The sequence below is a fragment of the Streptomyces sp. NPDC022910 genome (assembly GCF_055561075.1).
Genome location: NZ_JBVHHL010000004.1, coordinates 172,171 through 226,839 on the forward strand (window position 1 = coordinate 172,171; position 54,669 = coordinate 226,839).

The 54,669-nt window shown below is 71.2% G+C and carries 56 protein-coding genes (2 of these 56 cut by a window edge); 30 read left to right on the top strand and 26 right to left on the bottom strand.

Going from position 1 to position 54,669, the window contains the following annotated elements; translation table 11 throughout:
• The 12 genes from ACZ3TS_RS05640 to ACZ3TS_RS05695 all read right to left on the bottom strand — a co-directional run.
• On the bottom strand, window positions 1-686 hold the 5' portion of the coding sequence (locus ACZ3TS_RS05640) for a glycosyltransferase family 2 protein (protein WP_467613898.1). The gene continues 103 nt to the left of window position 1, outside the view; 686 of the gene's 789 nt are visible here — the first part of the coding sequence; its start codon is at window positions 684-686; its stop codon lies off the left edge, out of view.
• Window positions 687-694: 8 nt separating this feature from the next.
• Entirely contained in the window at window positions 695-1,801 is a 1,107-nt protein-coding gene (locus tag ACZ3TS_RS05645; RefSeq protein WP_467613900.1) for a right-handed parallel beta-helix repeat-containing protein, read from the bottom strand.
• Window positions 1,802-1,806: 5 nt separating this feature from the next.
• On the bottom strand, window positions 1,807-3,405 hold the full coding sequence (locus ACZ3TS_RS05650) for an oligosaccharide flippase family protein (protein WP_467613902.1): 1,599 nt from the start codon (window positions 3,403-3,405) through the stop codon (window positions 1,807-1,809).
• Window positions 3,368-4,228, bottom strand: a complete 861-nt coding sequence (locus ACZ3TS_RS05655) for a YveK family protein (RefSeq protein ID WP_467613904.1) — start codon at window positions 4,226-4,228, stop codon at window positions 3,368-3,370. The genes ACZ3TS_RS05650 and ACZ3TS_RS05655 overlap by 38 nt, the downstream gene beginning before the upstream one ends.
• A gap of 51 nt (window positions 4,229-4,279) precedes the next feature.
• The gene (gene wecB / locus ACZ3TS_RS05660; protein ID WP_467613906.1) at window positions 4,280-5,431 is read right to left on the bottom strand and encodes a non-hydrolyzing UDP-N-acetylglucosamine 2-epimerase; all 1,152 of its coding nucleotides are present in this window, start codon (window positions 5,429-5,431) and stop codon (window positions 4,280-4,282) included.
• A gap of 3 nt (window positions 5,432-5,434) precedes the next feature.
• Window positions 5,435-6,694 carry a nucleotide sugar dehydrogenase gene (locus ACZ3TS_RS05665; protein WP_467613908.1) on the bottom strand — a complete coding sequence of 420 codons (1,260 nt, stop codon included), beginning with the start codon at window positions 6,692-6,694 and terminating at the stop codon, window positions 5,435-5,437.
• Window positions 6,694-7,464, bottom strand: a complete 771-nt coding sequence (locus ACZ3TS_RS05670; protein WP_467613910.1) for a WecB/TagA/CpsF family glycosyltransferase — start codon at window positions 7,462-7,464, stop codon at window positions 6,694-6,696. Before ACZ3TS_RS05670 ends, ACZ3TS_RS05665 begins: the two co-directional genes overlap by 1 nt.
• Window positions 7,461-8,633 carry a hypothetical protein gene (locus ACZ3TS_RS05675; protein WP_467613912.1) on the bottom strand — a complete coding sequence of 391 codons (1,173 nt, stop codon included), beginning with the start codon at window positions 8,631-8,633 and terminating at the stop codon, window positions 7,461-7,463. Before ACZ3TS_RS05675 ends, ACZ3TS_RS05670 begins: the two co-directional genes overlap by 4 nt.
• Window positions 8,634-8,938: 305 nt before the next feature.
• A complete protein-coding gene (locus tag ACZ3TS_RS05680; RefSeq protein WP_467613914.1) occupies window positions 8,939-9,538 on the bottom strand; it encodes an acyltransferase in 600 nt (199 codons plus the stop codon).
• Window positions 9,535-10,428, bottom strand: coding sequence for a dTDP-4-dehydrorhamnose reductase (rfbD, locus tag ACZ3TS_RS05685; protein WP_467613916.1), 894 nt, complete (start codon window positions 10,426-10,428; stop codon window positions 9,535-9,537). The genes ACZ3TS_RS05680 and rfbD overlap by 4 nt, the downstream gene beginning before the upstream one ends.
• A 57-nt stretch (window positions 10,429-10,485) precedes the next feature.
• Window positions 10,486-11,499 carry a dTDP-glucose 4,6-dehydratase gene (gene rfbB, locus ACZ3TS_RS05690; protein WP_467613918.1) on the bottom strand — a complete coding sequence of 338 codons (1,014 nt, stop codon included), beginning with the start codon at window positions 11,497-11,499 and terminating at the stop codon, window positions 10,486-10,488.
• Entirely contained in the window at window positions 11,496-12,563 is a 1,068-nt protein-coding gene (locus tag ACZ3TS_RS05695) for a glucose-1-phosphate thymidylyltransferase (protein WP_467613920.1), read from the bottom strand. The genes rfbB and ACZ3TS_RS05695 overlap by 4 nt, the downstream gene beginning before the upstream one ends.
• A gap of 105 nt (window positions 12,564-12,668) precedes the next feature.
• Here ACZ3TS_RS05695 and ACZ3TS_RS05700 point away from each other — a divergent pair, with 105 nt between their 5' ends.
• The 5 genes from ACZ3TS_RS05700 (at window position 12,669) to ACZ3TS_RS05720 (ending at window position 18,547) form a co-directional block, all read left to right on the top strand.
• On the top strand, window positions 12,669-13,268 hold the full coding sequence (locus tag ACZ3TS_RS05700; protein ID WP_467613922.1) for a dTDP-4-dehydrorhamnose 3,5-epimerase family protein: 600 nt from the start codon (window positions 12,669-12,671) through the stop codon (window positions 13,266-13,268).
• Between the two features lie 213 nt (window positions 13,269-13,481).
• Complete coding sequence (locus tag ACZ3TS_RS05705) at window positions 13,482-14,315, top strand: M55 family metallopeptidase (protein ID WP_467614113.1); 834 nt, start codon at window positions 13,482-13,484, stop codon at window positions 14,313-14,315.
• Window positions 14,308-15,612 (top strand): M20/M25/M40 family metallo-hydrolase, encoded by a 1,305-nt coding sequence (locus tag ACZ3TS_RS05710; protein WP_467613924.1) that lies wholly within the window; start codon window positions 14,308-14,310, stop codon window positions 15,610-15,612. The genes ACZ3TS_RS05705 and ACZ3TS_RS05710 overlap by 8 nt, the downstream gene beginning before the upstream one ends.
• 14 nt (window positions 15,613-15,626) lie before the next feature.
• Window positions 15,627-17,627: an LpqB family beta-propeller domain-containing protein gene (locus tag ACZ3TS_RS05715; protein ID WP_467613926.1), complete on the top strand. Its 2,001-nt coding sequence runs from the start codon at window positions 15,627-15,629 to the stop codon at window positions 17,625-17,627.
• The gene (locus ACZ3TS_RS05720; RefSeq protein WP_467613928.1) at window positions 17,624-18,547 is read left to right on the top strand and encodes a S66 peptidase family protein; all 924 of its coding nucleotides are present in this window, start codon (window positions 17,624-17,626) and stop codon (window positions 18,545-18,547) included. Before ACZ3TS_RS05715 ends, ACZ3TS_RS05720 begins: the two co-directional genes overlap by 4 nt.
• A 296-nt stretch (window positions 18,548-18,843) precedes the next feature.
• On the opposite strand, the gene ACZ3TS_RS05725 is transcribed toward ACZ3TS_RS05720, so the two are convergent.
• Complete coding sequence (locus ACZ3TS_RS05725) at window positions 18,844-19,797, bottom strand: serine hydrolase (protein ID WP_467613930.1); 954 nt, start codon at window positions 19,795-19,797, stop codon at window positions 18,844-18,846.
• Window positions 19,798-19,819: 22 nt separating this feature from the next.
• Window positions 19,820-20,188 (bottom strand): hypothetical protein, encoded by a 369-nt coding sequence (locus ACZ3TS_RS05730; RefSeq protein WP_467613932.1) that lies wholly within the window; start codon window positions 20,186-20,188, stop codon window positions 19,820-19,822.
• Window positions 20,189-20,450: 262 nt separating this feature from the next.
• On the opposite strand from ACZ3TS_RS05730, the gene ACZ3TS_RS05735 reads away from it, so the two are divergent.
• The 7 genes from ACZ3TS_RS05735 to ACZ3TS_RS05765 all read left to right on the top strand — a co-directional run bounded on the left by ACZ3TS_RS05735 (window position 20,451) and on the right by ACZ3TS_RS05765 (window position 29,348).
• Window positions 20,451-21,782, top strand: a complete 1,332-nt coding sequence (locus ACZ3TS_RS05735; RefSeq protein WP_467613934.1) for an efflux RND transporter periplasmic adaptor subunit — start codon at window positions 20,451-20,453, stop codon at window positions 21,780-21,782.
• 155 nt (window positions 21,783-21,937) lie between these two features.
• Window positions 21,938-22,756 (top strand): ABC transporter ATP-binding protein, encoded by an 819-nt coding sequence (locus ACZ3TS_RS05740; RefSeq protein ID WP_467613936.1) that lies wholly within the window; start codon window positions 21,938-21,940, stop codon window positions 22,754-22,756.
• A complete protein-coding gene (locus tag ACZ3TS_RS05745; RefSeq protein WP_467613938.1) occupies window positions 22,753-23,964 on the top strand; it encodes an ABC transporter permease in 1,212 nt (403 codons plus the stop codon). The genes ACZ3TS_RS05740 and ACZ3TS_RS05745 overlap by 4 nt, the downstream gene beginning before the upstream one ends.
• A 25-nt stretch (window positions 23,965-23,989) precedes the next feature.
• Entirely contained in the window at window positions 23,990-24,664 is a 675-nt protein-coding gene (locus tag ACZ3TS_RS05750; protein ID WP_467613940.1) for a hypothetical protein, read from the top strand.
• A gap of 65 nt (window positions 24,665-24,729) precedes the next feature.
• On the top strand, window positions 24,730-25,464 hold the full coding sequence (locus ACZ3TS_RS05755; protein ID WP_467613941.1) for a response regulator transcription factor: 735 nt from the start codon (window positions 24,730-24,732) through the stop codon (window positions 25,462-25,464).
• A gap of 92 nt (window positions 25,465-25,556) precedes the next feature.
• Window positions 25,557-27,092, top strand: coding sequence for a sensor histidine kinase (locus ACZ3TS_RS05760; RefSeq protein ID WP_467613943.1), 1,536 nt, complete (start codon window positions 25,557-25,559; stop codon window positions 27,090-27,092).
• Window positions 27,093-27,380: 288 nt separating this feature from the next.
• Window positions 27,381-29,348 (top strand): DUF5107 domain-containing protein, encoded by a 1,968-nt coding sequence (locus tag ACZ3TS_RS05765; RefSeq protein ID WP_467613945.1) that lies wholly within the window; start codon window positions 27,381-27,383, stop codon window positions 29,346-29,348.
• A 12-nt stretch (window positions 29,349-29,360) separates the two neighbouring features.
• Here the strand turns inward: ACZ3TS_RS05765 and ACZ3TS_RS05770 are convergent, their stop codons facing one another.
• The gene (locus tag ACZ3TS_RS05770; protein WP_467613946.1) at window positions 29,361-29,714 is read right to left on the bottom strand and encodes a VOC family protein; all 354 of its coding nucleotides are present in this window, start codon (window positions 29,712-29,714) and stop codon (window positions 29,361-29,363) included.
• A 136-nt stretch (window positions 29,715-29,850) separates the two neighbouring features.
• Between ACZ3TS_RS05770 and ACZ3TS_RS05775 the strand changes: the two genes are divergently transcribed.
• A complete protein-coding gene (locus ACZ3TS_RS05775; protein ID WP_467613948.1) occupies window positions 29,851-30,375 on the top strand; it encodes a phage holin family protein in 525 nt (174 codons plus the stop codon).
• A gap of 3 nt (window positions 30,376-30,378) precedes the next feature.
• Window positions 30,379-31,422, top strand: coding sequence for an SDR family oxidoreductase (locus tag ACZ3TS_RS05780; protein ID WP_467613949.1), 1,044 nt, complete (start codon window positions 30,379-30,381; stop codon window positions 31,420-31,422).
• A gap of 71 nt (window positions 31,423-31,493) precedes the next feature.
• Here the strand turns inward: ACZ3TS_RS05780 and ACZ3TS_RS05785 are convergent, their stop codons facing one another.
• Entirely contained in the window at window positions 31,494-32,450 is a 957-nt protein-coding gene (locus ACZ3TS_RS05785) for an LLM class F420-dependent oxidoreductase (protein WP_467613951.1), read from the bottom strand.
• A 191-nt stretch (window positions 32,451-32,641) separates the two neighbouring features.
• Between ACZ3TS_RS05785 and ACZ3TS_RS05790 the strand changes: the two genes are divergently transcribed.
• The 13 genes from ACZ3TS_RS05790 to ACZ3TS_RS05850 all read left to right on the top strand — a co-directional run bounded on the left by ACZ3TS_RS05790 (window position 32,642) and on the right by ACZ3TS_RS05850 (window position 42,158).
• Window positions 32,642-33,979 carry an NAD(P)/FAD-dependent oxidoreductase gene (locus ACZ3TS_RS05790; protein WP_467613953.1) on the top strand — a complete coding sequence of 446 codons (1,338 nt, stop codon included), beginning with the start codon at window positions 32,642-32,644 and terminating at the stop codon, window positions 33,977-33,979.
• The gene (locus tag ACZ3TS_RS05795; protein ID WP_467613954.1) at window positions 33,976-35,823 is read left to right on the top strand and encodes a transketolase; all 1,848 of its coding nucleotides are present in this window, start codon (window positions 33,976-33,978) and stop codon (window positions 35,821-35,823) included. The genes ACZ3TS_RS05790 and ACZ3TS_RS05795 overlap by 4 nt, the downstream gene beginning before the upstream one ends.
• A 14-nt stretch (window positions 35,824-35,837) precedes the next feature.
• On the top strand, window positions 35,838-36,749 hold the full coding sequence (gene ligD / locus ACZ3TS_RS05800; protein WP_467613955.1) for a non-homologous end-joining DNA ligase: 912 nt from the start codon (window positions 35,838-35,840) through the stop codon (window positions 36,747-36,749).
• A gap of 159 nt (window positions 36,750-36,908) precedes the next feature.
• Window positions 36,909-37,256: a gas vesicle protein GvpO gene (locus tag ACZ3TS_RS05805; protein ID WP_467613957.1), complete on the top strand. Its 348-nt coding sequence runs from the start codon at window positions 36,909-36,911 to the stop codon at window positions 37,254-37,256.
• A gap of 55 nt (window positions 37,257-37,311) precedes the next feature.
• Complete coding sequence (locus ACZ3TS_RS05810; protein ID WP_467613958.1) at window positions 37,312-37,740, top strand: gas vesicle structural protein GvpA; 429 nt, start codon at window positions 37,312-37,314, stop codon at window positions 37,738-37,740.
• Window positions 37,737-38,507, top strand: a complete 771-nt coding sequence (locus ACZ3TS_RS05815) for a GvpL/GvpF family gas vesicle protein (RefSeq protein WP_467613959.1) — start codon at window positions 37,737-37,739, stop codon at window positions 38,505-38,507. Before ACZ3TS_RS05810 ends, ACZ3TS_RS05815 begins: the two co-directional genes overlap by 4 nt.
• A gap of 3 nt (window positions 38,508-38,510) precedes the next feature.
• Entirely contained in the window at window positions 38,511-38,771 is a 261-nt protein-coding gene (locus tag ACZ3TS_RS05820; RefSeq protein WP_467613961.1) for a gas vesicle protein GvpG, read from the top strand.
• The gene (locus ACZ3TS_RS05825) at window positions 38,768-39,412 is read left to right on the top strand and encodes a DNA primase (protein WP_467613963.1); all 645 of its coding nucleotides are present in this window, start codon (window positions 38,768-38,770) and stop codon (window positions 39,410-39,412) included. Before ACZ3TS_RS05820 ends, ACZ3TS_RS05825 begins: the two co-directional genes overlap by 4 nt.
• Window positions 39,413-39,414: 2 nt before the next feature.
• The gene (locus ACZ3TS_RS05830) at window positions 39,415-40,536 is read left to right on the top strand and encodes an SRPBCC family protein (RefSeq protein ID WP_467613964.1); all 1,122 of its coding nucleotides are present in this window, start codon (window positions 39,415-39,417) and stop codon (window positions 40,534-40,536) included.
• Window positions 40,533-40,892 (top strand): gas vesicle protein, encoded by a 360-nt coding sequence (locus tag ACZ3TS_RS05835; protein ID WP_467613965.1) that lies wholly within the window; start codon window positions 40,533-40,535, stop codon window positions 40,890-40,892. The genes ACZ3TS_RS05830 and ACZ3TS_RS05835 overlap by 4 nt, the downstream gene beginning before the upstream one ends.
• Window positions 40,889-41,671 (top strand): GvpL/GvpF family gas vesicle protein, encoded by a 783-nt coding sequence (locus ACZ3TS_RS05840; protein WP_467613967.1) that lies wholly within the window; start codon window positions 40,889-40,891, stop codon window positions 41,669-41,671. Before ACZ3TS_RS05835 ends, ACZ3TS_RS05840 begins: the two co-directional genes overlap by 4 nt.
• Complete coding sequence (locus ACZ3TS_RS05845) at window positions 41,668-41,862, top strand: gas vesicle protein (protein ID WP_359410249.1); 195 nt, start codon at window positions 41,668-41,670, stop codon at window positions 41,860-41,862. The genes ACZ3TS_RS05840 and ACZ3TS_RS05845 overlap by 4 nt, the downstream gene beginning before the upstream one ends.
• On the top strand, window positions 41,859-42,158 hold the full coding sequence (locus tag ACZ3TS_RS05850) for a gas vesicle protein K (protein WP_467613969.1): 300 nt from the start codon (window positions 41,859-41,861) through the stop codon (window positions 42,156-42,158). The genes ACZ3TS_RS05845 and ACZ3TS_RS05850 overlap by 4 nt, the downstream gene beginning before the upstream one ends.
• A gap of 49 nt (window positions 42,159-42,207) precedes the next feature.
• On the opposite strand, the gene ACZ3TS_RS05855 is transcribed toward ACZ3TS_RS05850, so the two are convergent.
• The 3 genes from ACZ3TS_RS05855 to ACZ3TS_RS05865 form a co-directional block, all read right to left on the bottom strand.
• A complete protein-coding gene (locus ACZ3TS_RS05855; RefSeq protein ID WP_467613971.1) occupies window positions 42,208-42,378 on the bottom strand; it encodes a hydrophobic protein in 171 nt (56 codons plus the stop codon).
• A gap of 42 nt (window positions 42,379-42,420) precedes the next feature.
• A complete protein-coding gene (locus tag ACZ3TS_RS05860; RefSeq protein WP_467613972.1) occupies window positions 42,421-43,236 on the bottom strand; it encodes a class I SAM-dependent methyltransferase in 816 nt (271 codons plus the stop codon).
• Window positions 43,237-43,366: 130 nt separating this feature from the next.
• Complete coding sequence (locus ACZ3TS_RS05865) at window positions 43,367-44,860, bottom strand: phosphatase PAP2 family protein (protein ID WP_467613974.1); 1,494 nt, start codon at window positions 44,858-44,860, stop codon at window positions 43,367-43,369.
• 98 nt (window positions 44,861-44,958) lie between these two features.
• Between ACZ3TS_RS05865 and ACZ3TS_RS05870 the strand changes: the two genes are divergently transcribed.
• On the top strand, window positions 44,959-46,578 hold the full coding sequence (locus ACZ3TS_RS05870) for an ABC-F family ATP-binding cassette domain-containing protein (protein WP_467613976.1): 1,620 nt from the start codon (window positions 44,959-44,961) through the stop codon (window positions 46,576-46,578).
• Here ACZ3TS_RS05870 and ACZ3TS_RS05875 read toward each other — a convergent pair.
• Window positions 46,575-47,666 carry a baeRF2 domain-containing protein gene (locus ACZ3TS_RS05875; RefSeq protein ID WP_467613978.1) on the bottom strand — a complete coding sequence of 364 codons (1,092 nt, stop codon included), beginning with the start codon at window positions 47,664-47,666 and terminating at the stop codon, window positions 46,575-46,577. The genes ACZ3TS_RS05870 and ACZ3TS_RS05875 overlap by 4 nt on opposite strands.
• A gap of 56 nt (window positions 47,667-47,722) precedes the next feature.
• Between ACZ3TS_RS05875 and ACZ3TS_RS05880 the strand changes: the two genes are divergently transcribed.
• Complete coding sequence (locus ACZ3TS_RS05880) at window positions 47,723-48,034, top strand: DUF6158 family protein (RefSeq protein WP_467614115.1); 312 nt, start codon at window positions 47,723-47,725, stop codon at window positions 48,032-48,034.
• Between the two features lie 250 nt (window positions 48,035-48,284).
• Here ACZ3TS_RS05880 and ACZ3TS_RS05885 read toward each other — a convergent pair whose 3' ends face one another.
• From ACZ3TS_RS05885 to ACZ3TS_RS05905, 5 genes are all read right to left on the bottom strand, one after another.
• Window positions 48,285-48,815, bottom strand: a complete 531-nt coding sequence (locus ACZ3TS_RS05885; protein WP_467613980.1) for a type 1 glutamine amidotransferase domain-containing protein — start codon at window positions 48,813-48,815, stop codon at window positions 48,285-48,287.
• A gap of 5 nt (window positions 48,816-48,820) precedes the next feature.
• Window positions 48,821-49,375, bottom strand: a complete 555-nt coding sequence (locus tag ACZ3TS_RS05890; protein ID WP_467613981.1) for a diguanylate cyclase — start codon at window positions 49,373-49,375, stop codon at window positions 48,821-48,823.
• Between the two features lie 22 nt (window positions 49,376-49,397).
• Window positions 49,398-49,838, bottom strand: coding sequence for a CBS domain-containing protein (locus ACZ3TS_RS05895; RefSeq protein ID WP_467613982.1), 441 nt, complete (start codon window positions 49,836-49,838; stop codon window positions 49,398-49,400).
• Window positions 49,839-49,920: 82 nt separating this feature from the next.
• Window positions 49,921-50,316: a DUF2795 domain-containing protein gene (locus tag ACZ3TS_RS05900; RefSeq protein WP_467613984.1), complete on the bottom strand. Its 396-nt coding sequence runs from the start codon at window positions 50,314-50,316 to the stop codon at window positions 49,921-49,923.
• A gap of 326 nt (window positions 50,317-50,642) precedes the next feature.
• Window positions 50,643-52,436 carry a thiamine pyrophosphate-requiring protein gene (locus tag ACZ3TS_RS05905; protein WP_467613986.1) on the bottom strand — a complete coding sequence of 598 codons (1,794 nt, stop codon included), beginning with the start codon at window positions 52,434-52,436 and terminating at the stop codon, window positions 50,643-50,645.
• 399 nt (window positions 52,437-52,835) lie between these two features.
• On the opposite strand from ACZ3TS_RS05905, the gene ACZ3TS_RS05910 reads away from it, so the two are divergent.
• Window positions 52,836-53,630, top strand: a complete 795-nt coding sequence (locus tag ACZ3TS_RS05910) for an RNA polymerase sigma factor SigF (RefSeq protein ID WP_467613987.1) — start codon at window positions 52,836-52,838, stop codon at window positions 53,628-53,630.
• On the opposite strand, the gene ACZ3TS_RS05915 is transcribed toward ACZ3TS_RS05910, so the two are convergent.
• A protein-coding gene (locus tag ACZ3TS_RS05915; protein ID WP_467613989.1) for a GAF domain-containing protein crosses the window boundary here: on the bottom strand, window positions 53,627-54,669 show its 3' portion. It continues 67 nt past the right edge of the window; only the last 1,043 of its 1,110 coding nucleotides appear in the window; its start codon lies beyond the right edge, outside the window; the stop codon is at window positions 53,627-53,629. The two genes, ACZ3TS_RS05910 and ACZ3TS_RS05915, sit on opposite strands and share 4 nt — an antisense overlap.

A 54,669-nucleotide genomic window follows, 5' to 3' on the forward strand; every position in this document is an offset into this window, starting at 1 on the left:
CAGTCCTCCCGGGGCAGCACCTCCGGTGTCCGGCGCAGGCGGCTGAAATGCAGGGAGCGGTTGCGGCGGGCGACGAAGGCGTTGGTGTCCAGGAAGGCCTCGCGGGCGGCTCGGCGCCGGTCGTAGGGCACCGAAAGGACGTCCTTCTCGTGGCCGTCGGGCAGGACGCGGCGCAGTGCCGTGTAGACGCCGTCGGGTCCGTCGGGGGACTCCAGGACCGCCAACGTCCGTTCCAGATGGTCGGGTTCCCACAGGTTGTCGTCGTCCAGGAACGCCACGTACCGCGAGCGGGTGAGGCGGATGCCCACGTTGCGCACGACGCCCGCCACGCCGGTGTTGCCTGCCAGCGAGACGGCGAACAGCCTTGGGTCGCCGGGGAGTTCGGGGAGTCCGGCGCCGTCGTCGACCACGATGACGACCTGGTCGCGAACAGTCTGGTCCAGGGCCGAGCGCACCGCTGCGCGCAGCGCCTCCGGGCGCCGGTGGGTGGCGATCACCGTGGCGACCAGCGCCGAGGGCGGCGACGGCAGGCCGGCGGCCAGCCTTCGGGTCTCGGCGTCCTCGATCCGGCGCAGCCGCACCGCGGTGGGGGCCAGCAGGACCTTGTTCCTGGCCTCGAAGAGCACCAGCCAGCCGAACAACGCCTTGAGCAGCGTCCAGGGCCCCCGCGCGACACGGCGCGTCATGACGCCGCTCACGAGGACGGCTCCGGCTGGATCGAGCGGCCGTCGGACATCCGGTTGTTCCGCCACAGATTTCCGGCGCCGCCCGCGTTCCAGTGGGCGACCGTGCCGTAGCCGCCCGAGGCGGGGTGGTACTGCGTCGAGAAGACGTTGTTCGTGACCTTGATCCCGGTGGCGCCCGTGTCACCGCCGTAGAGGGCGTACGCGCCGCCCGCTATCCAGTTGTCGTCGACGGTCACGTTGCGGACCACCCCGGTGTCCGCGAACAGGCCGATGCTTCCCGAGGCCCCCTGCTTGAGACCGGTCGGGTTCAGCAGGGTGTTGTGGCGGATGATCAGCTGCCCGGTGTTGCCGCCACTGCTGATCACCGCGTTGGTGTGCTGCCACTCGCCGCCCCGGTTGATGAACGGGGCGAGGTCGTGCACGTAGTTGTCGTGCAGATTGCCCTGTCCCATGGCCAAGGCGTCGCCGAACACCGAGACGTCGCACCAGCCGACCTCGATGGAGCTGCTCCCCATGTTCGACACCGCGTAGTCCACACCGCCGTTGTCCGGCCCCTTGCCGGGCACGGCGGTGATGGTGGAGTGCAGGACCCGCAGGCCGTGGTAGCCCGGGCGGAGGTTGATGCCCCACCAGTTGTCCGACGTGATCCTGGTGTCGACGACGGTGACGTTGTTCGCGTAGATGTCGAGCGAGCCGGTGATGTCCCAGCCCCGGATGACGAGTCCGTTGGTCCGGACTGCCATGTAGCCGGTCTTGTGGGGCTTGAGGGGGATACGGGGGCCGGTGGTGCGGGCGTCGGGGAAGCCGCAGGCGCCGGGGGAGGTGCACGCGGTCCTGGCCGCGGGTGTTTCGGACGCACCGCTCGGCCCGGCCGTCGCGGTGGGCTTCCCCGTCGGGGACGGCGAGGCGGTGGTGCTCCCGGTCGCATCGCCGGCCGCGGGCGGTGAACCGGTGCTCGGTGCCGCCGAGGAGGCGCTCGCAGGGCAGGTCCGCGCGTCGTCCGGGCAGTCCGGCGACGCGGACTTGTCCGATCCCGAGCAGGCTGTCCCCATGACCGCCAGCAGGGCGGCGAGCGGCAGCCCCGCGAGCGAGTTCCGGCCGATACGCCGTGCCATCGGGCTCACCTCATGTCCTGTTGGGTGGACCGGACCGGTGCGGACGCCCGGTGCCGGCCGCGGTGGGGCCGGTCGGCCCGGCCGACGCCGCGCAGGAAGTCGCGGCTGGGCAGTACGCACACCGTGTAGCCGGCCAGGGCGATGGTGCCGATGGCGAAGAGAGCGAGCCGTCCGTCGCCGAACGGGCGCTGCAGGCCGAGGACGATCGCGGTCATCACGGCCCCGCCGAGGAAGGGCCACGCGCAGGCCCTGGCGATCCGGCCGACGCCGATGCCGCCACGGCCGAGGGCGATCAGGAACACGGGCACCACCAGGCCGCCGGCGACCAGGACATGGCCCTGCGAGACTCCGACGATGCCGTTCAGATGGGCGGCGACGAGGAGCACCGGGATCAGGGCCACCAGCCACAGGCCCTGCACCAGGAAGAGGGACCGGCGCTGTTCGATCGCGACCAGGCAGTCGTAGGCGAGTTCGCCGCCGATGCGGATCAGGCCGAGGGCCATCAGCCAGGGCAGTGCCGCGGCGGCGGGGGTCCACTGGCTCCCGTAGACCAGGCGGATGACCGGCTCCGCGAGGCCGGCCAGCAGCACGCACAGCGGGACGGTGCCGGTGATCAGCACGCCGAGGGCACGGCTGAAGCCCTGGGCGAGCGCCTGCGGCGAGTTCGCCAGGCGGGAGAACCCGGCGAAGGAGACCCGGCGGGCGGCCTCGGAGATGATCCGCACGGGCCAGCCGGAGATGTTGAAGGCGAGCACGTAGAAGCCCAGGGACACGTTGCCCAGCGTCGCGCCCACCACCATGGTGTCGACGTTGACCACCGAGAGGGCCAGCATGCTCGCCCCGGCCAGCGGAAGCCCGAACCTCAGCAGCGCCCGGGCCTGCTCGGGATTCCAGCCGTATTTCAGGGTGCCCGGTGCCGCCAGCGCGCAGCCGATCAGCGTGACGACGTTCCCGACCACAGCTCCCCATGCGAAGCTCATCGCGCCCCAGCCCTCGAAGGCCAGTAACAGCGTCACCGCGGTGCCGAGCACGAAGTTGAGCCCGTCGATGACCATCCGCCTGCCCTGGGCGAACTCCCGGGTGAGGAAGCCGCCGGGCACCTGTGCCACCCCGTCGATCACCACGCACAGGCACATCACCCGCAGGACGCCCGCGGCGTCCGGCGAGCCGAGCAGACCGGCCACCGTCGGTGCTGCCGCGAACAGCGCCACGTACAGCAGGCCGCTGGAGAGGGTGCTGAGGGTCAGCACGGTCGGCGCGAACCGTCGTGCGTCCCCCTCCCAGCGCACGATGGCCAGGCCCACGCCGAGCTCGTTCGCGGACAGCAGGACCAGCAGCACGGTCTGGGCGATGCCGTACACGCCCCATTCCGCGGGGCCCAGGGCGAAGCGCGCCAGCACGATGCCGGTCGCGAAGTTGCCCAGGCGCAGGACGACGGTGTTGATCAGGCTCCAGCGGGCCGCCGAACGGACTTTCCGGCCGAGCGAGGGAGAAGCGGAGGGTGCGGGGTCGGGGAGTGCGGGGTCGGGGAGTGCGGGAGCGGGAGGAGCGGGCGCGTCGCTCGTCTCACCGGTCTCGCTGTCCGGTGCGCGGGCGATGTCCATGAGTCGACTCCTCGTCGAGCGGCTCTGCGGCGGACGCGACGGCCATGGCGGGCCGTGGCGCGTTTGGCTCTCGGGCGGCCGGCCCGTCCACGGCGGACTGCGACCAGCTCGGCGGCCGCCGCATGGCGAGTGTCTCCTCCACGACCGATTCCTCGGTCGAGGAGAGGAGAGCGGCCGTCTCCTCCTCCGTCTCGGCGGGCCGGGCCGCCGGCTCGGGCGTGTGCGACGACCTCTTGCGCGCCTCCACGTAGAAAGCGGCGACCAGGGTGACCACCAGACCCAGGGCCCCCGCCATGACCATGTACTCGAGCCGCGCCTTGGTCTGTGCCACCGGGTTCTGCGGTGGCACGATCGTCGTCATCCGGATCATGGCCTTCTGCGAGACCGACTGCTGCTTCTGGAACTGGTCCAGCCGTTCCTTGGCGTACGAGGTCAGGATCTTGTCCGAGGCCAGGACGGAGGCCCTGTCGGTGCCGGTGACGGTGAGCCACATCAGCGGCCCCTGTGCGTTGTCGGCGAGCTTGGCCTCGAACGTGCCTTTTGCGCCACGGGCCTTGAGATCCCGCAGCGAGTCGTCGGAGTTGAGGTTGCGGGCCAGGCTGTCGGCCATGCCGGTGAGCGAGGTCTGGGTGCTGAGGAAGGGATTGCCGTCGTAAGCCAGCGTGGCCTTCTGGGAGTTCAGCAGAACCACCGTGCTCTGCGACTGGTACTTGACCGGAACCAGCACGGTCACGCCGACGATCAGGCCGGCGGTCAGCAGCAGTCCTGGCAGCAGGACGTACCAACGCCTGCGCATGACCCGGAAGATCTCAGCGAGATCCATGACGGTCCCCCCTCGCGACCAAACGTTCGACGAGCATATGTTGCAAGCGGATCATATGGGCAGGGTTCGGTCCGTGGGTCTCGGCTGGTCGACAGGGCTCAATTGGTCTGTCGGTCTCGGCCGTGTGCTCGCGGTGCCTCCCTCCAGCAGCACGTCGGCGATGCGTTCGCTCGCGCGACCGTCCCACAGTTCGGGCCGGCGCGGCACGGGCGGACCGTCCAGCACCCGGTTCACAGTGGACACGATCCGCGCCGGATCCCGGCCGGCCAGCACATTGGTGCCCTGCTCGACGGTGATGGGCCGCTCGGTGTTGTCCCGCAGGGTCACACACGGCACGCCCAGCGCGGTGGTCTCCTCCTGTACGCCGCCCGAGTCGGTCAGCACGAGGCGGGCGGAGTCCTGCAGGGCGATGAAGTCCAGGTATCCGGCGGGCGGCACGAGCCGGATGCCGCCGGGGACGCCGATGTCGGCCAGCCGTCCGGCCGCGCGCGGGTGCACGGGCAGCAGGAGCGGGCAGCGGCCGGCGATCTCGCCCAGGGCCTTCAGGAGCGAGGCGAGGACCTCGGCGTCGTCCACGTTGGCGGGGCGATGCAGGGTGACCAGGCCGTACTCGCCTCTGGCCAGGCCGTATCGGCTGAGGATGTCCGAAGCCCTGGCCCGTTCCAGGTTGGCCAGCAGCGTGTCGATCATGACGTTGCCGACCAGGTGGATCTGGTCGTCCCGGTACCCTTCCGCGCGCAGGTTCTCGGCGGCGTCGGGCGAGGGGGCCAGCAGGTAGTCGCTGACGCGGTCGGTGGCGACGCGGTTGACCTCCTCCGGCATGCTCCAGTCGCGGCTGCGCAGGCCGGCCTCGACGTGGGCGAGCAGCGGTCCGGCCTTGGCGGTCACCAGGGCGCAGGCCAGGGTGGAGTTGATGTCGCCGACCACGACGACGATGTCCGGGGACACCTCGCCGAGGAGTGGCTCGAACGCGGTCATCACGCGTCCGGTCTGCTCGGCGTGGGTGCCGGAGCCGACCCCGAGGAAGCGGTCGGGCGGACGGATGCCGAGGTCGGCGAAGAACACGTCGTTCATGGCCGGGTCGTAGTGCTGACCGGTATGGACGAGGACCACCTCGGCGCCCCGGCGTTCAAGGGCGTCCATCACCGGTTTGATCTTCATGTAGTTGGGTCGCGCCCCGGCGACGCAGACGACTCGCGGCATGGCTCAGAGCACCTCGATCGTGGGTGCGGACGACAGCCGCCGACGGCAGTCGAGGACGAAGGGGGCATGTTCGGCCACGAGTTCGTAGTCGAAGCTGTCGTGGTCGGTGAGCAGGACCACCACGTCGGCGGCCGCCAGCTCCTCCGGCACAGGTTCGACCCGCACCAGCCGGGTGTCCACCGGCAGGCTTTCGACGACATGCGGGTCCGCAGCCCTGACCTGGGCCCCCATGTCGAGCAGCAGTTGGGATATGCGCAGTGCGGGCGACTCGCGGGCGTCGCCGGTGTTCTTCTTGTACGCCAGGCCGAGCAGCAGGATGCGAGAGCCGTTCACGGAACGACGTCTTTCGTTGAACAGGTCGTTGATGCGGCGCGTCACGTACTCGGGCATGTGGTTGTTGATGTCGTTGGCCAGTTCCACGAAGCGGAAGCTCTGGCCGAGTTCGCGCTGCACCCGCCAGGACAGGTACGAGGGGTCGATCGGCAGGCAGTGGCCGCCGACGCCCGGCCCGGGCGTGAACTTCATGAAGCCGAAGGGCTTGGTGGAGGCGGCGTCGATGGCCTGCCAGACGTCGATGTCCAGGTGGTGGGCGAACATCGCGATCTCGTTGACCAGCGCGATGTTCACATGACGGAAGGTGTTCTCCAGCAGCTTGGCGAGTTCGGCCTCCTTGGGCGAGCTCACCGGCACGGTGGTGTCGACGAGTTGCGCGTAGAAGTCCTGGACGGCTTTGAGTGAGGGTGCGTTGACGCCGGATACGACTTTCGGGGTCTCCTTGAAGCCCCAGACGGCGTTTCCGGGGTCGATGCGCTCCGGGCTGTAGCCGAGGTGGAAGTCAGTGCCCGCGGTCAGGCCCGAGCCGTCCTCGAGGATCGGGGCGAACAGCTCCTGGGTGGTGCCGGGATAGGTGGTCGACTCGAGGACGACGGTGGCACCGGGGCGCAGGTAGCGGGCAAGGGTGACCGCCGACTCCTTGATGTAACGGAGGTCGGGAGTGCCCTCGTGCAGCGGGGTCGGGACGGTCACGACGGCGACGTCGAAACCGCCGCAGTCGCGGGCCGATTCGCTCGGGCGGTAGGCGCCGCGGTCCATTGCCGCGCGGATCCGCTCGGAGGAGACGTCCTCGACGAAGGACTCACCGGCGGCAAGGCTCTTGATCCGCCGGGAGTCGACGTCGTAGCCGATCACCTCGTGTCCGACCTCGGCGGCGCGGATGGCCAGTGGCAGGCCGACGTATCCCTGTCCAACCACGACGACGCGCATCAGTGACTCCTGTTCGCGGGAGCGGTCGACGGGGTGAGCCGGATGAGCTCGCGCGCCGTCATGAGGAGGAAGGCAGCATTGGTGGTGAGATAGCGCCGGCCCAGACGGCGCGGCTCTTGCAGCGCGCGGTAGAGCCACTCGGCTCCCCACCGCTGCCAGGACTCGGGGGCCCGCTTGGTGACCCCGGCCAGGATGTCGAAGGAGCCGCCGACTCCGTGCACGACGCGGGCGCCGGTGCCTGCGCCGTAGGCGGCGGTGAAGATCTCTTTCTTGGGCGAGGTCATTCCGAGGAACAGCATCTGGGCGCCGCTGTGGGCGATCGCGCCCGCTATGGCCTCCTGCTGGGAATCGTCGAAGTAGCCGTCCCGGCTGCCGGCCACCTTCAGGCCGGGGAAGCGGTCGGCCACCCGGCGCAGCATCTGCTCCAGCACATCCTGTTTGGCGCCGAGGAAGTACACGGACATCCCCGCCGACTCCGCCTCGGCCAGCAGCCGCAGGAACAGGTCGATACCGGCCACCCGTTCCGGCAGCGGGGCGCGCAGCAGCCGGCCGGCCCAGACCACGGCCTGTCCGTCGGCGAGGACCAGATCGCAGCCGGACACGGCCTGGGCGAGTCGGTGGTCCCGCCGCATGTTCACCAGCTTCGCGGCGTTGACCACCCCGATCTCGAGCTGTTTGCCGGCCCGGACCGCTTCGAGGCAGCGCTGTACGGTCTCGTCCATGGTCAGCGGGTCCAGCTCGACCCCGAACAAAGTCTGACGTACGGTCATATCCGGCCCCCCTGCCAGGCGTAGAGCATCCAGCCGAATTCGTACGGCCTGCATTCGCGGTCCACGGCGACGGGGCGGTACACCCGGTCCAGGGACTTCAGCCGGAGGTTCGGAGCGACTCGGGTGCCGAGCCCTCGGGCGGCGCGTACGGCCTTCTTCGGATCGCCCCGGTAGACCTTGCGCCAGGTGGCGCCGAGCCCGTCGAGGATCAACGGCTCCTGCTTCTCCGGGTGTTCGGCCAGTTCGGGCACGTCCGTCATCCAGCGCAGGCCCCTGCGGATCGACGCGCCGAAGTCGGTGCCGCCGGCGTCGGCGAGATCGAACAGGGCGGTCGGCGCCATCGCGTGCTGGTGGACGCTGTAGACGGGGTAGCCCTCCACGACACCGCCGGTTCGCGCGTCGTAGTGCCACCACCACTGCCCGCCGTCGCCCTGCAGCCCGCAGATGCGCGCCGCGCACGCCTCGGACGCGGCCAGTGCCTCCGTATCGCCGTCTCCGTCGCCGCTGGCGTGCGCGCGGGCCAGCGCCTGGAGCGGGTATGTCTGGTCGGCGAAGCAGCTCACGTGCGCCCGGTACCAGGGCACCAGGCCGGGCCCGGTGGCGTGCGGGAACAGCGGGCTGTTCCCGACCCGGGCCCGCAGCAGACGGTCGCGGGCCGCGGTGAGACGACTCTCCACATCGACCGTGCCTCGAGCCGCCGCGAGGGCGGACAGCACCCACGCCGCCTCGACGGTGTACTGGGCCCGGCCCTCCTCGTCCAAGGCTTCGACCCGTGCGAGGGCGTCGGACAGTTTGGGGTGCCCGGTCTCGGCGGCGGCCCAGGCGATGAGTGCCGCGTCACCGAGGTTGGTCACCGCGGGCAGTGACTCGACCAGGAGACCCGCGAACTCCTGCGCGCTACGCCCCCCGAGGACCGCGCACTGTCGGTCCTCGGGGAGGAACCGGGCGCCCAGCACGGTGATGGCCGCGTACCGGGTGCTGGTCCCGCGCCGCTCCAAAGTCCAGGAACCGTCGGGTGCTTGCCGCCCGGCCATGGTGAAGGCGAAGGCCTCTCCGCCGGGAAGCAGCATCGACGCAAGCCCCGACTCGGCGACTGCGACCAGTCGTTGGGCGAGCGCGAGCAGCGGCGGCTCTTCACGACCGAGCGCCGCAAGACGTGTGATGGTCATCGTTCGGACACACCAACCCCCCTGTGTTTGGGCACACCAATCCCTCTGTGGGTCCTCTTTTTGCGCAGCCTCGTGATCGCCGCGTCGCGGATGGCCACGCGGCGGAAGGCAGACGTCGGACGTCAGGCGTCGGACATCAGGCGTCGGAGCGGATGTCGCTCCTCGCTTCAGACACAGGTGTCCCCACCCGGTAACCCCCCCTGGGCACCACTGATTTGTGTGCCTGCTGTGCTCGGTCTACACGGCTCGCACACATGTTATGCCTATGGATGTTCGAGGATTGGCGTTTTGGGGGAATCAGCGCGTCAACCGCGCTCGACGAGTTCGCCGTTCTTCTCGTCGTACAGCGCACCCGTCTCGGGGCACTCCCATACGCCCGACTCGCCTTCCCGCTCGACGAGTCGAACTCCGGCGCGGCCGACCCAGCCGATCCGGCGCGCCGGAACGCCCGCCACGAGCGCGAAGTCCGGCACATCCCGGGTCACCACGGCACCCGCCGCGACCAGCGCCCAACGACCGACGCGTACCGGCGCCACACACACCGAACGGGCCCCCAGCGACGCCCCCTCGGCCACCACCACTGCCACGGCCTCCCAGTCGCCACCGCGCTTCAGTCGGCCCTGCGGGTCCACCGAACGGGGGAAGTAGTCGTTGGTGAGCACCACCGCCGGGCCGACGAACACCCCGTCACCCAGCACCGCGGGTTCGTAGACCAACGCGTAGTTCTGGAGCTTCACGTTGTCGCCGATCCGCACCCCCGGGCCGACGTACGCCCCCCGGCCCACGATGCACCCGCTGCCCAGCCGGGCGTCCTCCCGTATCTGGGCCAGATCCCAGATCGTCGTCCCGTCACCGATCGTGGCCGTCTCGTCGACCTGGGCGGTCGGCTGGATGCTGAAGCTCACCGGGCTGAACCTTTCTTCTCGTCGAGCAGAGCCGGAAACGCCGCCTCGAGCGCCTCGCGCCAGGGACGGATCGGTTCGATCCCCGCCTGGCGCCAGCGGTCGTGCCCCAGCACGCTGTACGCGGGGCGGGGAGCGGGCCGCGCGAAGGCGGCGCTGGTGGTCGGCCGGACGCGTTCGGGGTCCGCCCCGAGCAGCCGGAAGACCTCCCGGCCCAGGCCGAACCAGGTCGTCTCCCCACCGCTGGTGCCGTGATAGACCCCGGCGGGCGCGGTACCGGCGAGAGCGGCCTGCCCGAGCCGTACCAGCCGGTCCGCGAGGTCCACCGTCCAGGTGGGCTGTCCGCGCTGGTCGTCGACCACGTCGAGGGTGTCCTTGACGGACTCGAGTCTGATCATCGTGCGCACGAAATTCCCGCCCCCCGCCCCGTACAGCCAGGCCGTACGCACGACGTATCCCGCGTCCGGGAGCGCGGCCAGCACCGCCCGTTCCCCCGCCAGCTTGGTACGTCCGTACGCGCTGCGCGGTGCCGTCGGGGCGTCCTCGGGGTACGGGCCGGTGCCGTCGCCCGCGAAGACGTAGTCCGTCGAGACCTGGACCAGCCCGGCGCCGGCCTTCGCGCACGCCTCGGCGAGGTGCCGGGGCCCGTCGCCGTTGACCCGCAGGGCGTCCGCCTCGCGCGCCTCGGCGTCGTCGACGGCCGTCCACGCGGCGCAGTTGACCACGATCCGAGGCCGGTACGCATCGACCGCATCGTGCACCGAGTCGGCGTCGGTGATGTCGAGACCGCCACGGGCGAGGCCGACGGCCTTCTCGCCGTCCCTGCCAAGCCGCGCCAGAACGTCCTGCCCGAGCATCCCGGTGGCACCGGTGATCAGCCAAGTAGTGGTCATGGTTACCTGTCCGTCGTCAGAAGTGGGCCGGGGGTGGGGCTTTCTGATGACGCGGCCCTAGAGCGCCGCGCGCTCCTTCAGCGGCTCCCACCAGGCGCGGTTCTCGCGGTACCAAGTGACCGTCTCCGCAAGGCCGGTGGCGAAGTCCTTGCGGGGCTCGTAGCCCAGCTCCGTGCGTAGCTTGCCGCAGTCCACCGAGTAGCGGCGGTCGTGGCCCTTGCGGTCGGCGACGTACTCGACGCTGGTGGCCCAGTCCGCGCCGCACGCCTCCAGGAGCAGAGCGGTCAGCTCCTTGTTGGACAGCTCGGTGCCGCCGCCGATGTTGTAGACCTCACCGGCGCGCCCCTTGGTGCGCACCAGCTCGATGCCCTGGACGTGGTCGTCGATGTGCAGCCAGTCGCGGACGTTGCCGCCGTCGCCGTACAGCGGGACCTTCCTGCCGTCCAGCAGGTTCGTGATGAACAGCGGGATGACCTTCTCGGGGAAGTGGTGGTGCCCGTAGTTGTTGGAGCAGCGGGTCACCCGCACGTCGAGGCCGTGGGTGCGGTGGTAGGCGAGGGCGATCAGGTCGCTGGACGCCTTGGAGGCGGCGTACGGGGAGTTGGGGCGCAGCGGGTCCGACTCCGGCCATGAGCCGGAGTCGATGGAGCCGTACACCTCGTCGGTGGAGATGTGCACGAACGTCTTCGGTCTTCGGTGGCGCAGCGCCGCGTCCAGCAGTGTCTGGGTGCCCAGGACGTTGGTCCGGATGAACCCGGAGGCGCCCAGAATGGAGCGGTCCACATGCGACTCGGCCGCGAAGTGGACGACCTGGTCGTGCTCGGCGAGGAGCTCGCCCACCAGCTCGGCGTCACAGATGTCGCCCTTGACGAAGGCGAATCCGGGGTGATCGCGCACCTCGTCGAGGTTGGCCGGGTTGCCCGCGTACGTGAGCTTGTCCAGCACCGTGACCGCCACATCACCCGGGCCGGCCGGACCGAGGAGCGTGCGTACGTAATGCGAGCCGATGAAACCGGCACCGCCGGTCACCAGAATCCGAGTCGGGTGGGTGGGAGAGGAAGGGGCCGTCATGATGAGATCTGCACCTTGCTGTGGTCGCCGAGGACGAGACGGTGGGCGGCAGGCTTGCGGGGCGCGGGGGTGACCTCGACATTGCGGCCGATGAGGGAGGCCTCCACCCGTCGGACACCGCTGACCGAGGAGTCGCGCAGCACGATCGAGTACTCGATCTCGCTGTCCTCGATCCGGCAGTCCCCGGCGATCGAGGTGAAGGGGCCGACATAGGAGTCGGTGATCACGGTGTTCGCGCCCACGACCACCGGGCCCACGATCCGGCTGCCGGTCACCTTCGCCCCGGGCTCGATCCGCACCCGGCCGATGATCTCGCTGTCGTCGTCGACCGTGCCGTCGATCCGGCGCTCCAGGGTCTCCAGCACCGAGCGGTTGACCTCGAGCATGTCGGTGACGTTCCCGGTGTCCTTCCAGTACCCGGAGATCGTCGTGGAACGCACATCACGTCCGGTGTCGATCAGCCACTGGATGGCATGCGTGATCTCCAACTCGCCGCGCCAGGACGGCTCGATCGAGCGTACGGCCTCATGGACGGCCGGAGAGAACAGATACACGCCCACCAGCGCCAGCTCGCTCTTGGGATGCCTGGGCTTCTCCTCCAGGCCGATCACCTGGCCCGCCGCGTCCAGTTCGGCCACGCCGAACGCGGTCGGGTTCGGCACCTTCGTCAACAGGATCTGTGCCGCCGGCCGCTCGGTGCGGAAGGCGTCCACCAGATCCGTGATGCCGCCGACGACGAAGTTGTCGCCGAGGTACATCACGAAGTCGTCCTCGCCCAGGAACTCACGGGCGATCAGCACCGCGTGGGCCAGCCCCAGCGGCGCCGTCTGCGGGATGTAGGTGACGTCGAGGCCGAACGCGGAACCGTCGCCGACCGCCTCGCGGATCTCCTCGGCGGTGTCCCCGACGATGATCCCGACCTGTGTGATGCCCGCTTCGGCGATCGCCTCCAGACCGTAGAACAGCACCGGCTTGTTCGCGACCGGTACAAGTTGTTTCGCCGATGTATGGGTTATGGGGCGCAAACGGGTACCTGAGCCACCAGACAACAAAAGTGCCTTCATGCGTATCACCCTACTTACGCCGGACTCGCTGACGGGGGGATTCCGCGTACCGTATGGGCCGTCCGGGATAGCCGGGGAACCGCACACGTCACGGAGGGAACCAGCATGCGACCGCTTGCCATCGAGGGTGCCTGGGTGCACGAACCCAAGATCTTCCCCGATGACCGGGGCACCTTTCACGAGTGGTTCCGCGCCCCCGACTTCCTTCAGGCCACGGGCCGCAGCCTCGACCTGGCCCAGGCCAACTGCTCGATGTCCCGCCGTGGCACCCTGCGCGGCATCCACTTCGCCGACGTCCCGCCCGGCCAGGCCAAGTACGTGACCTGCGTGCGCGGCGCCGTCCTCGACGTCATCGTCGACATCCGCATCGGATCCCCCACCTACCGCCAGTCAGAGGTCGTCCGGCTCGACGACCGGACCCACCACGCCGTCTACCTCTCCGAAGGCCTCGGCCATGCCTTCTTCGCCCTCACCGACGACGCCACCGTGGTCTACCTCTGCTCCGCCGGCTACGCCCCCGACCGCGAGCACGGCATCAACCCCCTCGACCCCGACCTCGCCATCCCCTGGCCCGAGGGCATCGAACCGCGGCTCTCCCCCAAGGACGCCGCCGCTCCTACCCTGGCCGAGGCGGAGGGCCAGGGCCTGCTGCCGTCGTACGCGGAGTGTGTCGCGTTCTGCGAGGGCCTGTCGGGGCGACCGTGACCAGGTGCGGGGGCTGTCAGGAACCCCCGACGCCGCTTGTCCATGCCCGGTGGGCGCTGGTCTTCGTGGGGGTGATGTGCGCCTTCGTAGCGGGCTTCCCCGTCGACGCGTAACGTGACGCACCATGAAGATCCCCATCACTGTTGCGTGCTGTCGGAAAGCGCCGGCACCGGCCGGGCGACAAGCCTCCGCCCTGCGATGGGACGGACTGTCGTGAAGATCCTCATCAGCGCCGACATGGAGGGCGCCACCGGTGTGACCTGGCCGGCCGACGTGCTGCCCGGGACGCCGCAGTGGGAGCGGTGCCGGGCGATGTTCACCTCGGACGTGAACGCCGCCGTGCTCGGTTTCTTCGACGGCGGCGCCGACGAGGTGCTGATCAACGAGGCCCACTGGACCATGCGCAATCTGCTCCTGGAACGGCTGGACGAGCGGGCGCAGATGCTCACCGGCCGTCACAAGTCCCTGTCCATGGTGGAGGGCGTACAGCACGGGGACGTGGACGGCATCGCGTTCGTCGGCTATCACGCGGGCGCCGGAATGGAGGGGGTACTGGCGCACACCTACCTCGCCAACTCGATCACCGGAGTGTGGCTGAACGACGTACGCGCCAGCGAGGGCCTGCTGAACGCGCACGTCGTCGCCGAGTACGGCGTGCCCGTCGTCCTCGTCACCGGCGACGACGTGGCCTGCGAGGACGCGCTCGGGTACGCGCCGCAGGCGCTCAAGGTCGCCGTCAAGGACCATGTCTCGCGGTACGCGGCCGTGTGCCGCACACCTGCCAGGACCTCCGCCGACATCCGCGCGGCCGCCAAGGAGGCGGCGTCGCTGGCGGTGCGTCACGAGCCGGTGGCAAGCGGCCCGTTCACCGTCGCGCTGGAGTTCGACGCGGAGCACCTGGCGATGGCCGCCACCGTCGTGCCGGGCGTGGACCGCATCGGAGAGCGGAAGGTGGCCTACACGAGCGAGGGCATGTACGAGGGGATCCGTACCTTCAAGGCGGTCACCACGATCGTCTCGGCCGCGGTGGAGGAGCAGTATGGCTGACCAGCAGGCACTCGACGAGGTCGTGCGGTTCACCTCCGACCTCATCCGCATCGACACCACCAACCGCGGGGGTGGCGACTGCCAGGAGCGGCCCGCCGCAGAGTACGCGGCCGCTCGGCTGGCCGAGGCAGGCCTGGAACCCACCCTGCTGGAGCGCACCAAGGGCCGGACGAACGTCGTCGCCCGCGTCGAGGGCGCCGATCCCTCCGCCGACGCGCTGCTCGTCCACGGCCATCTCGACGTGGTGCCCGCCGAGGCAGGCGACTGGAGCGTGCACCCGTTCTCCGGCGAGGTGCGCGACGGCGTCGTCTGGGGCCGGGGCGCCGTCGACATGAAGAACATGGACGCGATGATCCTCGCGGTCGTACGGGACTGGGCGCGCTCGGGCGTGCGGCCGCGGCGGGACGTCGTCGTCGCGTTCACCGCCGACGAGGAGGCGAGCGCACAGGACGGCTCCGGCTTCCTCGCGGACCGGCACGCCGGCCTCTTCGAGGGATGCACGGAAGGCGTCAGCGAGTCCGGGGCGTTCACCTTTCACGACGGCAGCGGCCGGCAGATCTACCCGATCGCCGCGGGCGAGCGCGGCACCGGCTGGGTCAAGCTGACCGCGCGCGGCCGGGCGGGCCACGGCTCCAAGGTCAACCGTGACAACGCGGTCACCCGGCTCGCCGCCGCCGTCGCACGCATCGGCGCCCATGAGTGGCCCCTCAGGCTCACCCCCACCGTCCGCTCCGCCCTCACCGAACTCGCCGGCCTGTACGACCTCGACGCCGACTTCGACGACGTGGACGGCCTCCTGGACAAGCTCGGCCCGGCCGCCGCACTCGTCCAGCCGACCGTCCGCAACAGCGCCAACCCGACCATGCTGAGCGCCGGTTACAAGGTCAACGTGATTCCGGGGGAGGCCGTCGCGTATGTCGACGGACGCTATCTGCCCGGAGGCGAGGAGGAGTTCCGTACGACCCTCGACGAGCTCACCGGGCCGGACGTGGACTGGGAGTTCCACCACCGCGAGGTCGCCCTCCAGGCGCCCGTGGACTCGCCGACGTTCTCCAGGATGCGTGCCGCCGTGGAGGAGTTCGCGCCGGAGGGCCATGTGGTGCCCTACTGCATGTCAGGGGGGACGGACGCCAAGCAGTTCTCACGCCTCGGCATCACCGGATACGGCTTCGCGCCGCTGAAGCTCCCGGAGGGCTTCGACTACCAGGCCCTCTTCCACGGTGTCGACGAGCGCGTCCCCGTCGAGGCACTGCACTTCGGCGTCCGCGTCCTCGACCGTTTTCTGCGTACTGCCTAGGGAGAGTGGGGAAGATGGCGCGGACCCTGGAGTACGGGGCATGGCCCTCACCCGTCGATGCGGCGCTCGCCGCCGCACACGACGGGCAGCCGGAGGCGGTGGGCTTCGTGGGCGAGGAGGCGTGGTGGACCGAACCGCGCCCCACCGAGGGCGGCCGCCGCGCGCTCGTGCGCCGCAGGGCGGACGGCAGGGAGGAGTCGGTGCTGCCCCCGCCGTGGAACGTGCGCAGCCGGGTCATGGAGTACGGCGGCCGGCCGTGGACCGGGCTGATGCGTCCCGAGGGGCCGCTGGTGGTGTTCGTGAACTTCGCGGACCAGAGGCTGTACGCGTACGAACCCGCGGCACCCGGCGACGGGCCGCGCCCGCTCACCCCCCTCTCACCGGTGGGCGGCGGACTGCGCTGGGTCGACCCGCGGCTGCACGTCGAGCGCGGCGAGGTCTGGTGCGTCCTGGAGGAGTTCACCGGCGACGCGCCCACCGACGTACGGCGGGTGGCCGCCGCCGTGCCGCTGGACGGGTCGGCGGCGCAGGACCGGGACGCCGTGCGCGAACTCACCGACGGACGTCACCGGTTCGTCACCGGCCCCCGCCTCTCGCCCGACGGGCGGCGCGCCGCCTGGCTGGCCTGGGACCATCCGCGCATGCCGTGGGACGGCACCGAGCTGATCGTGGCCGAGGCGGCCGGCGACGGGACGCTGCGGGAGCCGCGCACAGTCGCCGGAGGCCCCGAGGAGTCGATCGCCCAGGTCGAATGGGCGTCCGACGGCTCCCTGCTGTACGCCGGCGACCGCACCGGCTGGTGGAATCTGTACCGGGACGGCGTGCCGCTGTGCCCCCGCGAGGAGGAGTTCGCGGGGCCGCTGTGGAAGGTCGGGCTGCAGTGGTTCGCCCCCCTGGAGAGCGGGCTGATCGCCGTCCTCCACGGCAGGGGCGCCAGTGTGCTCGGGGTCTTCGACCCGGACAGCGGCGAGGTCGTCGACGCGGCCGGACCCTGGACCGAGTTCGCCGCCACGCTCGCCGTGCACGGCAGCCGGATCGTCGCCGTCGGCGCCAGTCCGCGCAGCGCCTACGAGGTCGTCGAACTGGACTGCCTGCCTCACGTGCGAACGGACCCGCGTGGGGCCACGCCGATCGGCCGAGCCCGGGTCATCGGCGCCGCCCACCAGGACCCCGTCGACCCCGCGTACTATCCGGAGCCGCAGATCCGTACCTTCGCCGGGCCGGGCGGCCGCGAGATCCACGCGCACATCTATCCGCCGCACCACCCCGGCCACACCGCGCCCGCCGACGAGCTGCCGCCGTACGTGGTGTGGGCCCACGGCGGGCCCACGAGCCGCGCCCCGCTCGTCCTCGACTTGGAGATCGCCTACTTCACCTCGCGCGGCATCGGCGTCGCCGAGGTCGACTACGGCGGCTCGACCGGATACGGACGGGAGTACCGCAACCGGCTGCGCGAGCAGTGGGGTGTCGTCGACGTCGAGGACTGCGCGGCCGTCGCGCTGGCCCTCGCGGACGAGGGCACGGCGGACCGGGACCGGCTGGCCGTGCGCGGCGGCAGCGCGGGCGGCTGGACCACGGCCGTGTCGCTCACGACCACCGACGTGTACGCCTGCGGCACGATCATCTACCCCGTCCTGGACCTGGCGACCTGGGGCTCGGGGGAGACCCACGACTTCGAGTCGCGGTACCTGGAGACGCTCGTCGGGCCGTACGCCGAGGTGCCCGGCCGGTACGCCGAGCGGTCGCCCGTCGAGCACGCCGACCGGATCACCGCGCCGTTCCTGCTGTTGCAGGGTCTCGACGACGCCATCTGTCCGCCCGCGCAGTGCGAGCGGTTCCTGGCCCGGCTGGCGGGGCGGCGGATCCCGCACGCCTACATCGCCTTCGAGGGGGAGGGCCACGGTTTCCGGCGGGCTGAGACCATGGTGCGCGCCCTGGAGGCCGAGCTGTCGCTGTACGCACAGGTCTTCGGGCTGAACCCGCCCGGCATTCCCACCCTGGAGCTCAGTAAGTGAAACCCCTCCTGCGGCCGCCCAGACTCGCCCCCGGTGCCCGTGTGGCCGTCGTCGCGCCCAGCGGGCCGGTGCGCGAGGAGCGCCTCGCCGCCGGGCTCGACATCCTGCGCGCCTGGGAACTGGACCCCGTCGTGGCCCCGCACGTCCTCGACCGGCACCCCGACTTCCCCTATCTCGCGGGCACCGACACCGATCGGGCCGCCGACTTCCAGGCCGCGTGGTGCGACCCCGAGGTGGCCGCGGTGCTGTGCGCCCGCGGCGGGTACGGGGCACAGCGCATGGTCGAGCTGCTCGACTGGGACGCGCTGCGGGCCGCCGGGCCCAAGGTGCTGGTCGGCTTCAGTGACATCACGGCGCTGCACGAGGCGTTCGCGGCCCGCCTCGGCCTGGTCACGTTGCACGGGCCGATGGCGTCGGCCGTCGACTTCCTCAAGAACACACGCGCGCAGGAGCATCTGCGCACGACGCTGTTCGAGCCGGAGTCCGTACAGACGATCACCTCCTCCGGCGCCGCGCTCGTCCCCGGCCGGGCACGCGGCGTCACCCTGGGCGGCTGCCTGAGCATGCTCGCCTCCGAACTGGGCACCCCGCACGCCCGGCCGGGCGCCCGCGGCGGACTGCTGCTGATCGAGGACGTCGGCGAGGAGGCGTACCGGATCGACCGGATCCTCACCCAGCTGCTGCGCTCCGGCTGGCTCGACGGCGTCGCCGGGATCGCGCTCGGCTCCTGGGAGCGATGCGGCCCGTACGAGCTGCTGCGCACCGTCCTCACCGACCGGCTCGGCGGGCTCGGGGTGCCGGTCGTGGAGGAGTTCGGATTCGGCCATGGGGAGGGCGCGTTGACGATTCCGTTCGGCGTCGGCGCCGAGCTGGATGCCGAAGCGGCGACGCTGACGCTGGACACACCGGCGCTCCGCTAGCTCGAGGTCGTCGACCAGTGGGAGGACATGGCCTGATCGGCGTGCTGTAGGGGTTACGAGCGCAGGTTGCGCCGCGCCTACAGGCCGAGGTGGGTGCGCAGCCTCGACGCGGCGAGCCCCGTGGGATACGTGGCGACGCCATGCCACGACCGACCACTTGTCCGGATCTGCGTCCGTCATGAGCCACCCCGAAGCGGCGGCTCTTGAACGGGATACGGTCCGGCGCTGGCACCGGGAACCCGTGGCGGGACGTACCGGAGCGGTTGCGCCGCTGGCTCCTCGCCAAAGCCCGGCTGTCAGCGTTCCTCCTGTATCACTGAGGCGGTTGCCTTCGCGGCTTTTTCGACGAGGGAGATCCCGGTGGTCTCTCGTGTGCTGCCGCTGGACAGGAGGGCAAGGAGGCAGGGGTCCCCCGCGATGGTGACCTCGCCGATGCTGTTGATGTCCCACCGGCCCGTCGCGCTGCGTTGCAGCCAGCCGTTCTTCAGACCGGTGGTGTCTCCGGCCGCGGAGACTCCCCAGGCCTGTGCGTCCCGCACCCGGCCCATCAGGTCGCGCAGATAGGACTGCGAGGAGCGGGTGAGCACCGTGGCCGGGCCGAACACGTCGGACAGGAGGGTGATCTGATCGGCGGAGGTGGTCTGCGTGAGCCCCCACAAGCCGCCGGTGCCCGCGGTTGTCGCCGTGAGTTCCAACCGCTTGTTGGCCGCGTTCAGTCCGGCCGTTCCGCCGATGGCGTCCCACAGCGCGGTCGCCGAGGCGTTGTCGCTGTCGGTGATCATAGGGACGGCGTAGGACTCTTCCTTCGCGGTGAGCGGACGTCCGGCGTCCTGGGCCCGCAGAAGCATCGCCTCCAGAATGTCGACCTTGACGATGCTGGCCGTGTCGTATGTCGTCGACGGCGTCGTGTGGTATCGCCCGCCGCGTCCGTCGGCCAGGTCGAGCACGGCGACGGACAGGGAGGCCCCGTCGGTGTCCAGCGTGGTGAGGCGGGTGGACAGCGCGGCGTCCCAGGCGTCAGCGGCCGGGGTGGTCGGAGTGGGGCTTCGAGGGGAGGGCGATGGGGACGGGGCGGACCGGGGGACCGGGGACGCGTCTGTGGCCGGGGACGTTCGCGGGGTCGCCCCGTGGACGCCGTGGGCGGCGGCCACGCTGGTCGCCACGATGGCGAAGAGTGCGACGCACGCGATGAACACCGTCCTCAGCCGGCCGGAGATGCCGCTCTTCCGGCTCACCTGGCGCTCAGGCATGTCCACGGATCCCGCCGCGGCGTCAGGCCGACGGGCTGGCCATGGCACCGGGCTGGCCCTGGCGCTGCGGGCGCAGGCTCGCGCACGCCTGCATCGCCTTCTGGAACGTCGGATCGGCCGACTGTCCGCTGCCGGCCCCGAACCCGCCACCGCCCTGGCCCTGGCCACCGGCACCGGGGCCGCCGCTCGGCCGGCCGCTCGGGAGCTTGGCGCCGTGCTGTGACAGGCACTGACGGTACGAGTTCATCGCCTGGGCGCCGTTCGACGCGGAGGTGGAGGGCGTGTCCGTGCCGGACGTGCTGCCGGAGGACGACGAACAGCCGGCGAGTAGCAGCGAGGCGGAGGCGAGGGCCGCTATGGCCATGCCGGTGCGGCGGGTGATACGAGGCATCAGGGCTCTCCCTGGGAATGTGGTGATGGGCCGGACAAGGGCGACGTCCGTGTACTCAACCGCCGGCGCTTAACAGTCCGCTGGGAGAGGACGGGGAGTTTCCTGGGAAGCGGACCGGCCGCCTCGGCGGCGTCAAGGGCGATTCGGGACTGTTGGGGACGGTCTGCCCCGTCAACCTGCTGGCCGCCGGGGCTGCGGTCTTCCAGCGAACTTCCAGGAATGTGTCAGGAGGCCGACAAGGCAGCGGGCCACGGTGACCGCCATGAGAGTGCTTCCGCGGCGGCGCAAGGCCGCCCTGACGAACGCTGCGCTCGGTGTCGTGCTCCTCGCCGCCGCCACCGGCGCCTACGCTGCGGTGAACGACAACGGCGCCGCCCCAACGAAGTCCATCGGGACCCGTACGGTGACGGTGGCCAAGGGCACCGTCCTGGCGACGGTTTCGGGTTCCGGGTCGCTGATCTCACCGAATGACGCCGGCGTCGACTTCACGACCGGCGGCACGCTGACCGAGGTGAAGGTCCAGCCCGGTGACAAGGTCACCAAGGGCGACGTGCTGGCGAAGGTCGATCCGACCTCGGCGGACCATGCCCTCTCCGAGGCGAAGGCCGCGCTCACCGCCGCCAAGGCCAATCTCACCAGCGTGGAGGACGGTGGCTCCACCTCCCAGAGCGGCAACGGCAGCAGCGGTTCCAGTTCGACGAGCGACCAGTCGGCGCAGGAGGCCCAGGCACAGTCCCAGCTCACGCAGGCCCAGGACACGGAGGAGGCGGCCCAGAAGGCGGTGGACGGCACGGTGCTGACCGCGCCGGTCAGCGGCACGGTGGCCTCGGTCGCCGGCGAGGTCGGCCAGACCGTCTCCGGTACGAGCGGCACATCGAGCGGTTCCGGTTCCTCCTCCGGTTCGAGCAGCGGCTCGTCGTCGCAGTCCGGCACCGCGTCGAGTTCGTCGTCCTCGACCCCGACCGGTTTCGTGGTCATCACCAACCCCAGCGGCATGCAGGTCACCGCTGACTTCTCCGAGACGGACGCGCTGAAGCTGAAGGTGGGACAGGCCGCCACCGTGACCCTGAACGCGGATTCCGGCAAGGTGCTGAAGGCCAAGGTCCTGTCACTCGGTTCGGTCCCCACGACCAGCAGCACCAGCAGCGGTTCCGGTTCCAGCGGCGGCTCGAACAGCGGCAGCGCCGTGCAGTACGCGGCCACCCTTGCCATCGACGGCTCGGCCTCCGGCCTGCGGACGGGGCTCAGCGCCAGCATCCAGGTGGTGACCGGCGAGGCGTCCGACACCCTCTACGTGCCGACGGCCGCCGTCACCGGTACGGGTGCGAACGGCACGGTCACCGTGGTGGACAAGGACGGCACCACCCGGACGGTCCGCGTCACCGTGGGGCTGCAGGGCGACACCTACGACGAGATCACCAGCGGCCTCACCGAGGGGGAGCAGGTGAGCATCGCCAGCGCGGCCTCCAGCGGCACGGGCGGCTTCCCCAGCGGCGCCTTCCCCGGTGGCGCAGGGGGAGCCGGTGGCCGTGCCGGCGGTGCGGGCGGCGCCGGGGGCCGCGGGGCCGGCGGCATCGGCGGAGGCCGCGGATGAGCCGGTCGCTGCGCCCGAATCGGCGCCCGATTCGCGGACGCCGTCTGTCGGAGGACGAACTGCTGACGGCAGGCCATGGGCGGCGTGCGGCGACAGCTGGCCAGGCCGGGGGCGCTGTCGGCCCGGGCCTGGGGGGACCTGTACCGGTCATCGACGTGCGGTCCCTGGTCAAGACGTACGGAGACGGCGAGGCAGCCGTGCACGCGCTGTCCGGACCGGCCGACCCGACCACGGGCGAGCGGCTGGGAGTGGATCTGACCGTCATCGAGGGGGACCTGGTGGCGATCATGGGCAGTTCCGGGTCGGGCAAGTCCACGCTGATGAACATCCTGGGCTGCCTGGACGTGCCGACCTCCGGACGCTACCTGCTGGACGGCATCGACGTCGGAGGCCTGGACGAGCACCAGTTGTCCCTGGTGCGCAACCGGAAGATCGGCTTCGTCTTCCAGGCGTTCAACCTGGTGCCGCGCACCACGGCACTCGCGCAGGTCGAACTGCCGCTCGCCTACGCGGGGGTGAAGGCCGCCGACCGCCGCCGCCGGGCCGTCGCCGCGCTGAGCCTCGTCGGCCTGGGCGAACGGCTCGACCACCGGCCCAACCAGCTCTCCGGCGGTCAGCAGCAGCGCGTCGCGGTGGCCCGTGCCCTGGTCACCTCGCCGGCCATGCTGCTCGCCGACGAGCCCACCGGAAACCTCGACAGCCGCAGCACTGACGAAGTGCTCGGGATCGTCGACCGCCTCAACGCCACCGGACGCACGGTCGTGATGATCACTCACGAGGACGAAGTCGCCCGGCACGCCAAGCGCGTGATCCGGCTGGTGGACGGCCAGATCGTCGAGGACGTGCGGCAGGCTCCGGTGGCCGGCCCGCCCCCCGCCCTGGTGGATCCGGACGCCTTCCTCCCACCGGCCGCGCCGAGGACCGTGACGAACACCGTGTCGGGGATCCCGACGATTGAGGGGAGTCAGCGGTGAACCCCTTCGAGACCCTGCGCTTCGCGGCGGCCGGACTCGCGGCCAACAAGGTGCGCTCCCTCCTGACCATGCTGGGCATCCTCATCGGCGTCGCCGCGGTCATCGTGCTGCTCGCCGTCGGCAACGGCTCCTCGCAGCAGGTGAAGGACTCCATCGAGAAGCTCGGCACCAACTCGCTGACGGTCACCTCCGGCAGCGGCTTCGGCGCCACGAGCACCGCGACCACCATCAAGCCGCTCACCCTTGACGACGCCAAGGCGCTGGCCGACCCCAGCCAGGCCCCGGACATCAAGTCGGTCGCCCCCGAGGTCACCACTTCCCAGACCGCGGTCTACCAGGGCACCTCGCACACCGTCGGCCAGATCGTCGGCACCTACCCGGCCTACTTCGAGACGTCCAACAGCAAGGTCGTCAAGGGCGACTACTTCAGCGACAACGACGTGCTCAACTCGCACAAGGTCGCCGTGATCGGCTCGACGACGGCGACCGACGTGTTCGGCACGGCCGATCCCGTCGGCAAGACCATGGTGGTCGGCGGCACGCCCTTGACCGTGGTGGGGGAGCTGGCCACGAAGGGCGGCGCCGGATTCCAGGACCCGGACGACGTGGTGATCACACCACTGCCCGTGGTGCAGAACGCCTTCACCGGATTCGGATCCCTCAGCCAGATCCTGGTGGAAGCGAAGTCGGCCGCCGCGACCACCCCGGCGCAGAACGAGATCACCACCGTCCTGATGGGACGCCACGGCATCACCAACCCCTCAGCGCTGGACTTCCGGGTGAACAACCAGGCCTCACTGCTGACGGCTCAGGCGTCCACCACCCAGACGTTCACCGTGCTGCTCGGCGCCGTGGCCGCCATCTCACTGCTGGTCGGCGGGATCGGGATCACCAACATCATGCTCGTGACCGTGACCGAACGGACCAGGGAGATCGGTATCCGCAAGGCGATAGGCGCCCCAAAGGGCGTGATCCTCGGCCAGTTCCTGGCCGAGTCCACGCTGCTGTCGCTGATCGGCGGGGGGCTCGGGGCCGCACTGGGGATGCTCGGCTCCCGGTTCACCATCGCAGGCATCAAACCGGTGATCATCCCCGCTTCGGTGGTCGGCGCCCTCGCCATCGCCGTCGCCATCGGACTTTTCTTCGGCAGCTACCCGGCGAACCGGGCCGCGAGCCTGCGGCCGATCGAAGCGCTCCGGCACGAATGACACCGGCATCAAGGAGGAATCGACAATGGCCCGACACCGTCACCCCAGAGGCGCCCTGGATTCACCACCGGAGTCGTCGACCGAACCCGGACCGCCGGACGCGGTGACCGAGCCACCGGAGGAGATGGCCGACCAGCCCGAGGACGTGCTCGCCGAGCCGCCGGACGTGCGGGACATCACCGCCGAGCTGAGCGCGCCGCCGCGACCCAAACTGCCCTGGTCACGCCTGTTGCTGTCCGGCGCGGTGATCGCCGCGCTGTCCTTCAGCGGCGGCGTCCTGGTGGAGAAGAACAGAACCTCAGGCACCGGCGCACCGGGCGGAGCCGCGTTCGCGGGCGGGCGGGCCGGCACCCAGGGCGCCGGTGCCGGGCCCGGCAACGCCTCAGGCGGGGGCACCGGTATGACGGTCGGTACGATCAAGGTGGTCGACGGCAGCACGATCTACGTCACCGATGCCCAGGGCAACGTGGTCAAGGTCACCACCAGCAAGTCGACGCAGGTCAGCGAGGCCAAGAACGGCAAGGTATCCGACCTGCAACCCGGCCAGATGATCACCGTGCGCGGCAATCAGACCTCCTCCGGCGACGTCGCCGCGACGGCGGTGTCGGAGGGCGGCACGACGGGCGGATTCGGTGGCGGGTTCGGTGGCGGGTTCGGCGGTACCCGCAGCGGGGCGGGAGGCACCACCGCCGGCAACTGACAGCATCCTCACAGCGTGAGGGGTTATTTTTCGCCAGTTCCACCGCATCCGGTACTGGAGGGCAGATGACCACGGACGTACGTGAGGCCAGCCTGCTGGTTGTCGAGGACGAACCGAATATCAGGGAACTGCTCTCGGACTCGCTGCGCTTCGCGGGGTTCACGGTGGACTCGGCCGCCACCGGCGCGGAAGCCCTGGCGGCGGTGGCGGCGGAACCACCCGACCTGGTGGTTCTGGATGTGATGCTGCCGGACATGACCGGTCTCGACGTGGTAAAGCGGCTGCGCGAGGGATCCTCTGCCCGCGGCCGGGGCACGACCGTCCGCGACCACTTGCCCGTTCTCTTCCTCACCGCCAGGGACGGCGTCGGCGACAAGGTCAGCGGGCTGACCGCGGGAGGCGACGACTACGTCACCAAGCCGTTCAGCCTGGAGGAGCTGATCGCCCGCATCCGGGCCATCCTGCGCCGGACCGGCGGCGCGGACGACAGCGGCACACTGGTGGTCGGCGACCTGGAACTCGACCTCGCCGGCCACCAGGTGCTGCGGTCCGGCCGTCCGATCGCGCTGTCGCCCACCGAGTTCAAACTGCTCGCCCACCTGATGGCCAACGTCGGCAAAGTGCTGTCCAAGGCGCAGATCCTCGAGCACGTATGGGCATACGACTTCGGCGGCGACCTCAGCATCGTCGAGTCGTACATCTCCTACCTGCGCCGCAAGCTCGACGTCGGCGCGGGGGACGCCCCGAGAGTCATCCACACGGTGCGCGGCGTCGGTTACGTGCTGCGCAGGCGGCCCTGATGATCGCCGGGCGCACCGCAACCGCGACCGTGCGACGGCGCCCCCGAGCCGACTCCGGACCGCACTCCGAACGGGCACGCCGGGTGCGATCGGTGCGCCCGTCGGCGTTCTCGCTGCGCTCCCAGCTCGTCGTGCTGTCGGTCGTACTGGTCGTCGTCGGGCTCTCGGCGAGCGACACCGTGGTACTCGGGTCCGTCCAGCGCGATCTCGTCCAGCGCGTCGACCAGCAGCTGAAGCGGTTCGGGGATCTGTCCACGCGTCGGCTGGCCACGGGCGGCCCACTGGCGATGCGGCCCAAGGACGGCGGATACAGCACCCCCCTGCTGCCCAGCCAGTACGCGGTCGCCTTCGCCGCGTCCGACGGACGCGTCTCCGAGCAGCTGCGTGTCCCCATCTCGCCCGAGGACTCGCCTCCGAGCTGGCCGACGATGGACGCCGCGCAACTGCGCGCCCGCACCGGAACCCCCTTCGACGTACCGAGCGACGGCGGCCAGGGCGACTGGCGGGTGCTCATCCTTGCGGTCGACCGCACCTCCGGAAAGCAGAACGCCGTCCCCTCCGGCTCGGCGCACACCACGCCCCAGCTGCGCCTGCCCTACCGCGTCATGGTGGCCGTCTCGCTCGACGACGTCACCTCCACGACGACCCACCTGCGAACTGCGTTCCTGCTGATCGGCGCCATCATGGCCGTCGTGCTGGGCGTGGCCGGCTGGTTCGCGGTACGGGCCGGGCTGCGACCACTGCGCAGCATCGAGGCCACCGCCACCGAAATCGCCGCCGGCCTCCCGCTGTCGCACCGGATGCCGGACGCCTCGGCGCGCACCGAGGCCGGCCGGCTGTCCGCCGCGCTGAACGGCATGCTGGCGCAGATCGAATCGGCCTTCGCCGCGCGCACCGAGTCCGAGGAGCGCATGCGGCGTTTCATCGCCGACGCCAGCCACGAACTGCGCACACCGCTTGCCGGAATCCGCGGTTCCACCGAGCTGTACCGCATGGGCGGGCTCCCCGGAAGGGCCGACGTCGAACGGACGATGACGCGTATCGAACGTGAGGCGGTGCGGCTGGCCGGCCTGGTCGAGGACCTGCTCACCCTCGCCCGGGCAGACGAGCGCCGACCTCTGGAGGTCGCCCCCATGGACCTGCGCACCTTGGCGGCCGACGCGCTGCACGACACCACCGCGCTCGATGCCAGCCGCCCGGTCTTCCTCAGCGGCCCGGGCGGCGGCCTGCCGCCGGCGCCCGCCCTCGTGCTGGGCGACGAGGCCCGGCTGCGTCAAGTCGTCGCCAACCTCGTGGGCAACGCGGTCGCCCACACCCCGCCCGGCACGCCGGTGCGCATCGGCGTCGGGACCCTCGACGGCCAGGGCGTCATCGAGGTCGCCGACCAGGGTCCGGGTCTGGAGCCCGACCAGGCGAAGCGGGTCTTCGAGCGCTTCTACCGGGTGGACGCCTCCCGTAACCGCCACCTGGGCGGCGGCGCGGGCCTCGGCCTGGCCATCGTCTCGGCCCTCGTCGCCGCCCATGACGGGCACGTCGACCTGATCACCGGGCCCGGCCAGGGGGCCTTGTTCCGGGTACGGATCCCCTCGATCCCCTCGGCGAAGTCGTCCACCGGCCAGGGGCCGTGACCGGGAGACTGCCGATCGGGCTGCTTCCGGTCAGGGACGGGTCTCGTCCTGAAGCGGGCTTGTTGATCACTTTCTCCTCCGCACGCACGGAACCGCTTCCCGGACGACCCGGGAGCGGCTCCACGGAAGAGTCCCGCCACAGTATTTCCCGGCCGTTTCGATGCCTTTACGAAGCTCAGGGGGACCGGTCGGGCCGGGGTCCAGCGGGGGATTCCCCCCTGAAACGGGCCGCCTTTGCGGAATCCTGACCGGCAGGACCTCTGGTCGGCTCGTCGGCGGGCGGGTTCCATGGGGATCGTGACGACGATCCGACGGGACGCAATGACGCTGCCCGCCGCGGCACTGGGACCGGACAATCCGTTGCCCCCGCTGCGGCCGCTCGACGAGATGCACCGTATCGAGGACCGCGACAGGGAGGACCTGCCGCGCGACATGGCCCGGCAGATCGGCTACGCGCCGCTGCACAGCCTGCTGCCCGTGCGCGTGAGGGACGGCTACGGCAGAGCCCGCGAAGCCCGGGCCGTCGACACCCTCGTGATCGAGAACGACCGGCTGCGCGCCACCGTTCTGCCCGGCCTCGGCGGACGGATCGCGTCGCTGTTCCACAAGCCGACCGGCCGTGAACTCCTGTACCGCAACCCGGTGTTCCAGCCCGCCTGTTTCGCGCTCAACGGCGCCTGGTTCTCCGGCGGCATCGAGTGGAACATCGGTGCCACGGGCCACACCGCACTGTCCTGCTCCCCCCTGCACGCGGCCCGCGTCACGGCGCCCGACGGCGGCCCGATACTGCGCCTGTGGGAATGGGAACGCCTGCGCGACCTCCCCTTCCAGGTCGATCTCTGGCTGCCGGAGGGCTCCGACTTCCTGTACGTCGGCGTCCGCGTCCGCAATCCGCACGAGAAGCCCGCGCCGGTGTACTGGTGGTCCAACATCGCGGTGCCGGAGGAGTGCCGGGTCCTCGCCCCGGCCCACGAGGCGTGGCACTTCGGGTACACCCGCCGGCGGGTCCCCGTGCCGTCGAACGACGGTGTGGACCGCACGTACCCCCTCAACAGCGCTCACGCCGCCGACTACTTCTACGAGGTGCCCGACGGACGGCGCCGTTGGATCGCCGCGCTCGGCGAGGACGGCCACGGGCTGGTGCAGACGTCGACCGACGTGCTGTGCGGACGGAAGCTGTTCGTGTGGGGCACGGGCACCGGCGGGCGCCGCTGGCAGGAGTGGCTCACCGCACCGGGTACCGGCGGCTACTGCGAGATCCAGGCCGGACTTGCCCGCACCCAGCTGGAGCACGTACGGCTGGAGGCCGGGAGCGAGGTGTCGTGGCTGGAGGCGTACGGGCCCATGAGCACGGAGCGGGAGGGCGAGTGGTCCGCCGTCCTGCGCGGGGCCGAGAGGCGGCTCGACGCCGTCCTGCCACGCGCGACGGTCGACGCCGCGTACGAGGCGTGGCAGTCGTGTGCCGACGCCGAGCCCGGTGAGATGCTCGCCGCCGGCTCCGGCTGGGGCGCGCTCGAAGTGCTGCGCACAGGCGACAAGCTGCCGGGCACGCCGTTCGAGGAGTCGACACTCGGCGACGCGCAGGCCCCGTGGCGGGAGCTGCTGCGGACCGGTTCCTTCCCCGAGCCGCGGCGGGTCGGACCGCCGGGTGAGACGCTGGTGGCATCGCACTGGCGGGACATGTTGGAGACCGCGCCCGCACGCCCGCTGACGGAGTATCACCTCGGGGTCGCCCAGTGGCATGCGGGCGACCGGGCGCAGGCGGTGCGCAGTTGGGAGCGCGCCCTCGAACTCGCGCCGTCCCTCTGGCCGTTGCTGCGCAGCCTCGCCGTGGCCGACCAGGAGGCCGGCAACCGGGAGCGCGCCGCCGACCGGTATGCCGAGGCCTTCGACGACTTGTGCCGGGAGCGCCGCGACGACGGGGAGAGCTGGACGGCCGCCACGGCGGCGCTCGGCCACGAGGCGATCGAGGCACTGCTGGCCGTGGGCCGCTCGGCCGACGCCCGCGCCGTGTGGCACCGCCTGCACCCCGCGACGCGCGAGCGCGGCCGCTTCCGGCTGATCGAGGCCGGGCTGCTGCTGGCGGAGGGGGATCGGGAAGGCGCCCGGGCCGTCTTCGAGTCGGGGTTCGAGGTCGCCGACCTGCGGGAGGGCGCTGAGACCATCGGCGAGCTGTGGGCCCGGATCACCGACGAGCCACTGCCGGCCCGGTACGACTTCCGGATGCGGCCCGAGGACGGGGACCGGCCGGTGTGACGCCATCGGCGGTCAGTCGGTCGGGCCGCGGTCCACGTACTCGTACACCGAACCGTCAGGGTGCATGGCGATCAGGTTGCGGCCTGCCGGCGTCGCCACCGGGCCCGCGAGGATTCGGGCGCCCGAGTCGGTGAGGACCCGGTGCGCCTCGTCGACGTCCTTCACCGCGATGGTCGCGGCGACCTTGCGCAGGATCTCGAGCTCGGGCTCCGGTCCGCTCATCAGCAGGAAGCAGCCGACCGCGGCCACCGAGACGCCGCCGCGCTCGAAACGCAGGGCGGGGCCGCCCGCGAGTCTCTCGTAGAACGGAACCGAAGCCTCCAGGTCGTCGACGCAGATCCGCAGCGTGGCTCCCAGAATCTCCATGCGCACGAGCCTAGTTGGGGTCCGCCGGCGAGGAGATCGTTTCGGATGGATCCACGCCGTCCCGACCTGCGGGTACGGGGCGTGCGAGGCTGCGCGCGCGGCGTTATGCGCGCTTCGCTCCGGGTACCCGGCGGGCATGAACCGCTTGGAACATCTGGAACATCTCGACAAGGACCTGGTCGACGAGCTGGCACAGGTGGCCCGTGAGGCCGTGCGCGACGAGCTGCGCGAGCAGACGCGCAAGCAGCGCCGCACGGCCGCACTGTACGCCGCCTCCGGCGCCGTCGGCCTGTACGCGGGCGCCGCACTGGCGCTCGCCCTCGGCCTGGCCCTTTCACTGGGGCTGCCCGGCTGGGCGGCCGCGCTGATCACGGCGGCGGTGCTGGGCGTGGCGGCGTATCTGCTGCGCGGCGCGGCCCGTTCCGGTGGTGGCCACGGGGCTCACGGTGCTCCGGCGCACGGCGCCGGGGGCCGTGTCCTCGGTGGTACACCGCCTGCATCGCCGCCGAGCGGGCCCGGCATGTCCTACCCGCCGACGCCGCCCACCGTACCCGGGGCCCCCGGGCCGGGCGCCCCGACGCCGGGCATCCCCGACACCGCCGCGCCGGGAGCCGGGGGGCCGGGACCGGATCCTGAGGCGCCGCACCACCGGGCCCGGTGAGCGATGGCCAGGGCTTTGCCGGGGGCACTGCCGAGGCGCCGCAGGGCGGTCGTGGTCACCGGGGCCAGCGGCGGCGTGGGCCGGGCCACGGCCCTGGCCTTCGCCGCCCGCGGCGACCGGGTGGCCCTGCTCGCCCGGGGCCGCGAGGGCCTCGCCGCGGCCGCGGACGAGGTGAAGCGCGTCGGAGGTGAGGCGCTCGTCGTGCCCGTCGACGTGGCGGACGCGAGGGCGGTCGAGGACGCGGCGCAGCAGGTCGTGGACGTGTTCGGGCGGATCGACGTCTGGGTCAACAACGCGTTCGCCGGGGTCTTCGCGCCGTTCACTCAGATCGCGCCGGACGAGTACCGCCGGGTCACCGAAGTGACATACCTCGGCTGTGTGTTCGGCACGCGGGCCGCCCTGCGCCACATGCTGCCCGCGAACCACGGCACGATCGTCCAGGTCGGTTCGGCGCTCGCGTACCGGGGGATACCGCTGCAGTCGGCGTACTGCGGAGCCAAGCACGCCATTCAGGGCTTCAACGAGTCACTGCGGTGCGAGCTGCTGCACGACGGGTCGCGGGTACGCACGACGATGGTGCAGTTGCCCGCCCTCAACACCCCGCAGTTCGACTGGGTGCTGAGCCGGATGCCGGGGCGGGCCCGGCCGGTCGCGCCGGTCTACCAGCCGGAGGTGGCCGCACGCGCGATCGTGCACGCGGCCCGGCACGCACGGCGCCGGGAGTACTGGGTGGGCGGCTCGACGGTGACCACGCTGATCGCCAACGCCGTGGCCCCGGGGCTGCTGGACCGCTATCTCGCCCGTACCGGGTACGACGCGCAGCAGGACAGGGGGGAGCACGACGGGGCGGGGAACCTCTGGTCCCCCGCGGACGGCCCGCACGGCCACGACTTCGGGGCCCACGGCCGCTTCGACGCGGAGTCCCTGCAGGGAAGCCCGGAGGAGTGGCTGTCCCGGAACCGGGGGAGGATCGGCGCGGGTCTGCTGGTGGGCGGTCTGGGTGCCGTGGTGACGGCCGGCCTCCGCCGCCGTGGGGTGCCGTGGTGACGGCCGGCCTCCGCCAGCCACCGTGGCTGACGCCGGCGGAGCCCGCCCGCCGCGTGTGGATCCCGGTTGTCCTACCGCGGCAGCTGCGGCAGCACCTTCGTGCGATAGAAGTCGAAGAAGCCGCGCTGGTCGGGGCCGATCTGGTTGACGTAGACGCGGTCGAAGCCCGCGTCGGTGAACGCGGTCAGCGCCGCCACGTGGTCGTCCACGTCGTCCCCGCACACCCTGTTCTCGCGCACCATGTCCTCGGTGATCAGCGGCTCCAGCTGCTCGAAGTGCTTCGGCGAGGGCAGCACCTGCCCCATCTCGCCGGGCAGCAGCTCGTTGGCCCACAGCCCGCGCACCGTACGGACGGCCTCCTCGCGGTCGGTGCCGTAACAGACCTTCGTACCGCCGTTGACCGGCTTGGCACCGCCTCCGCCCTTGCGGAACTGCGACACCAGCGACTCGTCGGGCGTCATCGTGATGTAGCCGTCGCCCACCCGGGCCGCGAGCGAGGTCGCCGCGGGGCCGAAGCCGGAGATGTCGATCGGGACGGGCGCGTCGGGCACCGTGTAGAGGCGGGCGTTCTCCACCTTGTAGTGGGTGCCGTAGTGGCTGACCCCCTCGCCGGAGAACAGCCGGCGCATGACCTGGATGGCCTCCTCCAGCATTTCCAGGCGCACGTTCGTGGTCGGCCAGGGATCGCCGAGGATGTGCTCGTTCAGCGCCTCGCCCGAGCCGACGCCCAGCCGGAAACGGCCGCCGGTCATCACCGCGCTCGTCGCGGCGGCCTGGGCCACGATCGCCGGATGCATCCGCACCGTCGGGCAGGTCACCGCGGTCTCGATCGGCAGCGACACCGCCTCGGCGATCGCACCGATCACCGACCACACGAAGGGGCTCTGCCCCTGTGCGTCGTTCCACGGGTGGTAGTGGTCCGAGATCCACAGCGCCTGGAATCCGGCCTGTTCGGCCATCCGCGCCTGTTCGATCAGATCCGCGGGACCGAACTCCTCGCACGAGAGGAAATAGCCGTACTCGGTCATGGGGGACCTCCGGAACAGGGCTTACCGTGTCGGTCTCCGGCCGGGTAACCGCCGGGATGTGGGCGAAACGCCCGGCGGGTGGCGTTTGGGCGCCCCGGCCGGGGGGACGCGGAAGGTCTCCCAAGGGTGGCATTCGTGCGCCCGCCAGGCAGACGCAGACGACGTACGCGCGACCGCACCGGAGGCGAATCGTGAGTCGACCCCGCATCCTGATCGTCGGTGCCGGATTCGCCGGGTACCGGACGGCACGCACCCTGTCCCGGCTGACCCGGCACCGGGCCGACATCACCCTGCTCAACCCGACCGACCACTTTCTGTATCTCCCGCTGCTTCCCCAGGTCGCCGCGGGGATCCTGGAGCCACGGCGCGTGACCGTGTCGCTCACCGGCACCCTGCGCCATGTCCGCCTGGTGCTCGGCGAGGCCGACGGGATCGATCTGGACGCGCGCACCGTGCACTACACCGACCCGGAGGGCCAGGGCGGCACACTCGGCTACGACCGGCTCGTGCTCGCCGTCGGAAGCGTCAACAAGCTGCTGCCGATCCCCGGCGTCGCCGAGCACGCGCACGGCTTCCGGGGACTGCCCGAGGCGCTCTACCTGCGCGACCACGTGGTCCGTCAGATCGAGCTGGCCGGCGCGTCCGAGGACCCCAAGAACTGCTCGGCACGATGCACGTTCGTGGTGGTCGGGGCCGGCTACACCGGAACCGAGGTCGCCGCGCAGGGGCAGCTGTTCACCGACGAGATCGTGCGCCAGAACCCGATGCGCCACGACATGCGGCCGCGCTGGATGCTGCTGGACATCGCGCCGCGCGTGCTGCCCGAGTTGGACGAGCGGCTCTCGCGCACCGCCGACCGGGTGCTGCGACAGCGCGGCGTCGACGTACGGATGGGGACCTCCGTGAAGGAGGCGACGCACGACGGTGTCCTGCTGACCGACGGGGAGTTCGTCGAGACCCGCACGGTGGTGTGGTGCGTCGGCGTGCGTCCCGATCCGTTGGTCGAGGGCCTCGGCCGGCCCCTGGAGCGCGGACGGCTGCTCGTCGACCCGTATCTCCAGGTGCCCGGCCACCCCGACGTGTTCGCCTGTGGGGACGCGGCAGCCGTGCCCGATCTGGAGAAGCCCGGCCAGTACACGCCGATGACGGCACAGCACGCCTGGCGGCACGGCAAGGTCTGTGCCCGCAATGTGGCCGCCTCCCTCGGTATCGGCTCCCGGCGCGTCTACCGCCACCGCGATCTGGGCTTCGTCGTGGACCTCGCCGGCGTGAAGGCCGCCGCCAACCCGCTGGGCATCCCCCTGTCCGGGCCGGTCGCCGGAGCCGTCACCCGCGGATACCACCTCGCCGCGATGCCGGGCAACCGCGTCCGGGTCGGCTCCGACTGGCTCCTGGAGGCCGTACTTCCGCGCCAGGCCGTCCAGTTGGGGCTGGTCCGCTCCTGGTCGGTGCCGCTGGAGTCGGCCTCGCCCGAACTCGCCCGGCTACCCGGTGCCACCGACATCTCCGGTACGGAGGAGAACACATGAACTCCCGTCAGCTCCATGAACTGGCCCAGCAACTGCGCGTCGACAGCGTCCGCGCCGCCGCTGCGGCCAACTCCGGCCACCCCACCTCCTCGATGTCCGCCGCGGACCTGATCGCCGTCCTGCTGGCCAACCACCTCCGCTACGACTTCGAACGTCCCGCCCACCCCGGCAACGACCGGTTCATCCTCTCCAAGGGGCACGCCTCTCCCCTCCTCTACGCCGCCTACAAGGCCGCCGGAGCGATCAACGAGACCGAGCTGCTCACCTTCCGTAAGCTCGGCAGCCGTCTGGAAGGGCACCCCACGCCCCGCCGGCTGCCCTGGGTGGAGACGGCGACCGGCTCGCTCGGCCAGGGGCTGCCCGTCGGCGTCGGCGTCGCCCTGGCCGGGAAGCGTCTGGACCACACCGGTTACCACGTATGGGTGCTGTGCGGCGACAGCGAACTGGCCGAGGGTTCCGTGTGGGAGGCCGCCGAGCACGCCGGGTACGAACACCTCGACAACCTGATCGCGATCGTCGACGTCAATCGGCTCGGCCAGCGCGGCCCCACCCGCCACGGCCACGACCTGGACGCGTACGCACGTCGCTTCAAGGCCTTCGACTGGCACACGATCGAGGTCGACGGGCACGACGTCGACGCCATCGACCGCGCCTGCTCCGAGGCCGAGTCCACCGCCGGACAGCCCACCGTGATCCTCGCCCGTACCCTCAAGGGCAAGGGTGTCACCGCCGTCCAGGACCGCGAGGGCATGCACGGCAAGCCCCTGGCGGACGCCGAGGAGGCGATCGCGGAGCTCGGCGGCGTGCGGGACCTGCGCGTGGAGGTCCAGCCGCCGCCCGCGGCCCGGATGCTGCACGCCGTACAGGGCGGCCACCTGGATCTGCCGCGCTACGACGTCGGTGACGAGGTCCCCACCCGCGATGCCTTCGGCCAGGCGCTGGCCGCGCTCGGTCACGCCCGTGGCGACGTCGTCGCCATCGACGGCGAGGTCGGCGACTCCACGCGTGCCGAGTACTTCCACAAGGAGCACCCCGAGCGCTACTTCGAGTGCTACATCGCCGAACAGCTGATGGTCGCGGTCGCCGTCGGCATGGCGGCACGCGGATGGGTGCCGTACGCCTCGACGTTCGCCGCGTTCCTCACCCGCGCCCACGATTTCGTCCGTATGGCCTCGATCAGCGGCTCCGGCATCAACCTCGTCGGCTCGCACGCGGGCTGCGCCATCGGTGAGGACGGGCCGTCGCAGATGGGCCTCGAGGACCTCGCGATGTTCCGCTCGGTGTACGAGTCGACCGTGCTGTACCCGTGCGACGCCAACCAGACCGCGAGGCTCGTCGCATCGATGGCCGGCCTCGAGGGCATTCGCTATCTGCGCACCTCGCGCGGGAAGACACCGGTCATCTACGGCCCGACCGAGGAGTTCCCGGTCGGCGGCAGCAAGGTCCTGCGCGCCTCCGCCGAGGACCGGCTCACCGTCGTCGCCGCCGGGGTCACCGTCCACGAAGCGCTGAAGGCCGCCGACAGCCTTGCCGAACAGGGCATACGGGTCCGGGTCATCGACCTCTACTCGGTCAAGCCCGTCGACCGCGCCACTCTGCGTGATGCCGCCGAGCGCACCGGATGCCTGCTCACCGTCGAGGACCACCGCGAGGAGGGCGGCCTCGGCGACGCGGTCCTCGACGCCTTCGTCGACGGACGCCCCGTGCCCCGCCTGGTGCGCCTCGCCGTCCGCATGATGCCGGGCTCGGCGACCCCCGCCGAGCAGCTGCATGCGGCGGGCATCGACGCCGAGTCGATCGCGGCCGCGGCCCGACTGCTGGTGGAACACGCCGTCGTGCGGTAGGAGAAGGGAGCACGATGACCAGCACGCGTGCCGTGCGGGTGGGCCGTCGCACGGTGGAGATCCACCGGCCGGACAAGGTGCTGTTCCCGGGCGACGGTGACGGCAAGGAGTACACGAAGGCAGACCTGGTCGCGTACCACCGCGCGGTCGCCCCTTTCATGCTGCCCCATCTGCGCGGACGGCCCCTGATGCTGGAGCGGCACCCCGACGGTGTCGACGGACCCCGCTTCATGCAGAAGAACACCCCGGAGTACTACCCGGACTGGATCCACCGCGTCGAAGTGCCCAAGGAGGGCGGCACGGTCTGCCACACCGTCTGCGACGACACGGCCACCCTCGTGTACCTCGCCGACCAGGCCTGTCTCACCCTGCACCGCTGGCTCTCCCGGGTCGGCAGGCTCGAGCGGCCCGACCGGATCGTCTTCGACCTCGACCCGGCGGGCGACGACTTCGGCCAGGTGCGGCACGCGGCCCGGCTGCTGGGAGAACTCCTCGGCGAACTGCGGCTGCCGTCGGGTCTGATGACCACCGGCTCCCGGGGACTGCACGTCGTCGTGCCCATCAGCGGCGACCACGACATCGACGAGGCGCGTGAGTTCGCCAAGGACGTCGCCGACACCCTCGCCGACGCACACCCCGACCTGCTCACCACCGCCGCCCGCAAGAATGACCGGGGCGACCGGCTCTATCTCGACGTGCAGCGCAACGCGTACGCACAGACCGCGGTCGTCCCCTTCACCGTTCGTGCCCGGCCGGGCGCCCCGGTCGCCACGCCCCTGTCCTGGGACCAGCTGGACGACCCGGAGGTGGACGCCCGCCGCTGGACCGTCACCGACGCGGTGGACCAGGCCCGCACCGAGCCCTGGGCCGGACTGAGGGCCCGCGCCCTGGCCCCGGCGCGCAGGCGCCTCGAAGCGCTCCGCTGACGACACGACGGAGTCGAATCGTCGCCGCGGGTGAGTATGCGGCCCCGGCGGCGGAGCCGGCCCGGGAGCCCGGTCCACGAGGAGACGCATGCGCCTGTCCGAAAACAGGATCCGCATGTTTGTGCGGAAGACACTGGGCACTCGGCTTACGAGGTCGCCATGTCAAACACATCGAGTGCATCGAATTCACAGAATTCACCCAAAAACTCCGGGGACGGCGCGGCAGAGGACCGGCTGAGCCCGATGGAAGTGGTGCGCCAGGCACGCGTCCAGTTCTCGGAGCTGACCGGCATGACCCCCGAGTCCGTGTCGTCCTTCGAGCGTACGGAGGACGGCTGGCAACTGGAGATCGAGGTCCTGGAGCTCGCCCGGGTCCCCGACACGATGAGTCTGCTCGCGAGCTACGAGGTGGAGCTCACCGACGACGGTGAGCTCGCCGGCTACCGGCGCGTTCGCCGCTACGAGCGCGGGAGGGCCGACGCACATCGGCCGGGCGGTCGCCAGTAGACCGCGGCCCTGCACACACACCGACACCCCATACAGACAAGGAGGAGCGGTCGGCATGACCGTTGTCCCGGCACAGCAAACCGGCGGAGGTGGCGGCTCCAGCGGACTGTACGACGTCCTGGAGCTCGTCCTCGACCGAGGGCTCGTCATCGACGCGTTCGTCCGTGTCTCCCTCGTCGGCATCGAGATTCTGAAGATCGACGTGCGCGTCGTGGTCGCCAGCGTCGACACCTATCTGCGCTTCGCCGAGGCCTGCAACCGGCTCGACCTCGAGGCCGGTCCACGCAAGAGCCCCGGACTTCCCGACCTGGTCGGCGAGATCACCGAGTCGGGCGCGCGGGGCAAGTCGAAGGGCGCCCTGTCCGGAGCCGCGGAGACGATCTCCGGCGCCTTCAAGCAGGCCCGTGAGGAGGGCCAGAGCGAGGAGAGGCCGCGGCCGCGCAAGAGCACGTCCGCCCGGAAGAGGGAGGAGGAGCAGGAGTGAGCACCTATGTCTACGGCATCGCCGCGAACTCGCACCCCTCACTCCCCAAGGACATGGGTGGCGTCGGCGATCCGCCGTGCCCGGTCCGGATCGTGAAGGAGGGCGACCTGGTGGCGATCGTCAGCGACGCCCCCGAGGGCCTGCGGCCCAAGCGCAGGGACCTGCTCGCCCACCAGAACGTGCTCAGCGAGGCAGGCGCGGGCGGCTCGGTGCTGCCCATGCGCTTCGGCAGCGTCGCCCCGGACGACACCGCCGTCACCGAGGTGCTCGCCGAGCGCGCCGAGCACTACCGGGAGCGTCTGTCCGTCCTGGCGGGCACGGTCGAGTACAACGTCAAGGCCAGCCACGACCAGGAGGCGGTGCTGCACCTGGTCATGGCCGAGAACCCGGAGCTGCGGGCGCTGGCGGAGGCCAACCGGCAGACCGGCGGCGGCAGCTACGACGACCGCCTGCGGCTCGGCGAGATGGCCGCCCAGGCGGTGCAGAGCCGCGAGGCGGAGGACGCCGAGGAGCTGCGGCGCGTTCTGGGACCGGCCGCCGAGGCCGTCAGCGCCGGCCCGGAGTCCACCGGCTGGCTGGCCAACTTCTCCTTCCTCGTGCCCCACGACTCCGCCGAGGAGTTCCTGGCTGCCGTGGAGGAGGTCCGCAAGAACCAGCCGCATCTCGAACTGCGGGTCAACGGGCCGCTGCCGCCGTACAGCTTCGTCGAGCCGGGCCCTGCCGAGCCCGCGGCGACGACGACCGGCACGGCCACGGGCGAGGAGTGACCCATGGGACTGCTCACGGAGGCCCTGCTGCTGCCGTTCGCACCGGCGCGCGGCAGCCTCTGGGTGATCAGACAGCTGCTCGCCGAGGCCGAGCGACAGTACTACGACCCGGCGACCGTCCGGGCCGAACTCGCCCTTCTCGAGCGTCGGCTCGAGGGGGGCGAGATGACAGAGGAGGAGTTCGACCGCGAGGAGGACGCACTGCTCGACCGGCTGGAAATCGGCCTGGGTGGTACATCGGCAACGGGCGAGGGGACGACATGATGAATCGAACCGCACTGGGCCTCGCCATTGGGGCGGGGTACGTCCTCGGACGTACCAAGAAGATGAAGCTCGCAATCGCCGTGGGCTCGATGATCGCCGGGAAGCGCATGCAGCTCAGCCCGCGGGCGGTCGCCGATCTGGTCCGCCAGCAGCTGCAGGACAACCCGCAGTTCAAGGAGATCGGCGATCAGCTGCGCCAGGACCTGCGGGGGGTGGGCAAGGCCGCCTCCGGCGCCCTGCTGGAACGGCAGATCGAGGGCGTGGCCGACCGGCTGCACGGGCGCACCGGGCGGGTGCGTGACCAGCTGTCCGGCGTCGTGCCGAAGAAGCCGGACCTGCCCGGTCTCCGGGACGAGGAGGACGAAGAAGGGGCCGAGGACGAGGGTGCCGGGCCCGAGCGGGCGCGCGGCGAGAAGGATGCCGCCGAGGAAGAGGAGGGCCCGCCGCGCGAGAGGGCGGCGAAGAAGGCCCCGCCCAAGAAGCGGCCCGCGAAGAAGGTGCAGGCCAAGCGGGCTCCGGGACCGAAGGCCGCCAAGAAGACGGCCGGCAAGAAGGCTCCGGCCAAGAAGTCCCCCGCGAAGAACACCGCCGCCGCGAGGGGTGACGGGCGCCGCGGGTCGAGCGATGAAGGGAGGCGGTGACGATGGCCGGCACCGTGGGTTCCGCCACCGGCGGGGCGAACGGCGGACTGTCCAAGGTCGCCCAGAGCGAGGCGGTCGACCACCTGAAGCAGGAACTGCGGGGTTACCTCGCCGCCCGGGCCGAGAAGCTCCTCGTCGGCGTGGGGCGCAAGCTCGGCGAGACCACCGTCAAGCTCAACGACATCGCCGAGGGCAACAGCCCTGGCTTCGCCAAGCTCGCCCTGGAGGGCGGACGCAAGCTGGTCGAGGGCAAGGGCCCGCTGCGCGCGGTCCTGGAGACGGGCGCGGGCCAGGCCAAGGAGAAGTTGGGCGAGGCCGTGCAGGGTCTCGTCGGCGGCAAGGGCAAGCGCAAGGGCAGAGGCGGCAACAAGCCCATGGTCATCATCGAGTCCATCGACGTCGGCGTGCCGCTGCGCACCGCCTACGACCAGTGGACCCAGTACCAGGACTTCAGCACCTTCGCCAAGGGCGTGAAGAGCGCGAGCCGCGTCGACGACAAGACTTCCGGCTGGCAGGGGAAGATCTGGTGGTCCAGCCGGAGCTGGAAGGGCCTCACAGTCGAACAGATCCCCGACTACAAGATCCAGTGGTCGTCGGAGGCCGCCAAGGGCACCCACAAGGGCGTCATCACCTTCCACAGGCTCGACGACAACCTCACCCGCATCCTGCTGGTCATGGAGTACTACCCCAGCGGCTTCTTCGAGAAGACCGCCAACATCTGGCGTGCCCAGAGCCGCCGGGTCCGTCTCGACTTCAAGAACTTCGACCGCTACATCACCCTCAAGGGAGAGGCGGAGGACGGCTGGCGCGGCGAGATCCGCGACGGCGAGGTCGTCCGCACCCACGAGGAGGCGATCGCCGAGGAGGAGCGCGAGGAGGAGGAAGGCCCCGAAGAAGAGGGCGTCGAGGAGGAAGAGGAAGAAGAGGAGCCCGAGGGCGAGTACGAGGAGGAGGAAGAAGAGGAAGAGGAAGAGGAGCCGGAGGGCGAGTACGAGGAGGAGGAAGAAGAGGAAGAGGAGCCGGAGGAGGAGTACGAGGAAGACGAACAAGAGGGTGAAGAAGAGGGTGAAGAAGAGGGTGAGGAACGCGAGGCCGAGCGGTCGGCGGCCGGGAGCAGGCGATGACGACACCCCGCCGGCTTCCGGACCCCTACGGCGGGCCCAGCAGCGGAGCCAACCTCGCCGACATCCTTGAACGGGTGCTCGACAAGGGCATCGTGATCGCCGGCGACATCCGGATCAATCTGCTCGACATCGAACTCCTCACCATCAAGCTGCGGCTGATCGTCGCGTCCGTCGACAAGGCGAAGGAGATGGGCATCGACTGGTGGGAGTCCGACCCCGCCCTCTCCTCCCGGGCCCGCCGCGACGAACTCACCCGCGAGAACGCCGAGCTGCGCACCCGTCTCGAACGCCTCGAGGCCGCCCGCGACGCGGAGCAGCTCGAAGAGGCGCGCGGCAGAAAGGAGGCGTCACCGTGAGTGCACTCCGGTACGTCTACGCGGTCTGCCGCCCCCTCAGCGCCCCTCTCCAGGCCCAGCTGACGGGGGTGGCGGGCGTTCCCGCCCGGCAGCTGGAGCACCACGGTCTGATCGCCGTGGTCGGCATGGTCCCGGAGGAGGACTTCGCCGAGGAGCCGCTCAAGGCGCATCTGGAGGACCTGGACTGGCTCACCGCCACGGCCCGCGCCCACCAGAACGTCATCGACGCGCTCACCGGCGTCACCACTCCGCTGCCGCTGCGGCTCGGCACCGTGTTCCGCGACGACAGCGGCGTCCGAGTGATGCTCGAGGAGCGCGAGGAGGACTTCCGGGGTGCTCTGGAGCGGCTCGAGGGGCGCGTGGAATGGGGGGTCAAGGTCTACGTCGACGAGGGCGAGAGGGACGAGAGGGAAGCAGCGGGGGGCGGCCGGACCGCCGCGAAGGCCGCCTCCGGGCGGGACTACCTTCGGCAGCGCCGTATCCGCACCATCGCACACGAGGAAATGTGGCAGAAAGCCGAGGAATTCGCGCGCCGACTGCATGAAAAGCTCTCGGCGCACGCCGAGGATTCCCGACTGCACACCCCCCAGAACGCGACGCTTTCCGGGGCGTCGGGTCGCAACGTGCTCAATGCGGCCTATCTGGTGCCGCGGTCCCGTTCCGAGGAATTCGTGGAACTGGTGGACCGTACCGAGGACGACACCCCGGGAATCCGGGTGGAACTCACCGGTCCTTGGGCGGCCTACTCCTTCACCGGACTGACGGAAGGAGCGGTGTGACCGCCGTCGAACACAGGGAGATCGCCCTGGTCGACCTGCTCGACCGGCTGCTCGCGGGCGGGGTCGTCATCACCGGCGACATCACTTTGCGCATCGCGGACGTCGATCTCGTCCGCATCGATCTGAACGCCCTGATCAGCTCGGTCAACGCCCAAGTCCCCTCGCCGTGGCCGGAGGCCGAAGCACCATGACCGACAGGACGCCCGGAAAGCCCCGCAACCGGCTGGACCTGGAGCCCGACACCGTCGAACGTGACCTGGTCAAGCTGGTGCTGACGGTCGTCGAACTGCTCCGCCAGCTGATGGAGCGGCAGGCGGTCCGCCGCTTCGACACGGGAGAGCTGACAGAGCAGCAGGAGGAACGGATCGGCCTGACGCTGATGCTGCTGGAGGAACGCATGGCCGAACTGCGCGACCACTACGGACTGCGGCCCGAGGACCTCAACCTGGACCTCGGGCCGCTCGGACCGTTGCTTCCGCGTGACTGACCGCCGAACGGATCATCAGGGATCCGGTGACGGACGGATCACCGGCCGGTCACCACCGATACCATCGACCCCTCCCTCCGGCCGCGGTCGTACCGCGCACCAGGAAGCCGAGCAGCCAGATCACGAGGATCGCCAGCGCGATCCACCACAGCAGTTTCACCGCGAATCCGGCGCCGAAGAGAATGAGCGCCAGCAGAAGAACCAACAGGACAGGAACCATTGTGTGAACCTCCTGCTCATCGAGTCTCCCGAATAGCGGGAATCAGACGTCCTTTCGGCAAAGAATTTCCCCGTGCAGAACCGAGAACCAGCCGTCCTCCTGCCGCCCCCATTCCCGCCAGGCCGCCGAGACGGCCCGCAACTGCTCCACGGTCGCGTGACTGCCTTGGGTGGCCCGGTCCGAGTACGCCGAGGCGAGGGTGCGATCCGCCCACAGTCCGCTCCACCAGGCCCGCTCCTCGGCGGTGGCGAAGGTCCAGGTGCCGGAGGTGGCGGTGACGTCCCGGATGCCGGCGCCAAGCGCCCATGACTTCAGGCGCCGCCCGGCGTCCGGCTCACCGCCGTTGGCCCGGGCGACCCGCTCGTACAGATCCAGCCAGTCGTCCAGGCCCTGGGACGCCGGGTACCAGGTCATCGCCGCGTAGTCGGCGTCCCGGACGGCGATGAAACCACCCGGCCTGGTCACCCGGTGCATCTCGCGCAGTGCCTGTACCGGGTCACCCACGTGCTGGAGCACCTGATGGGCGTGGACCACGCAGAACGTCCCGTCCGGGTACGGGAGCGCGTGCACGTCCGCGACCGCGAAGTCCACGTTGGTCAGCCCGCGCGCGGCGGCCGTGGCCCGGGCCTGCTCCAGGATCCCCGGAGCGCGGTCCAGGCCGGTGACATGGCCGTCGGGGACCAGCTCCGCCAGATCCGCGGTGATGGTGCCCGGGCCGCAGCCGATGTCCAGGATCCGCATGTGCGGCTTGAGCGAGGCGAGGAGGTACGCCGCCGAGTTGGCGGCGGTCCGCCAGGTGTGCGAGCGCAGCACGGACTCGTGGTGGCCGTGTGTGTAGACGGCCGTCTCCTTCGACATGACCTTCCTCTTCCCGTCGTGCGGACCCCGCGGACGAGCCGCGGGCGGTACGCACCACCGTAAGCGCTCATGCCGAATGGTGAGACATGCGTCTTGCAATGTGGGCGAACGGGTGAGTGGCCGACGCTGGTCAGTCCAGGGGAAGCGGGCGGTACACGGTCAGCGCCTCCGGGAGCTTCTCGAGCGTCACGTCGCCCTGGACCTCGGTGACTTCACCGTCGTACGCGAGGGGGGTCCCCGGGCTCACTCCGTCGAGGCGCAGGCGCCGTACCCGAACGGCCGCGTGCGCCGGGGAGCGGGACAGGGGACCTGCGAAGGCGGCGGCCAGCAGACGGGCGGCAGGGCCGCGGCCGCCGTGCACGACGCGTACATCGAGCCTCCCGTCCGCCAGGTCGTAGCGGCGGCCGGGGGCGAGGCCCATCCGGTGGTACGTGCCGTTCCCGGCGAAGAGCAGCCACAACGGGCGGGTGCTGCCTGCCAGTTCCACGTGCAGCGGGTGACGGTCGGCGCGCAGGACGCGCAGCGCGGCGCGGACCCCGGCCGGCCAGCCGCCGATCCGGTGGGACCAGCGCTCCCGCTCGCGGACCAGTTCCGGGTACACGCCCAGGCTGCAGGTGTTCACGAAGCAGCCACTCGTCGCGCCCGAGGAGAAGCGGCCCACGTCGACGCGGACCGCGTGGCCCCGCTGGAGGGCGCGCACCGTGTCGCGGACGTCGTCGATGCCGAGGTCGAGCGCGAAGTGGTTGAGGGTCCCGGCCGGGAAGACGGCGAGGGGAAGCGCGTGGCGCAGGGCGACGTCGGCGGCCGCGTTCACCGTGCCGTCGCCGCCGCACACGCCGAGGACGCGAGCGCGGGCGGCTGCCTTCTCCAGCTCGGTGCGGATCTCGGACGGTTCGCACTCCACGACCTCGGCGCCCGGCAGGGCGTCCTGAAGGGCACGTATCCGGTCTGCGCTCCCCGAGCCCTTGTTCGCCACGGCCACGAGCCCCGTCCCGTCCGGCAGCGCGGGCGCGTCCGCGCAGGGGCGGCCGGGCGGCGGCACCAGGTCGCGGGTCGGGACCAGCCCGCGTACGGCGTAGGCGGCGCCCACACCCAGGGCCGCACCCGCCAGGACGTCGCTCGGGAAGTGGACCCCGGTGTAGACGCGAGAGACGGCGACGGCGACAGCGAGCGGTGCGACCGCCGCGCCCCAGGCACGCGACTCCAGCGCGACACCCGCCGCGAAGGCGGCGGCCGAGGCGGAATGCCCCGAAGGGAACGACGTGGTGATCGGCTGGCGCTTGAGCCGGCGGACGGCGGGGACCGGGTCCAGGACCGGGCGGGGACGGCGGACCGTGCGCTTGCCGAGGGTGTTGATGGTGGCGGAGGCCAGCGCCAGGGAGGCGACGCCGCGGGCTGCGGCCCGGCGCGCACGAGGTGTCCGGGTGGCGGAGAGGGCAGCGGCCGTGGCGAACCACAGCACACCGTGGTTGGCGGCGCGGCTGAGACGGGGGAGCAGGAGATCGGCCCCCGGCCAGTGGCGGGTGGCGACGGCCTCGAACAGGCGGCAGTCGGAGGCGAGCAGGCGGTCGCGGAGCGGATGCGGGCCCGGCGGACGCACGGTGAGGTCGACATCTGGGGTCATGGAAGGCGGGTACCCCGAGAAGGTCGAACCCTGCCGGAGCCGGCACCGGAGCGATAACCGTTTGCCCGGGCCCGGTGCTCCCGCCCACAATGCGCCGCATGGGACACCTGGAAGCCGCGCATCTCGAGTACTACCTCCCGGACGGGAGGGCGTTGCTCGGCGACGTGTCCTTCCGGGTCGGGGACGGCGCGGTCGTCGCGCTCGTCGGGCCCAACGGAGCCGGGAAGACCACCCTGTTGCGGCTGCTCTCCGGTGAGCTGAAGCCGCACGGCGGGACCGTCACCACGAGCGGCGGGCTCGGTGTCATGCGCCAGTTCGTGGGATCGGTCCGGGACGAGACGACCGTACGGGAACTCCTCGTCTCGGTCGCTCCGCCCCGCATCCGCGAGGCCGCCCGCGCCGTCGACGCCGCCGAGCAGGCCGTCATGACGGTCGACGACGAGGCGGCCCAGCTCCAGTACGCACAGGCCCTCGCCGACTGGGCCGAGGCCCGGGGCTACGAGGCCGAGACGCTGTGGGACATGTGCACCACGGCCGCGCTCGGCGTCCCCTACGACAAGGCGCAGTGGCGCCTGGTGCGCACCCTCTCCGGCGGCGAGCAGAAGCGCCTCGTCCTGGAAGCGCTGCTGCGTGGCACCGACGAGGTCCTGCTGCTCGACGAGCCCGACAACTACCTCGACGTGCCCGGGAAACGGTGGCTGGAGGAGCGGCTCGAGGAGACTCGCAAGACCGTGCTGTTCGTCTCCCACGACCGGGAGCTGCTGGCCCGCGCCGCACAGCGGATCGTGTCCCTCGAGCCGAGTCCGACGGGCGCCGACGCCTGGGTGCACGGCGGCGGTTTCGCGACGTACGACGGTGCCCGGCGCGAACGCTTCGCCCGTTTCGAGGAGTTGCGCCGACGCTGGGACGAGAAGCACGCGCAGCTGAAGAAGCTGGTGCTGAACCTGCGTCAGGCAGCGACCGTCAGCCATGAGCTGGCATCCCGCTACCAGGCCGCCCAGACCCGGCTGCGGAAGTTCGAGGAGGCCGGGCCGCCGCCCGAGCCGCCGCGCGAGCAGGACATCAGGATGCGGCTCAAGGGCGGCCGTACCGGCGTACGGGCCGTCACCTGCGAGGGACTCGAACTCACCGGCCTGATGAAGCCCTTCGACCTGGAGGTCTTCTACGGCGAGCGGGTGGCCGTGCTCGGCTCCAACGGCTCCGGGAAGTCGCACTTCCTGCGGCTGCTCGCGGGTGGCGACGTGGCGCACACGGGGCAGTGGCGTCTCGGCGCGCGCGTCGTGCCCGGGCACTTCGCGCAGACGCACGCGCACCCCGAGCTCGAAGGCCGTACGCTCCTGGACATCCTGTGGCAGGAGCACTCCCAGGACCGGGGCGCGGCGATGTCCCGACTGCGCCGCTACGAGCTGACCGCGCAGGCCGAGCAGAACTTCGACCGGCTCTCCGGCGGACAGCAGGCCCGCTTCCAGATCCTTCTGCTGGAGCTGGGGGGAGCCACGGCCCTGCTGCTCGACGAGCCGACCGACAACCTGGACCTGGAGTCCGCGGAGGCGCTCCAGAAAGGTCTGGAGGCGTTCGAAGGCACGGTCCTCGCGGTGACCCACGACCGGTGGTTCGCCCGCTCTTTCGACCGTTATCTGGTCTTCGGCAGCGACGGCCGGATCCGCGAGACACCGGATCCGGTCTGGGACGAGCGGCGGGTGGAGCGGGCGCGCTAGGCCCAGCGCAGCAACGCCCCCACCCCCTCCTCCGGTGCGGTCGGCACCGAAACGGCCGCCGCTCCAGTCTCCACGACGGCACGCAGCAGTGCGTCGTCGGCAGGGGCCTGCGCGAGGTGCCGCTCGCCCAGTGCCGTGAGGTCGCCGCGGCGCAGGGCGACGTGGTCCGGGTCGTCCCCGATCCACACCTCACGGCGCGTCTCCGGGCCCTCTGAATGGATCAGGAGTTCGTCGATGCGGTGTTCGCGTGCCGCCTCGACGACGGCCGGCACACCCTCGATCGCCCTCGTCCGTCCTTCCTCGTCGGGCGCCAGGGCCGAGAGGAAGCGCTCGAGCTCCTCGGCCGCCCGGTCGCGCATGTGCCCGGCACGGATTCCCTCCACGTCCTCGTCCAGCAGCCTGCTGCCCGGGCCGTGCGGCGCCTCGGCCACCCGGTCCTGGAGCCGGCGCGGCAGCCGTTCGTGCACGGAGCGCCGTTCGCGCTGCTCGCCGACGAGGACCACCAGGTCGGCGCCCGTCTCTTCCTGGCAGACGGCGAGCGCGTCCGCGATCTCCGCCGCGTTGCGCTCCCAGGTGTTCTCCACCCGGAGCTGGAAGTGGCGCACCGACCAGTCCGAGGTGGTCGTACGGTGCAGCGGCCACTGCCTGCCGGTCACCTCGCCGGCCGCCTCGCGGCCCAGCGCCCCGCGCAGCTCGAACTCGGCGCCCTTCCGGTCGATGTACGCCACCACGCACACCGGTTCGTCGTTGGCCAGGTCGAGCAGCGGCACCGTGTGCGGCAGCGGGGCCCACTGGGCCGAGGAGCTGCCCGGGGCGGCGGCCAGCGGCGGATCCAGGACCACCTCGCCCGCGCGGGCGAACAGCGCCCTCCCGTACGGCTCGGGGGAGTGGGCCAGCTCTTCGACGGCGGTCCGCACCGCCCGGCACGTCGGCTCGTCCGCGCCCTGCTGGGCCAGGTCGCGAGCCAGGGACTGAGCGGTGAGCGAGCGCTCGTGGGGCGTGGACTCGGTGTGCCGGGAGGTGTCGACGTATGCGGAGGCCCAGGGGCCAGGATGTTCGTAGAGTGGATGGAGAAAGGCGAGATCCATGGCTCCCTCCCGGATGCCGCTCGGGGTATTGCTTGCTGGGCGGGTACCCGGACCGCATCGAGGAAACCGACGAGCGGGGTACCACCATGACCGGAGTCGACCCGGGCCGGCTGACCGACCAGCAGCTCATGAAGGAGCTGGCGACGATCCACCGCACCCGCCACGACACGCTGCTGTACGGCTCGAACGACGCGCTGCGCGCGCACAACGACCGCATGGCGCAGTTGGAGGGCGAGTACCTGCGGCGCCATCCACGCCGCGGGGTCACGGCGAGCCGCACGCGTGACGGGGCCAGGGAACGCGAGCGGGGACCGGCCCTGACGGAGCTCGGCAGCGGGGGACGCGAAGGGGTGGAACCCGCCCGCTGACGCCGGCCGCACCGCTCCCGGCCCTTCGCGCCGCGGAGCCGGATGCTCCAGGGCACGGCAGAGCCGGACGGCGCGGCCCCAGGGGTGAGGGAGCCGCGCCGTCGGGTCGGTGCGGTGTGCGATGCGGAGAACTCCGTCCGCGGTTGAACTCCGTTCGCGCGGTGAACTCGGTCCGCGTCCGCGCGGTGAACTCCATCCGCGCGGAGAACTCCGTCTACGTGGTGAACTCCGTCTATGCGGTGAACTCCGTCTATGCGGTGAACTCCGTCAAGATCGCTTCGTTGAACGCCTTCAGATCGTCCGGCCTGCGGCTGGTGATCAGTTTGTTGGGGCCTTGGTCGATCCTCACCTGCTCGTCGACCCAGGTGCCGCCCGCGTTGGTGATGTCCGTACGCAGGCTCGGCCACGACGTCAGGGTGCGGCCCCGCACGACGTCGGCCTCGACCAGCGTCCACGGCGCGTGGCAGATCGCGGCGACCGGACGGCCCTGCTGGAAGAAGTCGCGGACGAACGACACGGCCCGCTCGTCCATCCGCAGCAAGTCCGGGTTGGCCACGCCTCCCGGCAGCACCAGCCCGTCGAACGACTCAGCCTGCACCTGGCCGACGACCACGTTCACCGGGAAGGTGTCCGCCTTGTCCAGGTGGTTGAACGCCTGGATGTGCCCCGGCTTCGTCGACACGAGGACCGGCTCGTGGCCGGCGGCGGCGACGGCCTGCCAGGGGTCGGTGAGTTCGACCTGCTCCACGCCTTCGGGCGCGGTCAGGAACGCGATACGCATGATGCTCACTGTCCTTTCTCTGCCTGTGCGTGCCATTCGGCCTCGTCGCTCGCCACCCCTTTCTCGCTCCGTGCCAGGCGCCGTCCGGCGCGGACACAGCGGAGCAGCTCCTCGCCGTACGGCAGGAGTACGGACGCGAGACAGCCGGTCGGCAGCGGCCGCCGACGCGGCACGAGGCGCGCGAGTCGCCCCGGCCGCCGCGCAGCGGCGACCGCACCTGGGCGCTGTCCACGGCGGTGCACACGTCCCACAGCGCCGTCGCCTCGCGCACCATGGCCCCCACCAACTTCGTAGCGCAGGGTCAGCGCGATCGGCACGCCCACCTCGGTCATCATCAGCCGACGGCACCTCCCAGCGGTGGCTGGGGGAGGACCGGCGACTCCTTCGTACCTGCCGCGTCCTGGATGGATCCCGGTGCACCGGTGCATCACCCAGTCGGAGACGCCCGGCAGGAACCAACCCGGCAGCAGCCCGTACAGGAGGTGGCGGGTCGTCGCGTCGCCGACGTCCACCGTCGCGCCGTACGCGCTGACCTCGGCGGCCCGGTCCCGGCGGCTCATGCCGTCACCCGTCCGGCCGCCCTCACGCCGACGTACCGCCCGGCCCGCCTCCCGGCGCGGCCTGGCTGATGTCCGCGAGCGCCGAGGTGGGGTCCTGGGCCACGGCCAGGTCGCCCAGGCTCACCATGCCCACCGGCCGCCCGTCCGCCACGACCGGCAGCCGGCGCACGGCGTACCCGCGCATCAGGTCGACCGCCGTCGATACGGGGTCGTCCGGGCCGACCACCACCGGGTCCGGCGTGCACACCGACTGGGCGCTCACGGTCAGTGGGTCGGCGCCGTCCGCGACGGCCCGCAGCGTGATGTCACGGTCCGTGAGCACGCCGATGATCTGCCCGTCTCCGGCCACCAGGACGTCTCCGACGTCCTGGGCGCGCATCAGCTGCGCCGCCTCGACGAGCGAGGCGTCCGGGCGGACCGCCACGACGCCCGGCGTCATGACCTCCCTGACGAAATCAGCCATGGTCTGTGGTCCTTTCCTGCCTTCCCCGGCGGTGAGGGGGTATGTCAGCGGACGACGACCGCAGTACCCCTGAGCCGGGTGCCTATGCCCTCCGCGCGGCCGCTCCTACCCGGACGACGGCTTCGGCGAGCGCCTCGGCGTTGGCATACCGCGCCGGGCGCGGAAGCCGGTCCACCGCCTCGACCAGGGGGCCGGGCGCGTTCTTGTCGCGCAGGGCGCGGACCAGGTTGCCCGGGTTCGCGGGGAAGTCGCTGCGCCCGAGATACCGGGTCAGCTCCAGACGGGCGGCCTCCAGGGCCATCCTGGGGTCACCCGGCACCACTGCTCCGCGCCAGACCTCCGGATCGTCGTCGGCGGTCGGCTCGGGGTCGTGCCATTCCTCGGTCCGGGTCGGGTGACCTGACCGCAACAGCCCCTGCAGTTCGTGCTTCATCTCGTCGTCCCGGTGGACGTTCAGCCGGTCGCTGCCTCGCTGCATGACTCCCTCCAGATCTTCGGGGGTGGCCCTCGCGTACCCGGTGGGCCGCGTTCGACACGGAAGCCCGGAAGTATCTGTCTCGGTGGCTCCCCCTTCCGAGGAAAGGACATCGCGCAGCAGGTGTCGAACAGCGACGGCAGCGACGACGACGCCGTCGTCGCCCGCGAGCCGGCCCGCGGCTACCGGCACGGCGTCTGGCGCCGCCCGGAAGCGTCTGCCGCCGATTGACGAGACCGCCACTTCGGCGAGCGCACCGACGCCGTCAACCCGGCCGGAAACCGTCCGGCTGCCCCGTCAGGAGATTCGACCGACTCGGCAGCCGGTGCCTACTTTCGGCCGTGTCCAGGCAGGAACTCCTGCATCTTCGCCTTGAAGCCCTGGCGGATCATCGAACCGCGATCCGTGTCCCCCTTCAGGATCGAGGCCGCCGTGGCCTCCATCTGCTCCCAGGTGGCGTGCGGAGGGATCGGCGGCACCGCCGGGTCCGTGAGGAACTCGATGACCGCGGGGCCGTCGGCCTCCAGGCCCGCGCGCCAGCCCGCCTCGACGTCCTCCGGCTTCTCCACCCGGACGCCGGTCAGCCCGAGGGAGCGGGCGAACGCGGCGTACTGGACGTCGGGCAGTTCCTGCGAGGGCAGGAACGACGGAGCGCCCTCCATCGCCCGCATCTCCCAGGTCACCTGGTTGAGGTCGTGATTGTTCCAGACGCCGACCACCAGCCGCGGGTCCTCCCATCGGTCCTGGTACTTCGCCGCCGTGATCAGCTCCGCGAGGCCGTTCATCTGCATCGCCCCGTCACCGACCAGGGCGATGGCCGGCCGGTCCGGGTGGGCGAACTTGGCGCCGATCGCGTACGGGACCCCACAGCCCATCGTGGCGAGCGTCCCCGACAGCGACCCCCGCATCCCCGGCCGCATCGTGATGTGCCGGGCGTACCAGTTCGCCACCGAACCCGAGTCGGACGTCACGATCGCGTTCCCCGGCAGGAGCGGCTCAAGGGCCCGGGCCACGTACTCCGGGTTGATCGGGTCCGCCGACAGCTCGGCCCGCTTCTCCATCACCTCGCGCCAGCGACGCACGTTCGCGCACACGGTCCCGTACCACTCGCGCCCGCGGTCCGCGTGCAGCAGCGGGATCAGCCGTTCGAGGGTCGCCTTCGCGTCGCCGACGAGGTTCACCTCGTACGGATAGCGCATCCCGACCATGTGCGGGTCTATGTCGATCTGCACGCCCCGTGCCTTGCCGAAGTCAGGCAGGAACTGGGTGTACGGGAAGGAGGAACCGATCGTGAGCAGTGTGTCGCAGTCGCGCATCAGCTCGTACGACGGGCGGGTGCCCAGCAGGCCGATGGATCCCGTGACGTACGGCAGCTCGTCGCTCAGTGCGTCCTTGCCGAGCAGCGCCTTCGCCACGCCCGCGCCCAGCAGCTCGGCGATCCGCTGCACCTCCGCCTGCGCCCCGGCGGCGCCCTGGCCGATCAGGATCGCCGTCCTGTCACCGGAGTTGAGGATCTCGGCGGCCCGCTCCAGCGACTCCTGTGTGGGAATCGCCGTCCAGCCACTGCGGTCCAGGCTGGAGGGCACCATCTTGAACTCGTGCGTCGGCGGCGAGTAGTCCAGCTCTTGCACGTCACCGGGGATGATCACAGCCGTGGGGGCGCGGCGAGCGTAAGCGGTGCGCACCGCGCGGTCGAGGACGTTCGGCAGCTGTTCGGGGACGTTCACCGTCTCCACGAAGTCCGAGGCCACGTCCTTGAACAGGGTGTGCAGGTCGACCTCCTGCTGGTACGAGCCGCCCATCGCCGTGCGGTGCGTCTGTCCGACGATCGCGAGGACGGGCACGTGGTCGAGCTTGGCGTCGTACAGGCCGTTGAGCAGGTGGATCGCACCGGGTCCCGAGGTGGCCGCGCACACTCCGAGACGGCCGCTGAACTTCGCGTGACCGACCGCCTGGAACGCGGCCATCTCCTCGTGGCGCGCCTGGACGAAACGTGGCCGGTCCTCGGCCCGGCCCCAGGCGGCGAGCAGGCCGTTGATGCCGTCGCCGGGATACCCGAAGACGTACTCCACACCCCACTCGCGCAGACGTCGAAGGATGTGGTCGGCGACCTTGGTGCTCATCGGGGACCTCCCGTGGGAAGAGGGGCGTACGGATCGCACCTGTCGAGTCACCCGGGCCGTGCCGGGAAAACCTGACGGAAACGAGTCCGGAGCCCGGGACGCATATCGGGGCGGCCCGGGACGGCGGGCGTTCGAGCTCCCGGTCGGCCCTCGCGGGAGCGAGGGCCGGCGCGAGCGCCGGACGCCGCATCGCGCGCCCCACCGCGACGCTCCGTGTTCTGCCCGCACATCCCCGTGTTTGCCCGGCAGGCGGCCGGGCAGGCGCAGCCTCAGTGCTTCGGACAGGAGGCACGTCCGTGGGAGCGGTGGAATCCCGCCACGGGTGTGCCCGTCCGGCTCGGGTGCCCTCCCACGGTGACCGTCCACCCAAGGCACCAGCAAAGGGAGTTGCGACCCACCATGCAGAACCGAGCGAGCGTGAAGCATCACCCCCACGACGACGCACCCGACACCGCGGAGGCCTTCCGCAGGCTCGCCACGCTCCCCCCGGGTCCCGAGCGCGACGCGCTCCGCGACGAGATCGTCGAGGCCTGGCTGCCCATGGCGGAACGGCTCGCGGGGCGCTTCCGCAGCCGCGGCGAAAGCTATGAGGACCTGCGCCAGGTGGCGGCGCTCGGCCTGGTCAAGGCCGTGGACCGCTACGACCCCGAGCGCGGTCACGCCTTCGAGAGCTATGCCGTCCCCACCGTCACCGGAGAGATCAAGAGGCACTTCCGCGACCACATGTGGACCCTGCACGTGCCGCGCCGCGTCCAGGACCTGCGCAACAGGGTGAGGTTCGCCTGCCAGGACCTGTCGCAGACCGTCTCGGGCCGCAGGCCCACCGTCGCCGAGATCGCCGAGCACGCCAAGATGAGCGAGGAGGACGTCCTCGTCGGCCTCGAGGCGCTGGAGAGCTTCACGGCGCTCTCGCTGGACGCCGAGCTGCCGGGCAGCGAGGACGGGTATTCGCTCGGCGACTCCCTCGGCTCGCCCGATCCCGCACTCGACACCGTCGTCGACCGCGAGGCCGTCAAGCCCCGGCTGCGCGCCCTGCCCGAACGTGAACGGGCCATCCTCTACATGCGGTTCTTCGACGACATGACCCAAAGCAGCATCGCCGAACGGCTCGGCATCTCCCAGATGCACGTCTCCCGGCTGATCAGCCGCTGCTGCAACCGGCTCCGGGACCAGGTGATGAGGGACGCCGCCTAGTTCCGACGGCCGAGGGCAAGTCCCATGTGCCGGGACATCATGTCCAATGCCTGGGCCTCGGCCATCGAGAACGCCAGCCGGGCACCGGTGCGGAACAGGGTCAGCACCCCGCGCACGGTGCCCCCGGCGGTGAGCGGCACGCACAGCAGTGACGTCACGTTCGCGCGGACGAGGACCGGGGCGCCCGAGGCGTCACGGCCGAAGGCCTCCGGGTCCTCGGGCCGCACCCGCAGGACCGTGGAGCCGCCGCGTGCCGCCTCGACGACGAGGGGGCACCCGGCCGGATCCTGCGCGGCCAGCGCGGCCGCCTCCTCGGGGGACGGTCCCAGCACGGCCGTACGGGTCAGCCGGGCGGCCCCCTCGTCGGCGACCACCCAGTCCGCGAACCGGCCGTGCAGCACCCGGGCCGCATGCTCCAGGACCGCCTCCGCGGGCGCGGTCAGCAGGGCCGTGGTCATCGCGTCCACCAGGTCCATCAGCGTCGCGTGCCGGGTGCTCTCGGTCAGGCTGGGGATGCCGCCGGGAGGAGTGTGCCCTCCGTCCGGCACGCGGGCGTGCGCGGGCTGCAGCACCACCAGCACAGCGGTGCGCGGCTCGCCGCTGGGCCGCACCGCGGCCAGCGTCGCCCGGACCGGCACCTCGGGATGCCGCTGGAGCCGCACGGTCAGACTGCGGTCACCCTCGCCGCGCGCCACCGCCGCCGTCTGCGAACGGAACGCGGCCCGGTCGGCGTGTGCGAGGAAACCGGTCAGCGGGCGGCCCGTCGCAGAGCCGGCGCGAACCAGGGTGAAGGCGGTGGCCGCGAAGTTCAGCCGGCGCACCACCGTCTCGCGGTCCACCAGCACGACGGGTACCGGGAGTCGCTGGAACAGGGCCTTGAGCAGCTGATGTTCCTGACGCTCACCGGAGCCGCCGGGAGCTGCGGCGCCCGTGGACAGCCGCTGGTACCAGGGCCACAACTGTCCGGCAACGTGGTCGAGTTCGAAGATGGCCGCGTCGAGCACCGTGGGAAGATCACCTGCCGGGATGGAGCGGGCCG

Bases quoted from the DNA above. Each gene is read 5' to 3' on its own strand.
- ACZ3TS_RS05645 (WP_467613900.1), bottom strand. From the start codon at position 1,801: ATGGCACGGCGTATCGGCCGGAACTCGCTCGCGGGGCTGCCGCTCGCC.
- ACZ3TS_RS05650 (WP_467613902.1), bottom strand. From the start codon at position 3,405: ATGGACATCGCCCGCGCACCGGACAGCGAGACCGGTGAGACGAGCGAC.
- ACZ3TS_RS05655 (WP_467613904.1), bottom strand. From the start codon at position 4,228: ATGGATCTCGCTGAGATCTTCCGGGTCATGCGCAGGCGTTGGTACGTC.
- wecB (WP_467613906.1), bottom strand. From the start codon at position 5,431: ATGCCGCGAGTCGTCTGCGTCGCCGGGGCGCGACCCAACTACATGAAG.
- ACZ3TS_RS05665 (WP_467613908.1), bottom strand. From the start codon at position 6,694: ATGCGCGTCGTCGTGGTTGGACAGGGATACGTCGGCCTGCCACTGGCC.
- ACZ3TS_RS05670 (WP_467613910.1), bottom strand. From the start codon at position 7,464: ATGACCGTACGTCAGACTTTGTTCGGGGTCGAGCTGGACCCGCTGACC.
- ACZ3TS_RS05675 (WP_467613912.1), bottom strand. From the start codon at position 8,633: ATGACCATCACACGTCTTGCGGCGCTCGGTCGTGAAGAGCCGCCGCTG.
- rfbD (WP_467613916.1), bottom strand. From the start codon at position 10,428: ATGACCACTACTTGGCTGATCACCGGTGCCACCGGGATGCTCGGGCAG.
- rfbB (WP_467613918.1), bottom strand. From the start codon at position 11,499: ATGACGGCCCCTTCCTCTCCCACCCACCCGACTCGGATTCTGGTGACC.
- ACZ3TS_RS05695 (WP_467613920.1), bottom strand. From the start codon at position 12,563: ATGAAGGCACTTTTGTTGTCTGGTGGCTCAGGTACCCGTTTGCGCCCC.
- ACZ3TS_RS05700 (WP_467613922.1), top strand. From the start codon at position 12,669: ATGCGACCGCTTGCCATCGAGGGTGCCTGGGTGCACGAACCCAAGATC.
- ACZ3TS_RS05710 (WP_467613924.1), top strand. From the start codon at position 14,308: ATGGCTGACCAGCAGGCACTCGACGAGGTCGTGCGGTTCACCTCCGAC.
- ACZ3TS_RS05715 (WP_467613926.1), top strand. From the start codon at position 15,627: ATGGCGCGGACCCTGGAGTACGGGGCATGGCCCTCACCCGTCGATGCG.
- ACZ3TS_RS05725 (WP_467613930.1), bottom strand. From the start codon at position 19,797: ATGCCTGAGCGCCAGGTGAGCCGGAAGAGCGGCATCTCCGGCCGGCTG.
- ACZ3TS_RS05730 (WP_467613932.1), bottom strand. From the start codon at position 20,188: ATGCCTCGTATCACCCGCCGCACCGGCATGGCCATAGCGGCCCTCGCC.
- ACZ3TS_RS05735 (WP_467613934.1), top strand. From the start codon at position 20,451: ATGAGAGTGCTTCCGCGGCGGCGCAAGGCCGCCCTGACGAACGCTGCG.
- ACZ3TS_RS05750 (WP_467613940.1), top strand. From the start codon at position 23,990: ATGGCCCGACACCGTCACCCCAGAGGCGCCCTGGATTCACCACCGGAG.
- ACZ3TS_RS05755 (WP_467613941.1), top strand. From the start codon at position 24,730: ATGACCACGGACGTACGTGAGGCCAGCCTGCTGGTTGTCGAGGACGAA.
- ACZ3TS_RS05765 (WP_467613945.1), top strand. From the start codon at position 27,381: ATGGGGATCGTGACGACGATCCGACGGGACGCAATGACGCTGCCCGCC.
- ACZ3TS_RS05770 (WP_467613946.1), bottom strand. From the start codon at position 29,714: ATGGAGATTCTGGGAGCCACGCTGCGGATCTGCGTCGACGACCTGGAG.
- ACZ3TS_RS05775 (WP_467613948.1), top strand. From the start codon at position 29,851: ATGAACCGCTTGGAACATCTGGAACATCTCGACAAGGACCTGGTCGAC.
- ACZ3TS_RS05780 (WP_467613949.1), top strand. From the start codon at position 30,379: ATGGCCAGGGCTTTGCCGGGGGCACTGCCGAGGCGCCGCAGGGCGGTC.
- ACZ3TS_RS05785 (WP_467613951.1), bottom strand. From the start codon at position 32,450: ATGACCGAGTACGGCTATTTCCTCTCGTGCGAGGAGTTCGGTCCCGCG.
- ACZ3TS_RS05795 (WP_467613954.1), top strand. From the start codon at position 33,976: ATGAACTCCCGTCAGCTCCATGAACTGGCCCAGCAACTGCGCGTCGAC.
- ligD (WP_467613955.1), top strand. From the start codon at position 35,838: ATGACCAGCACGCGTGCCGTGCGGGTGGGCCGTCGCACGGTGGAGATC.
- ACZ3TS_RS05805 (WP_467613957.1), top strand. From the start codon at position 36,909: ATGTCAAACACATCGAGTGCATCGAATTCACAGAATTCACCCAAAAAC.
- ACZ3TS_RS05810 (WP_467613958.1), top strand. From the start codon at position 37,312: ATGACCGTTGTCCCGGCACAGCAAACCGGCGGAGGTGGCGGCTCCAGC.
- ACZ3TS_RS05820 (WP_467613961.1), top strand. From the start codon at position 38,511: ATGGGACTGCTCACGGAGGCCCTGCTGCTGCCGTTCGCACCGGCGCGC.
- ACZ3TS_RS05825 (WP_467613963.1), top strand. From the start codon at position 38,768: ATGATGAATCGAACCGCACTGGGCCTCGCCATTGGGGCGGGGTACGTC.
- ACZ3TS_RS05830 (WP_467613964.1), top strand. From the start codon at position 39,415: ATGGCCGGCACCGTGGGTTCCGCCACCGGCGGGGCGAACGGCGGACTG.
- ACZ3TS_RS05835 (WP_467613965.1), top strand. From the start codon at position 40,533: ATGACGACACCCCGCCGGCTTCCGGACCCCTACGGCGGGCCCAGCAGC.
- ACZ3TS_RS05850 (WP_467613969.1), top strand. From the start codon at position 41,859: ATGACCGACAGGACGCCCGGAAAGCCCCGCAACCGGCTGGACCTGGAG.
- ACZ3TS_RS05855 (WP_467613971.1), bottom strand. From the start codon at position 42,378: ATGGTTCCTGTCCTGTTGGTTCTTCTGCTGGCGCTCATTCTCTTCGGC.
- ACZ3TS_RS05860 (WP_467613972.1), bottom strand. From the start codon at position 43,236: ATGTCGAAGGAGACGGCCGTCTACACACACGGCCACCACGAGTCCGTG.
- ACZ3TS_RS05865 (WP_467613974.1), bottom strand. From the start codon at position 44,860: ATGACCCCAGATGTCGACCTCACCGTGCGTCCGCCGGGCCCGCATCCG.
- ACZ3TS_RS05870 (WP_467613976.1), top strand. From the start codon at position 44,959: ATGGGACACCTGGAAGCCGCGCATCTCGAGTACTACCTCCCGGACGGG.
- ACZ3TS_RS05875 (WP_467613978.1), bottom strand. From the start codon at position 47,666: ATGGATCTCGCCTTTCTCCATCCACTCTACGAACATCCTGGCCCCTGG.
- ACZ3TS_RS05885 (WP_467613980.1), bottom strand. From the start codon at position 48,815: ATGCGTATCGCGTTCCTGACCGCGCCCGAAGGCGTGGAGCAGGTCGAA.
- ACZ3TS_RS05890 (WP_467613981.1), bottom strand. From the start codon at position 49,375: ATGAGCCGCCGGGACCGGGCCGCCGAGGTCAGCGCGTACGGCGCGACG.
- ACZ3TS_RS05895 (WP_467613982.1), bottom strand. From the start codon at position 49,838: ATGGCTGATTTCGTCAGGGAGGTCATGACGCCGGGCGTCGTGGCGGTC.
- ACZ3TS_RS05900 (WP_467613984.1), bottom strand. From the start codon at position 50,316: ATGCAGCGAGGCAGCGACCGGCTGAACGTCCACCGGGACGACGAGATG.
- ACZ3TS_RS05905 (WP_467613986.1), bottom strand. From the start codon at position 52,436: ATGAGCACCAAGGTCGCCGACCACATCCTTCGACGTCTGCGCGAGTGG.
- ACZ3TS_RS05910 (WP_467613987.1), top strand. From the start codon at position 52,836: ATGCAGAACCGAGCGAGCGTGAAGCATCACCCCCACGACGACGCACCC.